Raw genomic sequence first — 57459 nt, forward strand, 5'->3', positions numbered from 1 at the left:
AACGCCCGGTCACATTCCGAACCCGGAAGCTAAGCCCTCCAGCGCCGATGGTACTGCACCCGGGAGGGTGTGGGAGAGTAGGACACCGCCGGACATCTTCTCGGTTTAGGGCCACCCCCATGGGGGTGGCCCTAAACGCATTTGTGGCCCGATCGCGTCACCCTGAACCGGGGCAGCGCGTCAGCCCGCCGGCCGTTAGCGTCACGCGAGTGACGGCGCCCACCGGGGGCACAGGGCCCAACACCGCACGACCGGACCACATCGCCACCGAGAGCGCCAGGTCAGGGCTGTGGCGTAGCCGGGACTTCAGCGTGTTCTGGGCGGCGCAGACCGTGTCGGTGCTCGGCGACGGGTTCGCGTCGGTGGCCGTACCGCTGCTGGTGCTCCAGGTCACCGGGTCGGTGGCGCTGATGGGCCTGCTCACTGCCGTCGCGGGGGTGGCGTCGGTGGCCACGGCCGTGTTCGCCGGGGTACTGGCCGACCGGGTGGACCGGCGTCGTCTGCTGATCTGTGGTGACCTCGCGCGGGCGGTGCTGTTCGCGGCCGTACCGGTGACGTGGCTGTGGGGACCGCAGCTCTGGCTGCTCTATCTCGTGCTGCCGGCGAGTGCCGCCGTGGGGATGGTGTTCCGGGTCGCGTACGTGGCGGCGGTGCCGGGGCTCGTCGACGTCGGGCGGATCACCGAGGCCAACGGCAAGCTGTCGGCGAGCTATGCGGTCGCCGGGATCGGGGGACCGCTGGTGGCCGGCCTGGTGGCGGCGCGCTTCGGGTACACCACCGCCGTGGCGGTGAACGCCGCGAGCTTCGCCGTGTCGGCGCTCGGGCTGACCGCCGTACGGCTGCGGCAGGCGCGCCGGGAACGGACCGCGACGACCCTGGCGGCACTGCGGGGCGAGCTGCTGGACGGTGCCCGGTTCCTCTGGCGGCATCCGGTGCTGCGGAGCCTGACGCTGCTGCTGTCGGCGTTCCTGTTCCTCACCTACGGGCTCGACGACGTGCTGATCTATCACGTCGGACACGACCTGGGCGGGTCGGAGCGTACCGTCGGCGCGGTGTTGGGGCTCGCCGCGCTCGGCACGGTCCTCGGCTCGCTGGTGGTGGCGCCGTTGCGCCGACGGATCGGGTTCGGGCCCACCTGGTCGGGCAGCATGGTGGTGGCGGGCGTGGCCGTCGCGGCGGTCGGGTCGGCGGGTACGGTGCCGGCGGTGGCGGCCCTGGCGGCGGTGTACCTCGGCGGGGTGGCGATCGGTGCGATCTGCTCGTTGTCGCTGCGACAGGAGGTGACGCCGAATCATCTGCTCGGCCGGGTCACCTCGGTGTTCTGGGCGACCCACTACGCGCTCGGCCCGATCGGCGCGGCGGTGGTGACGTGGGGCGCGCAGGGGTACGGCGTACCCCTGGTGTGTCTGCTCGCCGGTGCGGGATGCGTCCTGGTCGGGCTCGCGGCGCTCGCCACGCCGGTGGCGTGGGCCGGCGGGCGGTGACCAGGCGGCGGGCGTCAGTGCCGGGTCTGCACGGCCTCGCGGATCTGTCGCAGCAGCCCGGCGGACTCGTCGATCGAGCGGGACGGGAACATGGCGAGCACCACGCTGCCGTGGTCGGCCCAACCGCAGACCGCGAAGTCACCGCCCTCGCCGCTGGTGCTGCCGCACTTCATCACCCCGGCGAGCCGGCCCGGGGAGACGGTGCGTAGGCCGTCGATCGCGCCGGTCTCGTCGCCCATCAGCGTGAACAGGCTCTCCAGATCCCGCTCCGGTTGCCACAGCAGCGTGGTGCCGCCGAAGAGGAGCACCGAACGGGTGCTGTCGGCCGGGTCCTGGTAGACCGCGCCGAAGCTGCTGTCCAGCCGGATGTCGGCGGCGAGGCCGCTACGCAGGTAGTCGGCGGTGCTGACCGCGCGGTCGCTGGTGTCCTGGCGCAGGCCGGCGACCTCACCCGGAGTGCTGATCCGGGCGTCCTTCTGCTGCATGATCCGCCAGCCCCAGGAGCCCAGGGTGCCGACGCCCGCGAACACGAGGACCGCGATCAGGGCCACCGCGATCCGCCAGCGCCGGGACCGGACGGCACGCCGTTCGGGGCCGGCCGCCGCCGCGGGTTGGTCCAGCTCGATGGGCTCGGCGGTCAGGTCGACCAGCGGGGTGCCGTCGTCGAGGTGGTGGAGGCTGCGGCGCGCGTCGGACATAGCCGACACCGTACGCGAACCACAGGTGGCGCACGTCGGGTCCGCCGAAGCGCTCCGTAGACTTCGAGGGTGACCGAGAACCTGGATGCCCGACGCCTCGATGCCCCGACCCTCGCCGGCCAGTACCAGCCCGGCGAGGTAGAGCAGCGACGGTACGAGCAGTGGGTAGCCGACGGTCGCTTCCGGGCGTCGGCGGAGAGCGAGCGGCAGCCCTTCACCATCGTCATCCCGCCACCGAACGTGACCGGCTCGCTGCACATGGGCCACGCGCTGGACCACACCGTGCAGGACGCCCTGGTGCGGCGTAAGCGGATGCAGGGTTTCGAGGCGCTCTGGCTGCCCGGCATGGACCACGCCGGCATCGCCACCCAGAACGTGGTCGAGCGGCAGCTCGCCGCGCAGGGCCTGTCCCGCCACGACCTGGGCCGGGAGAAGTTCGTCGAGCGGGTGTGGCAGTGGAAGGCGGAGTCCGGCGGAGCCATCCTCGGCCAGATGCGCCGTCTCGGTGACTCGGTGGACTGGGACCGCGAGCGTTTCACCATGGACGAGGGCCTGTCCCGCGCCGTGCAGACCATGTTCAAGAAGCTGTACGACGACGGCCTGATCTACCGGGCTAACCGGATCATCAACTGGTGCCCGCGCTGCCTGACTGCGCTCTCCGACATTGAGGTGGAGCACTCCGACGACGACGGCGAGCTGGTCTCGATCCGGTACAGCGACGACGTGGTGGTGGCCACTACCCGGGCCGAGACGATGCTCGGTGACACGGCGGTGGCGGTGCACCCGGACGACGAGCGGTACCGGCACCTGATCGGCACCGAGGTCGAGCTGCCGTTGACCGGGCGGCGGATCCCGATCGTCGGGGACGCCCACGTCGACCCGTCCTTCGGCACCGGCATGGTGAAGGTCACCCCGGCGCACGACCCGAACGACTTCGAGATCGGGCAGCGGCACGACCTGCCCGCGCTGACGGTGATGGACGAGCGGGGTGTGATCACCGCGCCCGGCCCGTTCCAGGGGCTGGACCGGTTCGAGGCCCGCCCGGCGATCGTCGCGGCGCTGCGCGAGCAGGGCCGCATCGTCGCCGAGAAGCGGCCGTACGTGCACGCCGTGGGGCACTGCTCCCGGTGCCGCACCACGGTGGAGCCGCGGCTGTCGTTGCAGTGGTTCGTGAACACCTCGCCGCTGGCGAAGGCGGCCGGTGACGCGGTGCGTGACGGGCGGGTCCGGATCGAGCCGGCGGAGCTGGCCAAGCGCTACTTCGCCTGGGTCGACAACATGCACGACTGGTGCATCTCTCGCCAGCTCTGGTGGGGTCACCGGATCCCGGTCTGGTACGGCCCGGACGGCGAGGTGGTCTGTGTCGGACCCGATGAAGAACCGCCGAGCAGCTCCGGTGACGGTCAGGGGTGGCACCAGGACGAGGACGTGCTGGACACCTGGTTCTCCAGCGGTCTGTGGCCGTTCTCCACGCTCGGCTGGCCGGAGCAGACCCCGGACCTGGCCAAGTTCTATCCGACCAGCGTGCTGGTGACCGGCTACGACATCCTCTTCTTCTGGGTCGCCCGGATGATGATGTTCGGCCTGTACGCGATGGACGGCAAGCAGCCGTTCGACGTGATCGCCCTGCACGGCATGGTCCGTGACGAGCACGGCAAGAAGATGTCCAAGTCGTTCGGTAACGTCGTCGACCCGCTGGACTGGATCGACCGGTACGGCGCCGACGCGACCCGCTTCACGCTGGCCCGGGGCGCCAACCCGGGCGGGGACGTGCCGGTCAGCGAGGAGTGGTGCCAGGGCTCGCGAAACTTCTGCAACAAGCTCTGGAACGCCACCCGGTTCGCCTTGATCAACGGTGCGCACGCGAGCGGGCCGATGCCGGCCGCCGACAAGCTGTCGACCGTCGACCGGTGGATCCTGTCCCGATTGGCGCACGTCACCGCCGAGGTCGACGAGCAGTTCGAGGCGTACGAGTTCGCCAAGGTCTGTGACCTGCTCTACCACTTCGCCTGGGACGACGTCTGCGACTGGTACGTCGAGCTGAGCAAGCCGGTGCTCGCCGGCGGCGGTGAGGCGGCCGAGGTGACCCGCCGGGTCCTCGGTCACGTGCTGGACCATCTGCTGCGGCTGCTGCACCCGGTGATCCCGTTCGTCACCGACGAGCTGTGGACCGCGCTGACCGGCGGCGAGACGCTGCTCACCGCGGCCTGGCCGGCGGCCGACCGGGCGCTCGTCGACGACGCCGCCGAGGCGGAGGTCGCCACCCTGCAACGGGTGGTCACCGAGGTCCGTCGGTTCCGTTCGGACCAGGGCCTGCGCCCGACCCAGCGGGTCGCCGCCCGGCTCGACGGGCTGGCCGGCGCCGGTGTGGCGGCGCACGAGCCGCTGATCCGGTCCCTGGCCCGGCTGGACGCGGCCGGCGACGACTTCCAGGCCAGCGCCACGCTGGCCATGCCGGGGGAGGTCAGCGTCGCGCTGGACACCCGGGGCTCGATCGACGTGGCCGCCGAACGCGCGCGGCTGACCAAGGACCGCGCGGCGGCGGAGAAGGAGGCCGGGCAGGCCCGGGCGAAGCTGGACAATCCGGCGTTCGTCGGCAAGGCCCCCGAGCCGGTCGTCGCCAAGATCCGTCAACGACTGGCCGTCGCCGAGGCCGACCTGGCCCGGATCGACGCCGCACTGGAGGCGTTGCCCTCGTGAGCGACGACCGTACCGAGAACACCGAGCGCGGCCGGGGCCGTGGCGACCGGGCCGCGCACGCCGCCTTCGCGCAGGCGGAGGCGGAGCTGGCCGGGCGCGGCTTCACCCGGATGGTCTTCGAGCTGGACCGCATCTCGTCCCTGCTCGACCTGCTGGGCAGCCCGCAGCGGGCGTACCCGTCGATCCACCTGACCGGCACCAACGGCAAGACCTCCACGGCCCGGATGATCGACTCGCTGCTGCGGGCGTTCGGGTTGCACACCGGCCGGTACACCAGCCCGCACCTGGAGACCGTCCGGGAGCGGATCAGCCTGGACGGCGAGCCGGTGGACGAGGCCCGGTTCGCCTCGGTCTATCAGGAGATCAAGCCGCTGGCGGAGCTGGTGGACGACCGGTCGGCGGAGCCGCTGACCTACTTCGACATGACCACCGCGCTGGCGTTCGCCACGTTCGCCGACGCGCCCGTGGACATCGCCGTGGTCGAGGTGGGTCTCGGCGGTGCCGAGGACGCCACCAACGTGATCCAGGCCGGGGTGTGCGTACTCACCCCGATCGGTTTGGACCACACCGAGTGGCTCGGCGACACGCTCCAGGACATCGCGGTCGCCAAGTCCGGCATCATCCACCCGGGAGCCACGGTGATCTGCGCGGCGCAGGAGGAGGAGGCCGCCCGGCCGATCCTGCAACGCTGCGCCGAGGTGGGCGCGACCGTCGCCCGCGAGGGCTCCGAGTTCGGCGTGCTGCGTCGGGCGGTCGCCGTCGGCGGGCAGGTGCTGACCCTGCAAGGTCTGGGCGGGGTGTACGAGGAGGTGTTCGTCCCGCTGCACGGCGCGCACCAGGCACAGAACGCGGCGCTGGCGCTGGCCGCCGTCGAGGCGTTCCTCGGCGCCGGCGCGCGGCGGCAACTGGACCTGGAGGCGGTCCGGGAGGGCTTCGCCACGGCCAGTTCGCCGGGCCGCCTGGAACGGGTGCGGACCGCCCCGACGATCCTGTTGGACGGCGCGCACAACCCGCAGGGGATGGCGGCCACGGTCACCGCGTTGCAGGAGGAGTTCGCGTTCAGCAAGCTCGTCGCGGTGGTGGGCACGCTGGCCGACAAGGACGCGGCCAGCCTGCTGGAACTGCTGGAACCGGTGGTCGACCAGGTGGTCGTGACCAGCAACAGCTCGCCCCGGGCGCTGCCGGCCAAGGAGTTGGCCGCGCTCGCCGCCGAGGTGTTCGGGCCGGACCGGGTCGAGGTCGCCGAGGAGATGCCGGACGCGATCGAGACGGCGGTGGCGTTGGCCGAGGAGGACGTACCGGGTGAACTGGCCGGGGTCGGGGTGCTGGTCACCGGCTCGGTCGTGACCGTGGCCGACGCCCGCCGACTGCTGAAGCGATGAGCGGGCCCACCGGCCCGGCCCGGCCGGACGAGACCCCCGAGACCATCACCGGTGGCGGTGCCGGATCGGGGCAGCCCGAGGGCGTTCCCGGGACGGACGGTGACGGCCCGCCGGGGCAGCGCCGGTCCGGGCTGCGTGATCCGCAGCGGGCGGTACGCGGACTCGGCGCGGGCACCCTCGCGCTGGAGGCGCTGGTGCTGCTGCTGGCGATCCAGCCGATCCGGGTGGTCGGCGGTGACCTCGGCGGTCCGGCGCTCGCGGCGGTGATGACGCTGGCCGTGCTGGCGGCGCTGCTGGCCGGGCTGATGCGCCGGCCCTGGGCGTGGCAGGCCGGCACCGTGTTGCAGGGGTTGCTGCTGCTGTCCGGGCTGCTGCACTGGGCGCTGTTCGCGCTGGGCGTCATCTTCGCGCTGGTGTGGGCGTACGCGTTGCACGTCCGCCGGGTGATCCTGGGCTGACCGGCGTCCGTGCCGGCCGGCGGGTCACGCCTCGGCGCGTTCCCGCCACTGGGTCAGCGCGATACCGTGCCCGTCCGGGTCGCGGAACGCCGCCGCCCACACCTCCAGCTTGGTGCCCCGGTTGACCACCCGGGGCGCGTAGGTGAAGCGGACGCCCGAGTCACGCATCCGCTCGTAGGCCGACTGGATGTCGTCGACGTCCAGGTTGACGTGCACCAGCCGCCGGTTCATCGGCTGGGCGCCGGTCACCTCGCGCAGCACCAGCCGGGTGGCCCCGGAGGCGAGGACCGCGTTGCCGTTGCCCCGGTCGACCTCGCGGAAGCCGAGGCGGTCCCGATAGAACTCCAGCGATCGGGGCAGCTCGGTGACGAGCAGCGTGATGCCCACGCCGCTGATCGGGGCGGCCGGGTCGGCGGCGTCCGGGTCGAAACCGAAGATCGCCTCGTCCAGCTCCCGGTCGTCGACCGGCAGATCGTCGGCCCCGGCGGTGTCCCCGGCGTCGGTCGCCGTGTCTTCGTCGGTCGGCGTACTCGGTGTCGCTGCCGTGCCTGAGGCGGACGCGGTGCTCGGGGTCGCCGCCGTGCCTGAGGCGGACGCGGTGCTCGGGGTCGCCGCCGCGTGGATCGGCTCGTCCTCGCGTGGTGCCGACCGGGTGCGCTCGCCGGTCACCGGGTACGGGTCGTCCAGCGGCAGGTCCAGGGGGTCGAGGGGGCCCGTCGGGGCGGGCGGCGGGGCGGCCGGTCGCCCGACGGTCGGCGCGGTGCCGGGGCGGTCGTCGAGCGGCAGGTCGGCGAAGAGGTCGGTCTCCTCCGGGGCGGTGGCGGTCGCCGCGAACCGCTCCTCGGCCGGGGTGCGCGGCGCGGGCGTGGCACGGCGGGGCAACGGGCTGTCGCTGCTCTGCTCGACCACGGTGCCCTCCAGCACCACCGGTCCGCCGGGGCGCTGGCGGACCCGGATCGGGTCCCGGGGCTCGACCGGCTCGATCGGGTCGTCGCGGAGCGGAGCGCCGAGCGGGTCGCCCAGCGGGTCGTGGAAGTCGTCCTCCGGCGGCCGGTCGGCCCACGGCGGGGCCTGCTGCCCGATCAGCACCTCGTCCGGCGGGACCTGCCCGGTGAACTCGTCGGCGAACTCGGGCGGCAGGTCGGCGGTGCCGGCCTCGGCGTGGGTGGGCACCTCGTCCCAGAGCACCCGCACGTGTCGCGGGTCGTCCAGCGCCACCCGGATCGGCAGCGTCTGGCCCAGCGAGGGCCACTTGGCCACCGGCACCCGAGGCTCGATGATCTTCTTGGACCGGGGCGGGAGCCCGGGTGCGTCGATCACGAGCTGGAGTTCGCAGCGGCCGAAGGCGTACTGGGTGGGTGGCTCGGAGGCGCTGTGCACGTGCCCGGCGCCGACGACCCAGGTGCGCCCGCCGCCGCGTACGGTGGCCAGCGCGATCGCCAGCACCAGCAGGGCGACACCGAGCGCCACGATGGCCCAGCTCGTCATGCCCAGCCCGAACAGCACGACGAAAGCGGCCACGGTGCCGAGCACCGCCGCGATCAGTTTGCGTACCGGTGCGATGGGTCGGTTCCCGCCGTTCGCCACAGTGGACCTCCCGGGTGGTCAGGGCCAGGCTAGGCCGGATCGGGGGCCGGGGGAAGGTCCGACCACCGCGCCGGGGCCGGGACCGGGTCGCTAGGCTGACCGTACCGAGCCTGACCGGCTTCCGCCCTGAGGAGGAACCCAGCGTGTCCAGCAGCAGCCCGGACGAGCGCACGCTCGTACTGATCAAGCCCGACGCGGTCCGCCGCGGCCTGGTCGGCGAGATCGTCTCCCGCTTCGAGCGTAAGGGGCTGCGGATCGACGCGATGGCGTCCCGGACGATGGACGGCGCGCTGGCCGACGAGCACTACGCCGAGCACGTGGACAAGGCGTTCTATCCGCCGCTGAAGACGTTCATGACCAGCGGTCCGTTGGTCGCGCTGGTGCTCTCCGGCGACCAGGTGATCGACGTGGTGCGGGGCCTGATCGGCGCCACCGACGGACGCAAGGCCGCCGCCGGCACCATCCGGGGTGACCTCGCGCTGTCCAACCGGGAGAACCTGGTGCACGCCTCCGACTCACCGGACAGCGCCAAGCGCGAGCTGGCGCTCTGGTTCCCCGAGCTGGGCTGACGACAGCCTCCCCGAGCTGGGCCGACGACAGCGGCGAGCCGGCCCGTCGCCGGGCCGGCTCACCTCGTCCAGGGCAACTTGTCCGGGTTGGCCACCAGGAAGATGTCGGTGATCCGACCGTCGGCCGTGCCGAGCGTGATCGCGTACCGGGCGCCGCCGGCGGTGACCACCACGGCGGCCGGCTGACCGTTGAGGTCGGTGCGGTGCACGGTGAGCGGCCAGCCCTTCTCCCGGACGCCGAGCAGGAACCGGACCACCCGGTCCGCCCCGGTGATCGGGTTGCGGGCGGCGCTCACCCGACCGCCGCCGTCGCTCCACGCGGTCGCGTCGGCGGCCACCAGCTCGGTCAGCCGCCGCAGGTCGCCCTCACCGGCGGCGGCGACGAACGCCTCCAGCAGTCGCTCCTGCTCCGCCCGGTCGGCGGTGAACCGGCGCTGCTCGCGCCCGATCCGGGTGGCGGCCCGGTGGTGCAACTGACGGCAGTCCTCGGCGGAACGGTCGAGCAGCTCGGCGATCTCGGCGTACGGCAGCTCGAACGCGGTGTGCAGGACATAGACGGCGCGCTCCGGCGGAGTGAGCCGCTCCAGCAGGTGCAGTAGCGCGGTGGAGAGCGAGTCGCGCAGTTCGGCGCGCTCCAACGGACCGAACGGCGACGGTGTCGTCGGTACCGGCTCCGGCAGCCACTGCCCGACGTACGCCTCCCGGTTGGCCTGCCGGGCTCGCAGCCGGTCCATGGACAGGTGGGTGACCACCCGGGACAGGTAGCGACGTGGCTCGGCGACCCGGCTCCGGTCGACGCGGGCCCAGCGCAGGTAGGTCTCCTGGAGCACGTCCTCGGCGTCGTACCGGCTGCCCAGCAACCGGTACGCCAGGCCGAGCAGCATCGGCCGGTGCGCGTCGAGCGCACCGGCCGCCTCTGCCGCCTCGGCCGGGTTCAGTCGTCCGACGGGAGATCGTTGCGGAAGGTCACCGCGATCCGGTTCCACACGTTGATTGTGGCAATCGCCAGGACCAGATCGGCGAGTGCCTTCTCCGGCCAGACCTTCGCCGCGTCCTCCCACACGTCGTCGGGCACCCCGTGCTCGCCGAGCCGGGTGACCGCGTCGGTCAGCGCCAGCGCGGTGCGTTCCCGCTCGTCGAAGAAGGGCGCCTCGCGCCAGGCGGCCACCGCGAACAGCCGCCGGCTCGACTCACCCGCGCCGAGCGCCTCCTGGCTGTGCATGTCGACGCAGAACGCGCAGCCGTTCAGGATCGACGCGCGCAGCTTCACCAGCTCCAGCACGGTGTGGTCCACGTTCGCCCGGACGTACTTCTCCAGCCCCATCACGGCGCCGAACGCCTCCGGCGCCACCTTGGCCACGTTCATCCGCTGCATGACAACCCTCCCGGTATCTCGCTCCGACACCACCACGACGGGCGGGGCGTGTCGGGGCGTGACAGGTCGACGCTGTGACGCCCGTCATGCGCTCGGTGACGCTCGGTGGGGCGGGGTTATCGGGAGGAGGGTGACGGGCGGCGTGGGTATCATGGGTGGGTATGGCGATGATCCGGCTATCACCGGTGAGCCTCCGGAAGAACGGCCGGGTCGCCCCGGCTCAGTAGAACCGGACGGGTCCGGCCCGTCACAGCCGGCCAACGAGCGGGTGGTCGTACTCCGACCACCAAGCGGGGTGGTACCGCGGGCCCGGCCCGGGGCGTCGGTGACGGCGTACCGGTGACGGCTCGTCCTCGCAGACCCACACGACAGTGAGCGTCAGCGAGGAGAGCGACCCCCGATGGCCTATCCGTTGCACGACCCGACCGCCACCGGCGTCCCGGCCAGCCCGGACCTGCCCGCGGTCGAGCGCCGGGTGCTGGAGCACTGGACGGCCGACAAGACCTTCGAGGCCAGCGTCGAGCAGCGTCCCGCCTCCGGCCGGCAGTCGTCCGCCGGCGGCGGCTCCGCCGACAACGAGTACGTCTTCTACGACGGCCCGCCGTTCGCCAACGGTCTGCCGCACTACGGCCACCTCTTCACCGGGTACGTCAAGGACGTGGTGCCGCGTTACCAGACCATGCGCGGCCGGCGGGTGGAGCGGCGTTTCGGCTGGGACTGCCACGGCCTTCCCGCCGAGGTGGTGGCCGAGAAGCAGCTCGGCATCACCAGCAAGGCGGAGATCCTCGACCTGGGCGTGGCCCGGTTCAACGAGGCGTGCCGCACCTCGGTGCTGGAGTTCACCCAGGACTGGGAGCGGTACGTCACCCGGCAGGCCCGCTGGGTCGACTTCGCCAACGACTACAAGACCCTCGACCTGGACTACATGGAAAGCGTCATGTGGGCCTTCAAGACCCTGCACGACAAGGGTCTGATCTATGAGGGCTTCCGGGTGCTGGCGTACTGCTGGCGGTGTGAGACGCCGCTGTCGAACACCGAGACCCGGATGGACGACGTCTACCGGGACCGGCACGACCCCACGTTGACCGTGTGGTTCGCGCTGACCGCCGACGAGTCCGCGCCGGAACTGCTCCGGGGGCCGGTCCGGCTGGGCGTGTGGACCACCACGCCGTGGACGCTGCCGTCGAACCTGGCGCTGGCCGTCGGGCCGGACATCGAGTACGCGGTGCTGGAACGCGACGGCGAGCGGTACGTCGTCGGCGCCGGGCGTCTCGGCGCGTACGCGAAGGAGCTGGAGGGATACCAGCAGGTCGGCACGGTACGCGGCGCCGACCTGGTCGGGCGGCGGTACACCCCGCTGTTCGACTTCCTCACCGAGCAGGCCGGACCGCAGGCGTACCAGGTGCTCGGCGCGGAGTTCGTGACCACCGAGGACGGCACCGGGATCGTGCACCTCGCCCCGGCCTTCGGCGAGGACGACCAGAACGTCTGCAACGCGGCCGGCATCCCGACCATCGTCACGGTGGACGACCACACCCGGTTCACCGGGCTGGTCCCGCCGTACGAGGGCGAGCAGGTCTTCGACGTCAACAAGCCGGTGATCCGGGAACTCAAGGAACGGGGGGTGGTGCTGCGGCAGGACACCTACACCCACTCGTACCCGCACTGCTGGCGCTGCGACACCCCGCTGGTCTACAAGGCGGTGTCGTCGTGGTTCGTCGCGGTGACGACGTTCAAGGACCGCATGGTCGAGCTGAACCAGCAGATCAACTGGACGCCCGGACACATCAAGGACGGCTCGTTCGGCAAGTGGCTGGCCAACGCGCGGGACTGGTCCATCAGCCGCAACCGGTTCTGGGGCTCGCCCATCCCGGTGTGGCGCTCGGACGACCCGAACCACCCCCGGGTCGACGTGTACGGGTCGCTGGAGGAGATCGAGCGGGACTTCGGCGTACGCCTGACCGACCTGCACCGGCCGGCGGTGGACGACCTGGTCCGCCCCAACCCGGACGACCCGACGGGCCGGTCCATGATGCGCCGCGTGCCGGAGGTGCTGGACTGCTGGTTCGAGTCCGGCTCGATGCCGTTCGCCCAGGTGCACTACCCGTTCGAGAACCGCGACTGGTTCGAGAACCACTACCCGGGTGACTTCATCGTCGAGTACATCGGGCAGACCCGGGGCTGGTTCTACACCATGCACGTGCTGGCCACCGCGCTGTTCGACCGGCCGGCGTTCCGTAACTGCCTCAGCCACGGCATCCTGCTCGGCTCGGACGGGCGCAAGATGTCCAAGAGCCTGCGCAACTACCCGGACGTCTACCACGTCTTCGACTCGTACGGGTCGGACGCGATGCGCTGGATGCTGATGTCGTCGCCGGTGCTGCGGGGCGGGGACATGCCGGTCACCGAGTCGAGCGTGCGGGACGCCGTGCGGCAGGTGCTGCTGCCGCTCTGGAACGTCTGGTACTTCTTCTCGCTGTACGCCAACGCGGACGGGTACCAGGCGCGGCGCAAGACCGACGCGGTGGCGACCGACGCCGGCAGCCTGCTCGACCGGTACGTGCTGGCCAAGACCAACGAGCTGGTCGACACGGTCGGCGCGCAGATGGACGCGTACGACATCTCGGGCGCCTGCGCCACCGTCCGGTCCTACCTGGACGCGCTGACCAACTGGTACGTGCGTCGTTCGCGGGACCGGTTCTGGGCGGGTGACACCGAGGCGTTCGACACGCTCTGGACGGTGCTGGAGACGCTGTGCCGGGTGGTGGCACCGCTGGCGCCGCTGACCGCCGAGGAGATCTGGCGCGGGCTGACCGGCGAGCGGTCGGTGCACCTGACCGACTTCCCGCGCGCCGAGGACTTCCCGGTCGACCACGAGCTGGTGGCCGCGATGGACGCCACCCGGGCGGTCGCCTCGGCGGCACTGTCGCTGCGCAAGGCCAAGGGCCTGCGGGTCCGGCTGCCGCTGGCGAGGCTGACCGTGGCCAGCCCGGCGGCCGCGCAGCTACGACCCTTCGCCGACCTGGTCGCCGACGAGGTCAACGTGAAGGAGGTCGTCTTCACCGACGAGGTGTCGGCGTACTGCCAGCAGGTGCTCACCGTGGTGCCCCGGGCGCTCGGGCCCCGGGTCGGCAAGCAGGTGCAGCAGGTGATCAAGGCGGTCAAGGCGGGGGAGTGGGAGTTGGTCGACGGCGCCCCGGTCGCCGCCGGGGTCACCCTGGCCGAAGGCGAGTACGAGCTGCGGCTGGTCGCGGCCGACGCCGAGCACTCCGCCCCGCTGCCCGGCGGTGAGGGGGTGGTGGTGCTGGACACCGTGGTCACCCCCGAACTGGCCGCCGAGGGGCTGGCCCGGGACGTCGTACGGGTGGTCCAGCAGGCCCGCCGCGATGCCGACCTGGACGTCTCGGACCGGATCGTGGTGTCGGTGTCGGCCTCGGCGGAGGTGCGCGCGGCGGTGTCCGGGTACGCCGAGTTCGTGGCCCGCGAGGTGCTGGCGGACAGCGTCGACTTCGCCGACGATCTGGACGGCTTCGCCGGTGAGGTCGGCGAGGGCGAGCAGGTGACCGTCGCGGTGCGTCGCGTGTGAGCTGATGAGTCGACGTTAGGAAGGGTCCCCTTCTATACACCAGGCGTTAGTAGGGGACCCTTCCTTACATCTCATCCAGCCTGCGGACCGGCACCACCTCGCGCAGGTCGGTGTGCGACGGTCCGCTACGGTGACACCGCCCCTACCCCACTCGATCCGCCGGAGGACCAGTGCCGCTGCTCTACACCATCGGCAGGTACACCGTGGCCCCGGCGCTGCGGCTGGCCTTCCAACCGAACGTGGAGGGGCTGGAGCACATCCCGGCGTCCGGCGGCGCGATCTTCGCGGGTAACCACCTGTCCGTGGCCGACGAGTTGTTCCTCGGCACGGTGGTGCCACGGCACCTGGCGTTCTGGGCCAAGTCGGACTACTACAAGGGCACCGGGGCGAAGGGCGCGTTCCACCGGTTCGTGCTCAACGGCCTGGGTGCCATCCCGGTCGAGCGGGCCGGCGGGCGGGCGGCGTTGACCGCCTTCGACGCGGCGATCCCCGCTCTCCAGGGCGGCGAACTGGTCGCCATCTATCCCGAGGGGACCCGCTCGCCGGACGGCCGGCTGTACCGGGGGCGCACCGGCACGGCCCGGCTGGCGCTGGCCGCCGGTGTCCCGATCATCCCGGTGGGCATGATCGGCACCGACAAGGTGCAGCCGATCGGCGCCCGGATGCCGCGACCCGGACGCGCGAAGATCACCGTACGGTTCGGCAAGCCGCTGGACTTCACCGGCCGCCCGGCGGACCGCACGTCGCTGCGGGAGATGACCGACGAGCTGATGGCCGAGATCCAGAAGCTCACCGGCCAGGAGTACGTCCCGCGCTACGCCCCGCCGCGCGCGAAGCCGCCGACGCCGGGCGGTCCGGCCACGGGTGAGTCGACTCCGGGTCAGCCGACTCCGGGCGAGCCGACCGCCGGCTGAGCGAGGGACCGAGGCGGCCCCCGCTCAGCCGCCGTTCGTCGAGACGATCTGCCGCCGCATCGTGGCGAGCAGTTGCGCGCTGTCGTCCACCGAGAGACCGGTGAAGACCGCGCTGGTGATGCTGCCGTGGTCGACCGAGGTGCAGACCACCACCCCGACGCCGTCGACGGTGCCGACGGCGCACCGCTCGTGCCGTCCCCGTACGCCGGTCTCCACGACCTGCGCCTCGCCGAGCGAGTACTGCTGGGTGAGCCGTTCGATCTCGCTGTCGGCGTCGGCCGAGGGGGCGAAGCGGAAGCCGGTGCCGCCGAAGACGGTGACCTGCTTGCCGGCGCTGGTGGCATAGATACCGGCGAAGGTGCCGTCGGCGAGCAGGTGCGCCTGCCGCACCTGTGACTCCAACTGCCGGGCGGCCTGCGTACTGCGGTCGTCCTGGCGGAGCTCCAGGTCGGCGACCTGGCTCGGCAGTGAGGCGCTCGCCGGGTACTGGCTGGCCATCGGGACCCCGTAGTAGGCCGGGCAGCCGCAGCAGCAGGCGATCGTCAGCAGCAGCATCCACGGCCAGCGGCGGCGCTTGCGGCGACGGGCGTACCCCGGGGGCGCCTGCCAGCCCGGCGGCGGCGCGGGAGGCCCGGCCTTGCGGCCCCGCCAGCCCCGGACCGGCGGTGGAGCGACCGGCTGCGGTGGTGGCGGAGCGTGTCGCACCGGCGGCTGCGCGGCCGGCTGCGGACGACCCTGCGCCGCCGGCGGCCGCATCGGCGCGGCGGGTGCCGGCGGGGCGGGGCGGCCGGCCTGCGGCGGGTACGCGGCGGGCTGGTGTGCCGGTGGCGCGGGTGAGACCGGCGGTGGGTACGCGGCCGGTTGGTGTGCCGGTGGGGCGGACGACACCGGCGGTGGGTACGCGGCGGGCCGGTGCGCTGGCGGCGCGGGTGGGACCGGCGGCGGTACGGGGGTGTAGGACCGGGTCGCCGGCGGTGCGGGGTAGGACAACGTGGGAGGCGGCAGGGCGGGCATGTCCGACGAGGGCAGATGCCAGCCGCTGGTGTCGACGCCGGCCCACGGGTCCACCGGGGTCTGGTGCTCCGGCGCGTCGGCCGGCGCCACCGGTGGCAGCAGGGTGGGCTCGGCGGACTGGCCCCAGACGCGACGGCGCGGCGGTGGCGGCGGTACGGCGGCCGACCCGCTCCAGCGCGGCGCGGGCTCCTCCACAGCCGTCGCATCGGGCACGGGCGTCGCCTCGGGCATCATCCGGGTGCCCTGCGGACCGACCTCGGGAGGCGGTGCCACGGTGGTACGCGCGTCGTCCTCGGACGGCGTCGAGTCGTGCCCCCCGTCGGCCTCGTCGACGGGCCGGGTCGAGTCGGCCTCGGTCACCGGCCGGGTCGAGTCGATCTCGTCCACCGGCTGGGTCGGGTCGGGCGCGGTTCCGGCCCGGGTGGGGGCGACCTCGGCTCGGGTCGGGTCGGGCTCGACCCGCGTCTGATCAGGCGCGACCTCGGCCCGGGCGGGCGCTGCCTCGGCTCGGGTCGGGTCGAGCGGTGCGGCTGGTGGGGTGGGGCGGGACGGTTCGGCGGGACTGGTCGGGTCGGCGTCGCCGACCGGCTGGGTCTCGTCCGCCGCCGAGGTGGTGGCAGGCGGTGCGGGGTCGAGGGTCTGCTCCTGGGTGACCGCTGACTCCCCGTTCCGGTGTGTGTCCGGACGGTTCCCGTCGACCGGCCGGTCTGCTCCCGGCTGCGGCTCCGGCATCGCGGCAATCTCCTCTCACGCCGACCCGAGGTTAGTACCGGGGTGCCACCGGGGCCGAACCAGGCCGGTACCCACGTCCGTGCCCACGCCCGGTGACGGTGGGCGGTGACCACCGGTCGCCGGTGCGGACGAGGACCGATTCCGCTGGTGCCCTCCGCGGCCAGGTGTGGCGTGGTGGCCGGTGGGCGGGCGCGTACCCTTGGGCATCATGAGCGTCCCGTCCACCACTCCGCGTGCCGTCGCGGCCAATTGCGTCTGGCCCCGGCTGGAGCCGCTGCTGCCCCAGGTGACCAAGCCCATCCAGTACGTCGGTGGCGAACTGGGTGCGGTGGTCAAGGACTGGGACTCCGCGACCGTGCGCTGGGCGTTGATGTATCCGGACGCGTACGAGGTGGGCCTGCCCAATCAGGGCGTCCAGATCCTCTACGAGGTGCTCAACGAGCTCCCCGACACGCTCGCCGAGCGGACGTACGCGGTCTGGCCGGACCTGGAACGGCTGATGCGTACCCACGAGGTGCCGCAGTTCACCGTCGACGCGCACCGCCCGGTCGGTGACTTCGACCTGTTCGGCGTCTCGTTCGCCACCGAGCTGGGCTACACCAACCTGCTCACCGCGATCGACCTGGCCGGCATCCCGCTGCTCGCGGCCGACCGCACCGACGCCGACCCGGTGATCGTGGCCGGCGGGCACGCCGCCTTCAACCCGGAGCCCATCGCCGACTTCGTCGACGCCGCCGTGCTCGGTGACGGCGAGGAGGCGGTCCTGGAGATCACCGCGATCGTCCGGGAGTGGAAGGCGGAGGGCTCGCCCGGTGGCCGGGACGAGCTGCTGCTGCGGCTGGCCCGCACCGAGAGCGTCTACGTGCCGCGCTTCTACGACGTGGACTACCTGCCCGACGGCCGGATCCAGCGGGTCGTGCCGAACCGGGCGGACGTGCCGTTCCGGGTGCACAAGCGCACCACGATGGATCTGGACGCCTGGCCGTACCCGCGCAAGCCGCTGGTCCCGCTGGCCGAGACGGTGCACGAGCGGTACGCGGTGGAGATCTTCCGGGGCTGCACCCGGGGCTGCCGGTTCTGCCAGGCGGGCATGATCACCCGCCCGGTGCGGGAACGGTCCATCACTACGGTCGGGCAGATGGTGCAGCAGGGGCTGGAGTTCTCCGGCTTCCACGAGGTGGGCCTGCTGTCGCTGTCGTCGGCCGACCACTCCGAGATCGGTGACATGTGCTCCGGCCTCGCCGAGCAGTACCAGGGCACCAACGTGTCGCTGTCGCTGCCGTCGACCCGGGTGGACGCGTTCAACATCGATCTCGCCCAGGAGCTGTCCCGCAACGGCCGCCGGACCGGTCTGACCTTCGCCCCCGAGGGCGGGTCGGAGCGGATCCGCAAGGTGATCAACAAGATGGTGTCGAAGGACGACCTCATCCGCACCGTGGTCACCGCGTACACCAACGGCTGGCGGCAGGTGAAGCTCTACTTCATGTGCGGCCTGCCCACCGAGACCGACGAGGACGTCCTCGAGATCGCCGACATGGCCCACGAGGTGATCCGGGCCGGTCGGGCCGCCACCGGCTCGAAGGACATCCGCTGCACGGTCTCCATCGGCGGGTTCGTGCCGAAGCCGCACACCCCGTTCCAGTGGGCGTCCATGCAGCGCCCGGAGGTCATCGACCACCGGCTCAAGCTGCTCAAGCAGGCGATCAACGCGGACCGTTCGCTGGGCCGGGCGATCGGCTTCCGCTACCACGACGGTGAGCCCTCGCTGATCGAGGGACTGCTGTCCCGGGGCGACCGCCGGGTCGGCGCGGTGATCCGCCGGGTGTGGGAGAACGGCGGCCGGTTCGACGGCTGGAGCGAGCACTTCTCGTACCAGCGCTGGGTGGAGGCGGCCACCGAGGTGCTGCCCGGGTTCGGGGTGGACCTCGACTGGTACACCACCCGCGAGCGAGAGGAACTGGAGGTCCTGCCCTGGGACCACCTGGACTCCGGCCTGGACAAGGACTGGCTCTGGCAGGACTGGCAGGACTCCCTCAGCGAGTACGAGCAGGACGACTGCCGCTGGACACCCTGCTTCGACTGCGGCGTCTGCCCGGCCATGGACACCGAGATCCAGATCGGCCCGACCGGCCGGAAGCTGCTCCCGTTGACCCCGGTCAACGGTCTGAAGCTGCCCACCGGCGCGCAACAGTGACCCCGGGGCCCCGGGTGGGGCCCGACACCGAGGAGCAGGACGATCAGTAGGAAACCTCAGCCCGAGGGCGGCCAGGCGCCGGTCGTCCAGCGCGTCCGCATCCGGTACGCCAAGCGCGGCCCGCTGCGGTTCACCTCGCACCGGGACTTCGCCCGGGCGTTCGAGCGGGCGCTGCGCCGTGCCGGCGTACCGGTGGCCTTCTCCCAGGGGTTCACCCCGCACCCGAAGATCTCGTACGCCAGCGCCGCGCCGACCGGCGTCGCCAGCGAGGCGGAGTACCTGGAGATCGGCCTGCGCGAGCCGGTGGACCCGGCGCAGTTGCGGGAGGCGCTGGACACGGCGCTCTCGCCCGGCCTCGACGTGCTCGACGCGGTGGTGGCCACCGGCAGCGGCCTGGCCGACCGGATCCAGGCGTCCCACTGGCGGATCGAACTGCCGGAGGTGGACCCCGAGGTCCTGGCCAAGGCGGTGACCGCGTTCCTGGCCGCCGACGAGGTGCTGGTGGAGCGGATGACCAAGCAGGGGCGGCGGACCTTCGACGCCCGCGTCGCCGTCACCCGGATCGATATGATCACCTCGTCGGCGACGCCTTCCGTGGCCCCGGCCGTACCGTGTGCGATACTCGAACTGGTCGTGCGGCAGGTCACCCCGTCCGTACGGCCCGATGACGTCCTTTCCGGCTTCCGCGTGGTGGCCGGCCTGGAGCCGCCGGTAGCCCCGAAGGTGACCCGGCTGGCTCAGGGCACGCTGACCGCGCAGGGTGCGATCGTGGATCCGCTGGACGCGGACCGCGACGGGGCAACCATCGGCGGGCGCTGACCGACGGTCGGTGCTCAGACAGGCAGACTTCGCCGGTCGCGCACGCCCGTGCGCCCGGGGAAACACCTTTGCGGCGACCCTGCGTGGCAGCGCTCACCCGCGCCCGGGGCAGCCAGAACTGGAGAACGTCCATGCTCGAGAACGAGCCCGAGGGCGGCGAACGGACCGGTGCGAACCCGGCCGGCGAGACCGCTGACGACAGCACCACCGGCACGGCGGGCGCCGCACCGGCGGCCCCCGACGCGTCGGGGGAGACCTCCGGCACCGTGAGCGGCGCGGCCGACCTGGGCAGCCCGTCCGCCGCCGAGGCACCGCCCCGCAGGCGGGCCACCCGTCGCCGGGCCACCCCGGTCACCCAGGCGGAGCAGACCGACGCCCCGATCGAGGCGTCCGGCACCCCGACACCGGGCAGCTCGGAGGCCCCGCAGGCGGAGGTCTTCGCCCCGGTCTCCGGTGACCTGGACGAGGCGCCGAAGACGCCCCGGCGACGCCGCAAGGCCACCACCGCGTCGAAGGCCGCCGAGGAACCGCTGGCCGCAGCCGAGGTCGAGGCGGCCGGTGGGGACGTCGTACCACCGGTCAAGGTGACGCGTACCCGTCGGAAGAAGGCGACCCCGCCGCCGGCCGAGGTCCCGGCCGTCGCCGAGGAGACGGTGGCCGAGGAGCCGGCACCTGCGGCCGGTACCGACTTCGGCTCGGCCGCGCTGCCTACCGAGGGCGCCGCGCCGGTGGAGTCCACCGAGACCGACCCGGCCGAGCCGGTGACCCCGCAGGGGGAGGCCAAGACGGAGGAGGCCGCGACCGAGCCGGCACCGGAGCCCCGGTCCCGCCGCCGGCGTGCCGCGCTCACCGCGCCGACGGTGCTGTTCATGGCGCCGGAGGAGGTCACCGCAGCCCGCGCCGCCAGTGCCGCCGCCGCTGCGGCCGCTGCCGCACCGGCCGCCGAGGAGGAGCCGACCGAGGAACCGGCCGAGCCGACCCGGCGTCGCCGTCGGGGTCGTCGGGAGCCCGAGCCGGAGCCCGCCGCCGAGGTGGAGGTCGAGGTCGAGGAGGAGCCCGCCGCGGAGGCCGAGGAGGCCGCCGACGACGAGGACGAGGACGGCTCGGGACGGCGTCGCCGTCGGCGTGGCCGCCGGGGCCGGGGCCGGGGCAAGGGCGGCGCCGAGGACCTCGACGACGCCGAGGAGAACGAGGCCGAGGAGGCCGCCCAGAGCGACGCCGACGAGGCCGAGACCGAGTCGGACGAGAGCGGCGACGAGGGCGACGGTGACGGGATGACCCGGCGTCGGCGTCGTCGCCGCCGCCGGGGGGCCGGCGACACCGACGGCGGTGCCGACGACGGCGTACCCACCGTGGTGAAGATCCGGGAGCCGCGCCGCACGGTCGACGAGGTGCAGGGCGTCTCCGGCTCGACCCGGCTGGAGGCCAAGCGGCAGCGCCGCCGGGACGGCCGCGAGCAGCGCCGGACCCGCCCGCCGATCCTGAGCGAGTCGGAGTTCCTGGCCCGCCGCGAGGCGGTCGACCGGGTGATGGCGGTACGCCAGCGCGGCGACCGCACCCAGATCGCCGTCCTGGAGGACGGTGTGCTGGTCGAGCACTACGTGACCCGCAACTCCGCCGCGACCATGGCCGGCAACGTCTACCTCGGCAAGGTGCAGAACGTGCTGCCGAGCATGGAGGCGGCGTTCGTCGACATCGGCCGGGGCCGCAACGCGGTCCTGTACGCGGGCGAGGTCAACTGGGACTCCACCGGCCTGGAGGGGCGGGCACGCTCGATCGAGCAGGCGCTCAAGTCCGGTGACTCGGTGCTGGTGCAGGTCACCAAGGACCCGATCGGGCACAAGGGCGCGCGGCTGACCAGTCACGTCGCGCTCTCCGGTCGGCACCTGGTGTACGTGCCCGGCGGCAACGCCTCCGGGATCAGCCGCAAGCTGCCGGACACCGAGCGCAAGCGGCTGCGTGACGCGCTCAAGAAGCTGGTGCCGGACGGTGCGGGCGTGATCGTCCGGACCGCCGCCGAAGGGGCCAGCGAGGACGAGCTGGCCCGCGACGTCAAGCGGCTCCAGGCGCAGTGGGAGGACATCCAGGCCAAGTCCACCGAGGGCGGTGCGCCGGTGCTGCTCTACGAGGAGCCGGACCTGGTCATCCGGGTGGTCCGGGACCTGTTCAACGAGGACTTCCGCGAGCTGGTCATCGAGGGCGACCAGTCGTACGACATGGTCGAGTCGTACCTGTCGCACGTCTCGCCGGACCTGGTCGCCCGGCTGCGCCGGCACGCGGGCACCACCGACGTGTTCGCCGCCTACCGCATCGACGAGCAGATCCTCAAGGGGCTCGACCGCAAGGTCTTCCTCCCCTCCGGTGGTCACCTGGTGATCGACCGGACCGAGGCGATGACCGTGGTCGACGTCAACACCGGCAAGTACACCGGCGCGGGCGGCAACCTGGAGGAGACGGTCACCCGCAACAACCTGGAGGCGGCCGAGGAGATCGTCCGCCAACTGCGGTTGCGCGACATCGGCGGCATCGTGGTGATCGACTTCATCGACATGGTGCTGGAGTCGAACCGGGAGTTGGTGCTGCGCCGGTTGACCGAGTGCCTGGGCCGGGACCGTACGAAGCACCAGGTCACCGAGATCACCTCGCTGGGTCTGGTGCAGATGACCCGCAAGCGGATCGGTGCCGGCCTGCTGGAGGCGTTCAGCGAGACCTGCGACTGCTGCAAGGGCCGGGGCCTGGTCATCCACACCGAGCCGGTGCCGGAGAAGCCGCGCTCCGGCGGCACGGAGAAGGTGAAGGCGGTCGCCTCGGTCGCGCCGGCCGCCGAGCAGACCAGCGGCTCGTCGCGGCGTCGGGGTCGCAAGAGCGCCGCCGAGCGGACCGTGGTCGAGGTCACCGACACCGAGGAGACCACCACCGCCACGGCCGACGCCGACTACCACGACACGATGGGCTACGACCTGTCCCGGTACGAGACGGACACCCCGGCCGCCCCGGACGTGGCCGACAGCCAGCAGGGCGAGTCGGCCCGGCTGGCCGCTCCGGACGACCCGGACGCGCTGGGCGAGAGCGACGAGGAGGAGGGTGCCGAGGGTGGCACCGGCCGCCGTCGCTCCCGCCGTGGTGGCGCGCGCCGCCGTACCCGACCCTGACCAGGTGGCGGTGAGCCGGACCCGGTCCGCCGCCCCGACGTCGACGAGCCCCGCCCGCGGTGACATCCGCCGGGCGGGGCTCCGGCGTATCGTGATGCCGGTGCGGCCCGGCGGTTGACGCCACGGCCGATGACGCCACGGCCGGTGACCGGCCGATGGCCGAGCGCTGACCCGGCCCGGTGGGGGTGGCCCGGTTTGGGACCGGCCCCGACCATGGCGTACGCTAACCTGCGGCGCACTTTGGTGTGCCGAGTTCCCGTGTGCCCGCGCCGCCGTGCCTCTGCTACCCGGCGAGCCGCCGCGGGGACGACCGCCAGCAGCCTCAACGACAGGGAGTCCGCCTCCGATGTACGCGATCGTCAAGACCGGCGGCAAGCAGTACAAGGTCGCCGAAGGCGACGTGATCGAGGTCGAGAAGCTCGCCGGTGCCCCCGGCGACGCGGTGAAGCTCGCCGCGGTGCTCCTCGTCGACGGTGACGACCTGGTGACCGATGCGGCCAAGCTCGCCGAGGTCGAGGTGTCCGGCGAGATCGCCGCGCACACCAAGGGCCCGAAGATCCGGATCCACAAGTTCAAGAACAAGACCGGCTACCACAAGCGCCAGGGTCACCGCCAGCCGCTGACCCAGGTCAAGGTGACCGGCATCTCCAGCGGGAAGTAGGTCGTCCTCAGATGGCTCACAAAAAGGGTGCGTCCAGCTCGCGTAACGGCCGTGACTCCGCGGCCCAGCGGCTCGGCGTGAAGCGCTTCGGTGGTCAGGTCGTCAGCGCGGGCGAGATCATCGTCCGGCAGCGTGGCACCAAGTTCCACCCCGGTGACCTGGTCGGCCGTGGTGGCGACGACACGCTGTTCGCGCTGTCCGCCGGTGCGGTCCAGTTCGGCACCAAGCGCGGTCGCAAGACCGTCAGCATCGTGCCGCAGCAGTAGCTTCGAGGCGAAGCGGGCCGTGGACCTGATGTCCCGGCCCGCTTCGTCATTTCTCACGCGGGGTCGCGCCCCGCTGGAAGGATTGCGGCGTGACGACGTTCGTTGACCGGGTCGTCCTGCACCTGCAGGCCGGCGACGGCGGGCACGGCTGTGTGTCGATCCACCGGGAGAAGTTCAAGCCGTTCGGTGGCCCCGACGGCGGCAACGGCGGCCACGGCGGCAGTGTGTCGCTGGTGGTCGACCCGCAGGTGCACACGCTGCTCGACTTCCACTTCCGCCCGCACGTCAAGGCGCCCAACGGTCGCGGCGGTGCGGGCTCCAACCGGGACGGCGCCAACGGCGGTGACCTGGTGCTCACCGTGCCGGACGGCACGGTCGTGCAGACCGCCGACGGCACCGTGCTGGCCGACATGGTCGGCGCCGGCACCACCTTCGAGGTGGCCCGGGGCGGGCGGGGTGGCCGGGGCAACGCCTCGCTGGCCAACGCCCGCCGGAAGGCACCCGGATTCGCCGAGTTGGGCGAGCCGGGCGAGCAACTGGACGTGGTGCTGGAGCTCAAGAGCGTCGCCGACGTCGGTCTGGTGGGCTTCCCGTCGGCCGGGAAGTCGTCGCTGATCTCGGTGATCTCGGCCGCCAAGCCGAAGATCGCCGACTACCCGTTCACCACGCTGGTGCCGAACCTGGGCGTGGTGCGGGTCGACAACCACACCTTCACCGTCGCCGACGTGCCCGGTCTGATCCCGGGCGCGGCCACCGGCAAGGGCCTGGGGCTGGAGTTCCTGCGGCACGTCGAGCGGTGTGCCGTGCTGGTGCACGTGATCGACACCGCGACGTTGGAGCCGGGTCGGGACCCGTTGGCCGACATCGACACCATCGAGGCGGAGCTGGCCGAGTACGGCGGTCTGGCCGACCGGCCGCGCATGGTGGCCCTGAACAAGATCGACGTGCCCGACGGCCGGGACCTCGCCGAGATCGTCCGGCCCGACCTGGAGGCGCGCGGCCTGCGGATCTTCGAGGTGTCGGCGGCCACCCGGGAGGGTCTCAAGGAGTTCACCTACGCGATGGCCGAGCTGGTGGAGCAGGCGCGGGCCGCGGTGCCGCCGGCCGAGCCGACCCGGATCGTGATCCGCCCCCGGGCGGTCGACGACGCCGGGTTCACCATCGAGGTGCAGGACGACGGCTCCTACACGGTGCTCGGTGGCCGCCCGGAGCGGTGGGTACGCCAGACGAACTTCGACAACGACGAGGCGGTCGGCTACCTCGCCGACCGGCTGGCGCGGCTCGGTGTGGAGGAGAAGCTGGCGAAGGCCGGTGCCCAGCCGGGCGATCTGGTGCGCATCGCGGACCGGGAGTTCGACTGGCGGCCGACCCTCTATGCCGGGGCCGACTACGTGCCGGGCTCCCGGGGCCGCGACGAGCGGCTGGAGGAGAAGACGAACCGGGCCAACGCGGCGGAGCGGTTGGCGGCCCGCAAGGCCCGCCGGCAGCGACCGGCGGACGAGGTGGAGGCGGCGCCGACGCCGGACGACGCCGAATAGCACGCTGCTCGGCGAAACGGGTACAACTGCCAGAAACCTTGGCGAAAACCCCACGGCTTAGCGTGGCGGGATGCTGATCCAGTCCCGCCCCGCCACCGACCCGGAGGTCGCCACCCTCGTCGCCGCGTGGCGGCGCGAACTCGGTGCGACCGGCGGTCCGCGTGACGACGGGGGACACCTGGTGGCCGTGCTGCACGGGCGGGCGGTGGCCTGCGGCGGCGTCCACGACCTCGGCGACGGCCTCGGTGAGCTGTCGGGACTGTACGTGCGGCCGGCGTACCGGCGGCAGGGCATCGCCCGGCACATGCTGGTCGCGCTGGAGGAGGTGGCGTTCCGGCAGGGCTGCGCGGTGCTGCGGGTGGCCGTCGGCGCGTACGGGCCGGTGGCCGGGGTGCTCTACCGGTCCTGCGGGTACGAGCCGGTCGGCGCGTACCTGGCCAAGCGGTTGCCGGTCGCCGCCTGAGCGGTCCCGCCGCCGGACCGCGTGGTCGTGCCCCGGGTCAGGGGCGGTCGAGCGGGTCGTCCAGCCCTCCGCCGGTGCCCGCGCGGTTCGACAGCAGCAGACCGAGGACCAGCATCCCCAGGGCCAGGCCCAGGTGCAGCCAGTTGTCCGCGCCGTTCACCGGTATCCAGTTGGCCCCCGCCCGGTCGACGACCACCAGGCCGTAGATCCAGAGCACGAGGTACACCGCGCCGCCGCCGATCAGGAAGAGCCGTGCGCCGCCCAGGCTGCGGGCCAACGCCAGGCCGATCACGCCGAAGGCGAGGTGGACCAGGTTGTGCAGGACCGAGACCTGGAACACGCCGAGCAGCTTCGCCTCGGAGTGGTGGCCGGCGAAGGACAGCTCGCCGTAGTTCGTGGTGATGCCGGGGACGAACCCGAGCACCCCGACCAGGAGGAAGACCACCGCCAGGATCATGGCGGCGAGCTGGGCGCGGGTGGTGCGCCGGGCCGGCTTCTCCAGCGACCTGTGCGCCATCGTCGTCACCTCCGTGAGCCCGCGACCGTCGCGGGGTGGTTCCCCGGCTCCGACGATCTCGCATGCGCGCGGCCGTCGGGGGCGACTCCGAAGAAATGCCGCACCTTGGGGGGAGGCGCTGGCTGCCGCCGGCCCCGTGTGCCCCGGTCCGGCACGGCGGGACGAACCCGCCGACCGGGGCGACCGGCGGTGGGCTCAGTCCAGGTCGAACTCGCCGTCCTGGGCGCCCGCGACGAAGGCGTCCCACTCGGCCTGCGTGAACACCAGCACCGGACCGTCCGGCTCGGCGGAGTTACGCATACCGATGAGGTCGTCGACGAAGGCGACCTCCACCGCCGCCTCCGAGGTGTCGCCCTCGGCCCGCTGCCAGACCGCCCGGGAGAGGTCGAAGTCACCCTTGGGGTGCGCTGTCATTGCGTCAGTCCTCCAGTACAGGGAAATGGGGAAGCTCGTTCGATGCCTCATCGGGCAGGATAAGCGGATGCCGAGCCTGAGCCGTGCAGAGTCGACCGCGCGTGGCGCGTCGATCTCCGTCGTTTCCTACCACGTGGACCTCGACCTCACCGGTGGCGACGAGCGGTTCCGCTCGCTGGTCACGATCCGGTTCCGGGCCACCGACGGGGAGACCTTCGCCGAGGTGAAGCCCGCGAGCCTGCTGGCGGTACGCCTCAACGACCGTGATCTCGATCCGGCCGCGTTGGACGACAACCGGCTCGTCCTGACCGGGCTGACCGAGGAGAACACGCTGACCGTCGAGGCGGAGATGGCGTACACGAACACCGGTGAGGGGCTGCACCGGTTCGTCGACCCGGCCGACGGCGAGACCTACCTGTACGCGATGTCCTTCCTGGACGACGTGCAACGCATCTTCGCCGCCTTCGACCAGCCCGACCTGAAGGCGCCGGTCACGCTCACGGTCACCGCACCGGAGCACTGGACGGTCGCGGCCAACGGCGCGCTGGCCGCCAACCCGGCCCCCGGGCGCTGGGAGTTCGTCCCCACCCTGCCCATCGCCACGTACTTCTTCACGCTGATCGCCGGCCCCTGGCACGTCCGACGGGACAGCCACGACGGCATCCCGCTCGGGGTGTACTGCCGCCGGTCGCTGGCCGAGCACCTCGACGCCGACGCCGACGAGATCTTCACCATCACGAAGCAGTGCCTGGACCGGTTCCACCAGCTCTTCGCCGAGCGGTACCCGTTCGGCAAGTACGACCAGGCGTTCGTGCCGGAGTTCAACGCTGGGGCGATGGAGAACCCGGGCCTGGTGACCTTCCGCGACGACTACGTGTTCCGCTCGGCGGTCACCGACTCCGAGCGGGAGGAGCGGGCCACCACCATCGCCCACGAGATGGCGCACATGTGGTTCGGTGATCTCGTCACCATGCGCTGGTGGGACGACCTGTGGCTGAACGAGTCGTTCGCCGAGTACCTCGGCACCCGGGTCACCGCCGAGGCGACCCGGTTCGACCAGGCGTGGACGACCTTCGCGCTGCAACGCAAGGCCTGGGGGTACGCCGCCGACCAGCGCCCCTCCACCCACCCCGTCGCGCCCGAGGAGGTGGCCGACGCGGCGCAGGGGTTGCTCAACTTCGACGGCATCTCGTACGCCAAGGGCGCCAGCGTGTTGCGGCAACTCGTCGCCTGGCTCGGTGACGAGGCGTTCCTGGCCGGTCTGAACGACCACTTCGCCCGGCACCGGTTCGGCAACGCCACCCTGGCCGACCTGCTCGACAGCCTGAGTGCCGCCAGCGGCCGGGACCTCACCGACTGGGCGCAGTCGTGGCTGCGTACCGCGCAGGTGAACACGCTGCGCTCCGAGGTGCGGCTGGACGCCGACGGCCGGTACGCCGAGGCGGCCGTGGTGCAGACGGCCCCGCCGTCGCACCCGGTGCTACGCCCGCACCGCATCGGCGTCGGCCGGTACGCCGTCGACGGCACCGCCGAGCGGCAGGAGATCGACCTCGACCCGAAGTCCGACGACGGGCGTACGCTGCTCACGGGGTTGGTCGGTGCACCGGCGGCGGCGGTCCTGCTGCCCAACGACGGCGATCTGACGTTCGCCAAGATCCGCCTGGACCCGGCCTCGGCCGACGCCGTGTCGCTGCTGCTGCCCAGGCTGGCCGACCCGCTAGCCCGGGCGCTGCTCTGGGGCGAGGCGCTGGACGCCGCCACCGACGCGGAACGGCCGGTGCAGGCGGTGGTCGACCTGATCGGGGCGGCGCTGCCCACCGAGACCGAGGTGATCATCGCCGAGGACGTGCTGGCGCTGAGCCGGTCGCTGGTCGACCGCTATCTCGACCCGGCGGCCCGACAGGTGGCTCTGGACCGGATCGCCGCCGCCTGCCGCCGGTTGCTCGACGGTGCCGCGCCGGGGGAGTCGTTGCAGTTGGCCGCCGCGCGGGGCCTGATCGCCGTGACCACCGACGCCGACCTGCTGGGTGGCTGGCTCGTCGGTCGGGGCGTGCCGGACGGGCTGGCCGTCGACACCGAGCTGCGCTGGTCCGTCCTGGCCCGGCTGGTGGTGCTGGGCGCCGCCGGTGAGCCCGAGATCGCCGCCGAGACGGCAGCCGACCCGAGCGCCGCCGGTGCGGAGCGGTCCGCCACCTGCCGGGCCGCCCTGCCCGACCCGGCCGCCAAACAGGCCGCGTGGGAGATCATCGTGTCGAACACCGAGCTGTCCAACCGGCTGGTCGAGGCGACGGCCGCCGGTTTCTGGCGTCCCGAGCAGGCGGGACTGACCGCCGACTACGTGACCCGGTACTTCGACGACATGCCGGCTGCCGCGCGGCTGCGTACCCCCTGGGTGGCCGACGGGGTGGCCAAGCTGGCGTTCCCCCGGTATGCGGTGGCGCGATCGACCCGGGAGGCGGCCGCGGCCCTGCTGGCCCGCGACGACCTCACGCCGGGGCTGCGCCGGGTGGTCACCGACGCCGACGACGACCTGCGGCGGGCGCTCCTGGCGCGAACGGCGGTGGCGGCGATGACCGCCTGACCTGGTGTCGCCGGGTCGGTGCCGTGGGTCACGGCCCGGCCCGGCGTGAACCGGATTCGGCATAGGATCATGGTGTGCGGGAAGACATCCGGCGGGTCGGGATCATGGGCGGCACGTTCGACCCGATCCATCACGGCCACCTCGTCGCGGCGAGCGAGGTGGCGGACCGGTTCGGGCTGGACGAGGTGGTGTTCGTGCCCACCGGGCGGCCCTGGCAGAAGGCGGACGTCCCGGTCAGCCCGGCCGAGGACCGCTACCTGATGACGGTGATCGCGACCGCGTCGAACCCCCGCTTCCAGGTCAGTCGGGTCGACATCGACCGGGGCGGTCCCACCTACACCGTCGACACGTTGCGTGACCTGCGCGCCGAGTACGGCCCGAAGGCGCAACTGTTCTTCATCACCGGCGCGGACGCGCTGGAACGCATCCTGAGCTGGAAGGATCTGGACGAGATCTTCGAGCTGGCCCACTTCATCGGGGTGACCCGGCCGGGCTTCGAACTCACCGACGCCCACGTGCCCGCCGACACGGTCAGCCTGGTGCAGGTGCCGGCGATGGCCATCTCGTCGACCGACTGTCGGGCGCGGGTCTCCCGAGGAGTGCCGGTCTGGTATCTGGTGCCGGACGGTGTGGTGCAATACATCGCGAAACGGCGGCTCTACCAGGATGATTAGCCTGTTTCATCCCGATTACTGCGTGAAACCGCCAAGTCGGGAATCCGCCGGGTGTGAGAGGCTTGGAAGCATCGCACGGGTGATCGAGGGAGAACGGTGACAGTTTCGGAACGCGCTCACGAGCTGGCGATGGCCGCCGCCCAGGCCGCGGCCGACAAGAAGGCTCAGGACATCGTCATCATCGACGTGGGCGACCAGCTCGCCATCACCGACGCGTTCCTGCTCGCCGCGGCCCCGAACGAGCGCCAGGTGCTCGCCATCGTCGACGCCATCGAGGAAGCGCTGCTCGACCTGCCCGAGAAGGCCAAGCCGGTCCGGCGCGAGGGCGAGCGCGGCGGCCGGTGGGTGCTGCTCGACTACGTCGACATCGTGGTCCACGTGCAGCACACCGAGGAGCGTGAGTTCTACGCCCTCGACCGGCTCTGGAAGGACTGCCCCACCATCCCGTTCGTCGACCGGGACCTGGCCAGCGCCGAGGCCGCCAGCGGATCCGGCGAGTGACCCGGCTGGTCGTCTGGCGGCACGGCAACACCGACTGGAACGCCGCCGGCCGGGTGCAGGGGCAGACCGACGTACCCCTCAACGACCTCGGCCGCGAGCAGGCACGTCAGGCCGCGCCGCTGCTGGCCGCGCTGCGACCGGACGCCATCGTCGCCAGCGACCTGAGTCGCGCGGCGGACACCGCTGGTGCGCTGTCCGCGCTCACGGGGGTGCCGGTACGCTCCGACGCCCGACTGCGCGAACGCCACTTCGGACGCTGGCAGGGTCTCCTGCTCACCGAGGCGTCGGCACAGTTTCCGGCGGAGTTCACCCGCTGGCGGGCCGGTGACCCCGACCCGGGCGCGGAGATCGAGCCGCTGAGCGAGTTGGGCAAGCGGATGGGCACCGCCCTACAGGAGCTCGCCGACGAACTCGCCGGTCGCACCATCGTCGTGGCCACCCACGGCGGTGCCGCCCGGCAGGGCTGCGGTCAGCTGCTCGGCTGGGAGCCCCGCGTGCTGCGCGCCGTCGGCTCGCTGCGCAACTGCCACTGGACCGAGCTGCGGCACGACGCCGACCGTGGGTGGCAGATGCGGACGCACAACGTCGGGCCGGTCGACGTGCCGCCGGTCACACCCGCCGGCACCGCATCCGCCCGTCCGGGCTCCGCCGAAGCGGTCTGACGCCGCACCCCACCGATCGGCTACCGTGCCGGGCATGCCCGTCGCGGTCGTGACCGACTCCACCGCCTACCTGCCGCCCGAGCTGGTGCCCGCGCACCAGCTCACCGTGGTGCCGCTGACCGTGGTGCTCAACGGCGTCGAGGGACTGGAGGGGGTCCAGACCTCCCCGGCGGACGCCACCCGTGCGCTGAGCGCCCGGCGGGTCTCCGTGAGTACGTCCCGCCCCTCCCCGGAACAGTTCGTCCGGACGTACCGTCGGCTGCTGGACGCCGGTGCGGACGGCGTCGTGTCGGTGCACCTGTCGGCGGGACTCTCCGGCACCGTGGAGGCCGCCGAGCTGGCCGCCGCAGAGTTCGGTGACCGGGTGACGGTGGTCGACAGCCTCTCCTGCGGCATGGGCCTCGGCTTCCCGGTGATCGCCGCCGCCCGGGCCGCACACCGCGGAGCCGACCTGGCCGCTGTACGCGCCGAGGCCGTCGCCGCGATCGACCGCACCACCATCTACTTCTACGTCGACACGCTGGAGTTCCTGCGCCGGGGCGGCCGGATCAACGCGGCCGAGGCGCTGCTCGGCACGGCGCTCTCGGTCAAGCCGATCCTCTACATGCCGGACGGCGTCATCGTGCTGTGCGACAAGGTGCGCACGGCCAGCCGTGGCCTGGCCCGTCTGGTGGACCTGGCCGTCGAGGCGGCCGGAGACGCCGAGGTCGACCTGGCCGTACACCACCTGGCCGTACCCCAGCGCGCCGAGACGCTGCTGAGCGCGCTCACGGACCGGCTGGGCGCGCGCCTGCACGACACGTACGTCTCCGAGGCCGGTGCCGCCGTCGCCGCCCACGCCGGCCCCGGCCTCGCCTGCGTCATCACCCACCGCCACCCCTAGGGCTCGCCCCCCTCCGGCTGGTCTCGCCCCCGTCCGGCCCGCCTCCGCCCGGCTCGGCTCGGCGATCATGGAGTTGTGGTCGGCGGCTCGTGGGTGTTTGACCTGTTATGACGGTGCCGCAACTCCATGATCGACGGGGTGAGTGCGGGGGTGCGGGAAGATGGGCGGGGGTGGGAGGAGGGGCGGATGTCCTGTGTGGTGACCGGTGGTGGTCGCGGGGTCGGGCGGGGGATCGTGGAGCGGCTGCTCGCTGCGGGTGAGGCGGTCGTGATCGTCGAGCGTGATGGCGACGCGGTGTCCTGGGTGGAGCAACATGCGGCGAACGGGCGGCTGACGGCGGTGGTCGGTGACGCGGCCGACGAGGGCGTCGCCGGGCGCGCCGCCGACCTGGCCGAGCGAGCCGGGCCGCTCACCGGCTGGGTGAACAACGCGGCGGTGTTCCGGGACGCGTCGGTGCACGACGCCCCGGTCGGCGAGGTGGTCGACCTGATCACCCGCAATCTGCGCCCCGCCGTGGTCGGCGCGGCCACCGCGGTACGCCGATTCCTGGCCGCCGGCACCGGCGGCGCGATCGTGAACGTCTCCTCCCACCAGGCCGCTCGACCGGTGCCCGGCTGCCTGCCGTACGCCACCGCGAAAGCCGCCATCGAAGGGCTGACCCGCGCGCTCGCGGTCGAGTACGGCCCGCGTGGCATCCGGGCGAACACGGTCGCCCTCGGCTCGATGAGCACCGAGCGACACGAGGCGTTCCTGGCGGCGCAGACGCCGGAGCAGGCGGGCCGGGTCGAGGCGGAACTACACCGCCTGCACCCGGTGGGCCGGATCGGCCGTCCGCAGGACGTCGCCGAGGTGGTGGCGTTCCTGCTCTCCCCGGCGGCCGGCTTCGTCACCGGCGTCACCCTGCCGGTCGACGGCGGACGCGCGGCCCTCGGTCTCGATCCGGAATCCCGCTGACCGGGGTCGGTCGCGGCAGCGCCTGCCCCGCCAGCACCGCCCTGCTGCCGGTCGCTCTCCACCGATGAACCGTGCACGTCCTCCCGGTCGCAAGATCGTGCTCGATCCGGGATCGAGTGGTGTCCGAGCGCGACGATGACCACTCGATCAGGGATCGAGCGTGACCAACGCCGAAGGGCCCTCCGGCGCGGCTGGGGGCCTTCTTCGCGTGCTCGATGAGGGGACGGCATCGCCGGGTTGCACGGCCGGTTCGTGCGGTGGACCGATCGACCGATCGAGGTGTAGGGCAGGACCGTGCGGAAGCAGCCTCGGTCGGCGGGTCCGGCCATAGCACGAACGATGCGTGATCAGGGCGTTGTCCACAGGCGACCGGTTATCCACAGCCGGGGCGATTGACGGCGGCACGCGTCGGGCTCGCCGTCCTAGCCTCGCGCCGTGCCCAATGACGACGAGGAGACGGTGGTCCGGGACCGCCTGTGGCGGCTGATGCCCGGCACGGGAGCGGGCGATGCCCACATGCCTGCCGGCCGGACTGCCCCGGCAGTGGCAGACACCGGCCCGACGCCCTCGCGTGTCACCGGCCCGAATCCGCACAACCTCTCACCGGCGTCGCCGCTGCGGCGTACCCCGATGGAGTGGCCGACCGTTGCGCTGCCCGTGCACGCCACCACCGGCCCCGAGTTCTCGTCGAACACCGGGACCCACGCCACCGGCCCGCCGACCACGTCGACACCTACCGCCACCGTGGTCGCCGATCCGTACCCCGCTTCGGAGCGCACCGGCCGGTCCAGTGCTGAGGATCAGGCGGACGTCGACGCGACGCCCGCGCCATCCCGGCTGCCGGGTCCCGGGGCGTTCGACCCCGGGCGGCGCGGGGTCCGGGTGCTCGCCGTCGTCGCCGTCCTGGTCGTGGTCGTCGCCGCCGTCTGGGCGTGGCGGTCCCGTCCGCAGGTCGAGCCGGTCGTCACCGTCACCGGTCCCAGCGGTGCCGCCGACGTCGAAGACCCGTCCGGCCCGGCCGCCGGCGAGTCGATGAGCGACCCGTCGGCCGTACCCGCCGGTGAGGTGGTCGTCGCCGTGGCGGGCAAGGTGCGTCGGCCGGGTCTGGTGCGGCTCCCGGCCGGGGCGCGGGTGGCCGACGCCGTCGAGGCGGCCGGTGGGGCGCTACCCGGGGTGGACGTGGCGATGCTGAATCCGGCCCGCAAGGTGACCGACGGCGAGTTGATCGTGGTCGGTGTACCGGCACCCACGCCTGCCGCCCCGGCTCCCGGTGCCGCCGCCCCCGGTGCCGCCGCCCCCGGTGCCGCCGCCCCCGGTGCCGCCGTGCCCGGTGCCGAACCCGGCGGACGGGTGAACCTGAACACCGCCACCCTCGCGCAACTCGACGCGCTGCCCGGCGTGGGACCGGTGCTCGCGCAGCGAATCATCGAGCACCGCGACCAACGCGGCGGCTTCCGTGCCGTCAGCGACCTGCGCCAGGTCAACGGCATCGGCGACGCCCGGTACGAGGAGCTGAAGGATCTGGTGACGGTGTGACGGCCGACGCGAAGGTCCCCGATCTGCGGCTGGCCGGACTGGCCGTGGCGGCCTGGCTCACCGCCCTGGCCGGCCTGCACCTCACCGCTGCGCGGACACTGCTGGTGGCCGTGGTGGCGGCGGCCGTGGCCGTGCTGGTCGCGGTGCACCTGCTCGGGTTCGTCCGGCGGCAGGGTGCGGTCGCCCGTCGCTACGGCTGGATCACGGTGACGGTGTTGATCGGGATCGTCTGCGGCGGCGCGGCGACCTCGGCCCGACTGGCGGTGCGGGACGCCGGCCCGTTGCGCGCCCTGGTCGAGGACGGCGGGTACGTCACCGCGGAGTTGGTCGTCCGGGACGATCCCCGGGCGCTACGCGGCGGCATCGTCGGCCGTCCTCCGACGCTGCTGGTGCCGGCCCGGCTGGTGACCGTCACCGGGCCGGCGGGGCAACGGGTCACCGCGCCGGCCCGGGTGCTGGTGCTCGCCGACGACCCCGCCTGGCGCGGACTGCTGCCGGGGCAGCGCATCACCGCCGAGGGCCGCCTGACCGAGCCGCGCGGCGGTGACCTGACCGGCGCGGTGCTGCTGGCCGAGGGGGAACCCGTCCGGCTCGGGTCGGCGTCGGTGCTGCAACGGGCCGCCGGGCTGCTGCGGGCCGGTCTGCAACGCGCCTGCGCGCCGCTGCCCGACGACCCGGGCGGCCTGCTGCCCGGTCTGGTCGTCGGCGACACCAGCGAACTGCCCGACACAGTGGAGGAGGACTTCCGGGCCACCGGCATGACACATCTCAACGCGGTCTCCGGTTCCAACGTCGCGATCGTGGTGGGGGCGGTGCTGTTGGCGGCCCGCTGGGCCCGCGCCGGGCCGACGTTGGCCGTCGTGCTCTGCGGGCTCGCCCTGGTGGGCTTCGTCATCCTGGTCCGGCCCTCGCCGAGCGTGGTGCGTGCGGCGACCATGGGCGCGATCGGACTCGCCGCGCTGGCCACCGGCCGGCCCCGGGCGGCGGTGCCGGCCCTGGCCGCCGGGATCGCGGTGCTGGTGCTCGTCGACCCGGACCTGGCCGGGGACGCCGGGTTCGCGCTGTCGGTCCTGGCCACCGGTGGTCTGCTGCTGCTCGCGCCACGGTGGCGCGACGGGTTGCGCCGACGGGGCGTACCGGCGGGGGCGGCCGAGGCGCTGGCGGTGCCGGCCGCCGCGCAGTTGGCCTGCTCCCCGGTGATCGCCGGTCTGTCGGGCACGGTCAGTCTGGTCGCGGTCCCGGCGAACCTGCTGGTCGTGCCCGCGATCGCCCCGGCCACGGTGCTCGGGGTGCTGGCGGCGACGATCTCGCCGGTCTGGCCCGCCGGTGCCCAGGCCGTCGCCTGGCTGGCGCACTGGCCGGCGTGGTGGCTGGTGCTGGTGGCCCGGCACGGGGCCCGCGTCCCGGCCGGCAACCTGCCCTGGCCGGGTGGGGTGTCCGGAGCGCTGTTGCTGGCGGCGCTGACCGTGGCCCTGCTGGTGGCGGCGCGGTGGCCGGTGGTGCGTCGCCTGGTGGCGGTGCTCACCGCCGCCGTCGTGGTCGGCACCCTGCCGGTGCGGGTGGCGGCACCCGGCTGGCCGCCCAAGGGATGGGTGGTGGTCGCTTGCGCGGTCGGTCAGGGCGACGTCGTGCTGCTGCCGGTGGCGCCGGGGCGCGCCGTCGTGGTCGACGCCGGTCCCGATCCGGCGGCGGCGGACGCCTGTCTGCGACGGCTCGGCGTACGGCGGGTGCCGCTCCTGGTGGTGAGCCACTTCCACGTGGACCACACCGGGGGAGTGGCCGGGGTCTTCCGGGACCGTCGGGTGGACACGGTGGTCACACCCCGGTGGCCGGAACCGGCGATCGGGCGGGACCTGGTGCACGACACGGCCGCTGCGCACGGCACGCCTGTGGTGGCCGCCCCGGCCGGGTGGCGGTATGCGGCGGGCGCGGTCGACCTGGTGGTCCTCGGTCCGCCCTATCCGATGCGGGGGACCAGGTCCGACCCGAACAACAACTCTCTGGTCCTGCGGGCCACCGTGGCCGGGGTGCGGATCCTGCTCGCCGGGGACGCGGAGAGCGAGGAGCAGCAGGCGCTGCGGGAACACCTGCCGCCGTACGGGCTGCGGGCCGACGTGTTGAAGGTCGCCCACCACGGCAGCGCGTACCAGGATCCGGCCTTTCTGGACGCGATCGCGCCGGCGGTCGCGTTGGTGCCGGTGGGCGCGGGCAACACCTACGGACATCCCAACGAGGCCGTCCTGGCCCGGTTGAGCCGGGGTGGGGCGCGGGTGCTGCGGACCGACCTCGACGGGGACGTGGCCGTGGTGGTCGGGCCGTCCGGGCTGGCCGTCGTGTCGGGGGGAGTGGACCTGACCAGGGCAAACCAATGAGCGAATCCGACTTATGGAGAAAGAAGGCTAATTGTATATATGTCTGGATTTGCGCTGAGTGCGGGGTCTGCCAGCACAGTACCGACGAGCAGACTGGACCTCGCCGCAGAGCGTGCGAGTATGGGCGGCGTGACCGCCGCCAATGCCGCTCCCATTGTGCTCGTCCTCGGCGACGAGGAGCTGCTCGCCACGCGTGCGGTGACCGAAACCGTCGCCGCCGCCCGCGCCGCCGACCCGGGTGCGGACGTGCGTGAGTACCAGGCGGGGCAGCTCACCGTGGGCGAGATCGACGAGATGCTGAGCCCTTCGCTGTTCGGCGGACGACGGGTGCTGGTGCTGCGGTCCGGTCAGGACGCCCGCAAGGACCTGACCGCCGCCCTGCTGGCCTACGCGAAGAATCCCGACCCCGAGGTGCAGCTCGTCGTCCAGCATCTCGGCGCGGCCAAGGGCAAGGCGTTCGCCGACGGGTTGAAGGCAGCCGGTGCGCAGGTGTTGCCGGCCACCAAGCTCAAGGGACACCGCGATCGGGTGGCCTTCGTGCGGGACGAGTTCCGCCGGGCCGGTGGGCGCTGCACCGACGACGCGGCCGAGGCGCTGATCGCGGCGGTCGGCAACGACCTGCGGGAACTCGCGGCAGCCTGCTCGCAGCTCATCGCCGACACCGATGGCCGGATCGGCGCCGACACGGTCTCCCGCTACTACCGGGGTCGGGTCGAGGTGAGCGGCTTCACCGTCGCCGACGCCACCATGGTCGGTGATCTGCCCGCCGCCCTGGAAGCGTTGCGCTGGGCGCTGCACGTCGGGGTGGACCCGGTGCCGATCGCCGACGCCCTCGCCGACGGGATCCGCACCGTGGCCCGGGTCGCCTCGGCCGGTCGGGGCAGCCCGTACCAGCTCGCCAGCAGCCTGGGCATGCCGCCGTGGAAGGTCGAACGGGCCCAGCGACAGGCGCGGGGCTGGACGCCGGACGCCCTGGTCGAGGCCATGCGGGCGGCGGCCGAGTGCAACGCGGCGGTGAAGGGTGGCTCCGACGACCGGGCGTACGCGCTGGAGAAGGCGGTCTTCTCGGTGGCCGCGGCGCGGCAGCAGGGCGGCGCCAGATGAGCGGAGCCCTCCGTGGCTCATGGGCCACGATCCCGGCCGACGAGGAGCGGTATCGACCGCTCTATGCCCGGGTGCTCGGGCTGCGTGTCGTCAACCCGGGTGGAGTGCTCTGTTTCCTCTTCTTCGAGGGCGCGATCGCGTTGGCCGCCCTGCTCGTGCTCGCCGAGCTGGTGAAGTGGTGGGCGGTGCTGGTGCTGCCGGCGGCGGTGGCCGTCATGGTCAAGCTCAACGACCTGGTGGCGGCCGTGGTGGTCCGCTCCGCGGCAGCCGTGCCCGAGCAGGAACGCGACCGGTTCCGCAAGCAGATGGAACCCGTGGTCGGGCGGGCCCGGGTCGACTGGCTGCCGCACACCGTGCCCGGCGTCGTGCTCCGGTCGGAGCCGCTGCCCGCCGTGGACCCGTCGTCACCGACGCGTCCGCCCGCCCCACCCGCACCCACTCTGCGGCCGGCCCGCCCGGACGTCACGGGCACGACGCCGGCCGGTAGCGGCTCGATCGGATCAGCGAAGGCCGGATCGGCGAAGGTTGGATCGGCGAAGGTCGGTTCGGACGCCGTGTCACCGCGCCCACCGGCTCCGGAAACGTCCAAGGCTCCTGGACGTCGCCGCCGTACCTGCGAACCCGGTTCCTGATCCAGCACTGCCCGACGACCCCGAAGACCTGGCCGACGCAGAAGTCGGGCAAGGACGGCTGAGGCTGTGCGCCTTGCCGGGCTGCAAGATCGGTTGCGCCCGAGCCGGGCGGAGACGTGCGGAAGCCCCGGGGCACTGCCCCGGGGCTTTCCGTCAGGTCTGAGGTCGCTGCCTCAGGCAGCGAGCGACGTGACGCGCTTGGCGATCGCCGACTTGCGGTTGGCGGCCTGGTTGGCGTGGATCACGCCCTTGCTGGCGGCCTTGTCCAGCTTGCGCGAGGCGTCCTGCATGAGGGTGGTGGCCTTCTCGACGTCACCGGCCTCAGCGGCCTCGTGGAACTTGCGGATGGCGGTCTTCAGCGACGACTTGACCGACTTGTTACGCAGCCGGCGCTTCTCGTTCTGCCGGTTGCGCTTGATCTGGGACTTGATGTTCGCCACGCGACAGCCTCGTCTTGATAGCTCGGGTTGGTCAGCTTGTGCGCGCGACGACGAGCATGCGTCATCGCTGCGCGAAAAGCCAGGCTACCAGGTCGGTCGGCACGGGCCAAAACAGCCCTCGTGGGCAGGTGCCGCGCCACCGGGCGTGGTCAGGACCAGCCCCGCCGACGGGCCAGCCAACCGAGCGCCTGTTCGCCGGTCCACCGCTGGTGCGTCGGTAGGTGGGTCGACGCGGTCGGGGGCGCCGACGCGGCGGCGGTGAGGTGGTAGCCGGCCAGGGCGGCCAGGGTCACGTCGAGCGCGTCGTCCGGTGCGTCGGCGACGGTCGTGTGGGCGGCGAAGAGGGCGTCGGCGTCGAGGCCGGAGGCGTACCCGGTGATCAGCAGGTTGGCCAGGTCGAACCAGGCCGGGCCGTGGCAGAGCCAGGTCCAGTCGCAGAACCAGGCGGTGCCCGCCGCGTCGATCAGGACGTTGTCCGCCCGCAGGTCACCGTGGGTCAGTCCGGTCGTGGCGGCGGCGTACCCGGGGAGCCGGGACTCCAGCGCGGCCAGGTCGGCGATCCGGCCGCGCAGCGGTTCGGGCAGCGGCGGTACGGGTTCCCGGCCGGCGGCGACCTCGCCCCACCAGAGGATGTCGTCGCGGGCGAGGTCGGCGAGCCGGGGCAGCCCGAGGGCGACCAGGTCGGGCGGCGGTTCGGCGAGCGCGGCGGCGACATCGGCGTACCCGGCGAGGGTGTCGGTCAGTTCGGCCGGGTCCCAGGGCAACCGGGGGAGGCGGCCGTGGATCGGTTCCAGGCAGAGCGCGTACCAGTCGGCCTCGAACAGCGTCCAGCGCAGGCGCGGGGCGGGGAGACCGGCGGGCAGGCGGGCGAGGATGGCCGCCTCGCGGGCGTACCAGTCGACCAGGTGCGGCTGCTCTGTGCGGGACGCGGCCTTGACGAAGGCGGTGTCGCCGTCGCCGATGCGCAGCACCGCGGCGAAGCCCCGGGTGAACCCGGCACCGGCGGTCTCGGCGGCGACGACCGGGGCGCCGAGCCGATCCGACAGCGCGGCGCGGACCGCCTCCGGCAGCGTGTGCCAGGGCGGGCGTTGGGCGGTCGCGTGGTACGCCACGGGCGGCGGGGCCGGGTTGCTCACCCCGACCATGCTGCCCGGTACGGCGTCGCCGCCGCGCGCCGCGCGCCGGACTCGTCGGGTCCCGCCGCTGTCCCACCTGTCTGCCAGACTGCCGGGTCATGAGGACCGAGGACTTCTGGCAGCTGATCGACCGGGCCCGCGCCGGTGGCGGAGAGCCGGACGCCATCGCCGCCCGCGCCGTCGCGCTGCTCGCCGCCCGCGACCCGGAGGAGATCGTCGGGTACGCGGAGCACCAGCGGCGGGTGCTCGCCGCCTCCTACCGGGTCGACCTGTGGGGTGCCGCGTACATGGTGAACTACGGTGCCTCGGACGACGGCTTCGAGTATTTCCGGGGCTGGCTGATGACGCGGGGTCGGGAGGTCTTCGCCCGCGCGGTCGCCGACCCGGACTCGCTGGCCGAGTTGCCGGAGGTCCGGGCAGCCGCGCTCAGCGGCGAGGAGTTCGAGTGCGAGGACATGCTCGCCGTGCCGTGGGACGCGTACCGCAAGGCGACCGCGTCCGATATGCCGGTGGTGCGTGAGGCGGCGCGGACGCCGGACCTGAACGAGTTCTGGGACTTCGACAACTCCGACGAGGCCCGACGGCGGCTGCCCCGGCTGGCCGCCCTCTTCGTCGAGCCGCCGCCGGAGTGAGTCCGGGTTCGCCCGCGCGGCGGTCGTCCGCCGGGGACGTGGGAGCATAGAGGGGGCCGGCGGTGCCGGCCCGCTCACGTCAGCCGACCAGAACGGACCGCTGTGCCACCGACGCTCGATCCCGGCGCGAACGCTCCTGGTGCCACCGACCCGGCGCGGATCAGGAACTTCTGCATCATCGCCCACATCGACCACGGAAAGTCGACCCTGGCCGACCGGATGTTGCAGCTCACCGGTGTGGTCGACCCACGGCAGATGCGCGCGCAGTACCTCGACCGGATGGACATCGAGCGCGAACGCGGCATCACCATCAAGAGCCAGGCCGTGCGCATGCCGTGGACGATCCGCGAGGGCGAGCGGACCGGTGAGCAGGCCGTGCTCAACATGATCGACACCCCGGGCCACGTGGACTTCACCTACGAGGTGTCCCGCTCGTTGGCCGCCTGCGAGGGCGCCGTCCTGCTGGTCGACGCCGCGCAGGGCATCGAGGCGCAGACGCTGGCCAACCTGTATCTGGCGCTCGAGAACGACCTGCACATCATCCCGGTCCTCAACAAGATCGACCTGCCGGCCGCGCAGCCGGAGAAGTACGCCGAGGAGTTGGCGCACCTGATCGGTGGCGACCCGGCGGACTGCATCAAGGTCTCCGGCAAGACCGGTGAGGGTGTGCCGCACCTGCTCGACGAGATCGTCCGGCAGTTCGTCCCGCCGGTCGGCGACGCCGACGCCCCGGCCCGCGCGATGATCTTCGACTCGGTGTACGACGTGTACCGGGGCGTGGTCACCTACGTCCGGGTGGTGGACGGGCGGATCAGCGCCCGGGACCGGATCAAGATGATGTCCACCGGTGCCGTCCACGAGCTGCTGGAGATCGGCGTCATCTCGCCGGAGATGGTGAAGTCCGAGGCGCTCGGGGTCGGCGAGGTCGGCTACCTGATCACCGGTGTTAAGGACGTCCGGCAGTCCCGGGTCGGTGACACGGTCACCATCAACGGCCGGCCGGCGGACGAGGCGCTGGGCGGATACAAGGACCCGAAGCCGATGGTCTACTCCGGCCTGTACCCGATCGACGGGTCGGACTACCCGGCGCTGCGGGACGCGCTGGACAAGCTCAAGCTCAACGACGCCGCACTGACCTACGAGCCGGAGACCTCCGGCGCGCTGGGCTTCGGGTTCCGCTGCGGCTTCCTCGGCCTGCTGCACCTGGAGATCATCGGGGAGCGGTTGGAGCGGGAGTTCAACCTGGACCTGATCTCGACCGCGCCGAACGTGGTCTACCGGGCCATCCAGGAGGACGGCGTGGAGATCATCGTCACCAACCCGAGCGAGTACCCGACCGGCAAGATCGCCGAGGTGTACGAGCCGACGGTGCGGGCCAGCGTGCTGACCCCGAACGACTACGTCGGTGCGGTGATGGAGCTGTGTCAGGGCCGCCGGGGCAGCCTGCTCGGCATGGAGTACCTCTCCGCCGACCGGGTGGAGCTGCGCTACACGCTGCCGCTGGCCGAGATCATCTTCGACTTCTTCGACCAGCTCAAGAGCCGTACCAAGGGCTACGCCTCGTTGGACTACGAGCCCACCGACGAGCAGGCGTCCGATCTGGTGAAGGTCGACATCCTGCTGCACGGCGAGCCGGTGGACGCGTTCAGCGCGATCGTGCACAAGGACAAGGCGTACGCGTACGGGACCACGATCGCCGCGAAGCTGCGCAACCTGATCCCGCGCCAGCAGTTCGAGGTGCCGATCCAGGCCGCCATCGGCAGCCGGGTGATCGCCCGGGAGACCATCCGGGCGATCCGCAAGGACGTGCTCGCCAAGTGCTACGGCGGTGACATCAGCCGTAAGCGCAAGCTGCTGGAGAAGCAGAAGGAGGGCAAGAAGCGGATGAAGATGGTGGGCCGGGTCGAGGTCCCCCAGGAAGCCTTCATCGCGGCGCTCTCCTCCGACTCCGGCGACGGCAAGCAGGCGGGCAAGAAGTAGTCGCCGCCGGGTGCCGGGCCGGGGGGCCCGGCACCCGGCCGCGACGTGCGCGAATGGTGGTGGCATCGACCGGCGACATGGCCGGGATGCCATCCGGTGGTGCTCCGATCGGTTTGGGAATTCGGCGTCGAGGGAACTGACTCGCCCGACAGGAAAACCCCGCCGAATGACATCTTCTGCTGAGGAGGGCCACCATGGAGCTCACCGTCTGGGGCATCATCACCGCACTGTTCGTGGGTCTGATCATCGGCGCGCTGGGCCGCCTCGTGGTCCCGGGCCGGCAGGACATGCCGATCTGGCTGCACATGGTCATCGGTGTCGGCGCCGCGCTGCTGGGTACCGTTCTCGCCCGGGCCGCGGGCATCGCCACGGTGACCGCCGGCATCGACTGGGCCGAGCTGCTGGTGCAGGTCGCGCTGGCTGCGATCGCCGTGGCGCTGGTCGCGGGCGTGGGCAGCCGTCGCCGTGGTGTGACCCACCGGTAAACACCCCCATACGCCTTCGCGGGCGCCCGGCCGTCTGGTCGGGCGCCCGCTGGCGTCTGTCGGCGGCACCCCGACTCCCGGAGGTAAGGAAGGGTCCCTTCCTATACACGAGGCGTTAGCAGGGGACCCTTCCTTGCCCCGGCACCCGCGCCCGCTGTGGTCGGGCCCCGGGTCCGCGCCGGATCTCGTCCGGCGGATCGCCCTTCCCGAGCTGCGTGAACCGCACTTCTGGGTGATCTCGTGCCGTCTGGGCGCAGAAATTCGGTTTGGGGTTCGATGGGGTCGGGAAATAGCTCTGTCGACGACAGAAAACCACGAAAACCGTGGGAAGTCTTTTGTAAAGGAGAACGACCATGGAGCTCACCGTCTGGGGCATCATCACCGCGCTGATCGTCGGTCTGATCATCGGCGCGCTGGGACGCCTGGTGGTGCCGGGCCGGCAGCCGATGCCGATCTGGCTGCACATGGTGATCGGTGTCGGCGCCGCTCTGCTCGGCACGGTCATCGCCCGCGCTTCGGGCTTCGCCGAGACCGCCGGCATCGACTGGCGGGAGCTCATGCTCCAGGTGCTGCTGGCGGCCGTCGCGGTGGCGCTGGTCTCCGGGGTGGGCCGCAGCCGCCGGGGTGTCACCCGGTAACAGCTGAGTCTCGAAAGGCGCCCGACCGTCGAGGTCGGGCGCCTTTCGTTGTCGTACGCCCCGGTTTGCCAGTCGCGTACCACCTCCTCGCCGCTCCGTCCTGCGATACCGTCGGGCCCGCCCACTGTCGTAAAGGAATCCTTCGTACTAGGGTGCGACGGAGAAGGTTAATGCCAGGCGGGAGGGAAGTCGCGTGAACAGGTGGAAACGGCTGGTCCCGGTCACCGCCGTGGTGGCCACGACCGCGATGGTGCTGGCCGGCTGCGGTGGCTCCGGTGACGACGCGGCAGACACCAGCAGACTGACGGTCTGGATGATGGGCGAGGGCAGCGAGGCGCAGACCGCGTTCCTCGACGCCGTGGAGACCGAGTTCCGCACCAAGCACCCGGACACCGACGTGGTCGTGCAGTACGTCCCCTGGCTGGAGGCGCCCAAGAAGTTCCAGGCCGCGCTCGCCGGGGGCGAAGGCCCCGACATCACCGAGCTAGGCAACACCGAGACGCAGGGCTGGGCGGCGCAGGAGGCCCTCGCCGACGTGACCGACCGGATGAACGGCTGGGCCGAGGGCAAGGACATCCTGCCCGACCTGGTGCGCAACGCCCAGCTCGACGGACGGCAGTACGGCGTGCCGTGGTACGCCGGAGTCCGGGGCATCTACTACCGCACCGACTGGTTCGCCGAGGCCGGCGTGCAACCGCCGAAGACCTGGGACGAGCTGGTGGCGGCGGCCAAGGCGGTACAGGCCGTCAAGCCCGGCACGTACGGCATCGCCCTGCCCGGCAACTCCGAGCTGCCGTTCTATTCGTTCCTGTGGGGTGCCGGCGGTGAGATCGCCACCCAGCAGGGCGACACCTGGACCTCCGGCCTGACCTCGCCGCAGGCGCAGCAGGCGGTGAAGTTCTGGACCGACCTGGTGACCGTGCACAAGGTCGCCCCGCCGGCCGCCGCCGGGTGGAACGAGATCGACGCGCGGACCCAGTTCGCCACCGGCAAGGCGGCGATGGCCTTCGCCGGGAGCTGGCAGCAGGGCGCGATCGCCAAGGACAACCCGGAGATCGAGAAGGTCTGGGGCACCTTCCCCATCCCGAGCCCGGACGGCCGGCCCGCACCCGCCTTCGCCGGTGGCTCCGACCTCGCCGTCTGGCAGGACAGTCAGCGTCAGGACCTCGCCTGGGACTACCTCACCGTCCTGCTGAACAAGAAGAACGCCCAGGAGTTCGCGGACAGCCTCGGCTTCTTCCCGGTCTACTCCGACCTGGTGGGCGGCGACCGGTACGCGAATGACAAGATCATGGCGGCGTTCGCGACCACGATGCAGAACACCAAGCTCACGCCGCTCACCCCCAGGTGGGTCGAGGTCAGCCGGACCAAGACGGTGACCCAGGCGATGAACAGCTCGGTCATGAAGGGTCAGAAGACGGTCGAACAGGCCACCGCCGAAGCGGCCGCGGAGATGGAAAGCATCCTCAACGCCAAGTGACCACGCTGACCGAGACGCCGGAGGCCGCTGCCGCACGGGAGACCCCCGTGCGGCGGCGCCGCCGAGTGGACCGCCTGCCGTACCTGCTGTTGCTGCCCTGCCTGGTGATCATCGGCGTCCTGCTGCTCTGGCCGCTCGGTCAGGTGGTGGTGATGTCCTTCCACCGGCTGGACAACGTCCGCCAGTTGCGCGGCGACCGGGACTGGCCCTGGGTCGGGCTGGGCAACTACGCCCAGATCCTCGGTGACCCGTTCTTCTGGACCGTGCTGCGCAACACGGTGCTCTTCGCCGCGGCCAACGTGGCGCTGACGATGGTCCTCGGCACCCTGGTCGGGCTGCTGCTCAACCGGTTGGGCCGACGGATGGCGGCGTTCGTGGCCAGTTGCGTGATGCTCGCCTGGGCCACCCCCGCGCTGACCGGCACCATCGTCTGGAAATGGATCTTCAACGACACCAGCGGGCTGGTCACCTGGGCCTTCAACGCGCTGCCGGACGGGCTCTCGCAGGCGCTCTTCGGCCGCACCGACTGGACCGGGTACGGCTGGTTCAACTCCCCGCTGCTGTTCTTCGCGATCCTCACGCTGGTGGTGGTCTGGCACTCCTTCCCGTTCGTGGCGGTCAGCGTGCTGGCCGGGCTCAAGAGCGTGCCGAGCGAGCTGCACGAGGCGGCCCGGGTCGACGGTGCCGGGCCGTGGCGGGTGTTCTGGCAGGTCACCGTGCCGTTGCTGCGGCCGGTCTTCGGCATCCTGGTGGTGCTCTCCACGATCTGGGACTTCAAGGTCTTCACCCAGTACTACGTGCTCGCCGGGGGCACCCAGGACCGACCGACCTTCATGCTCTCCGTCTACTCGTACGCCGAGGCGTTCTCACCCCCGCCCAAGTACGGCCTCGGCGCGGCGGTCGCGGTGATCCTCACGCTGATCCTGCTGGTCGTCACCGGGGTGTACGTGCGGATGGTGCTCAAGCAGGAGGAGGAGGCGTGACGGCCGACACGGCACCCGCCGCCGGGCGTACCCCGCAGGACGCCGAGCCCCGTCTGACCGCTGTCGGCCGGCGGAGCCGAGGCGGTGGGCGGCGCAGCCGTACCGTCCGGCGGATCGCCCTCAACGGCGCCGGCCTGCTGGTGGCGATCTTCGCCGCCTTCCCGGTCTACTGGATGATCACCACCTCGCTCAAGCCGAGCAGTGAGATCTTCGCCAGCACGCCACGCCCGCTGCCGGCCGAGCCGACGCTGGCGCACTACCGCCAGATCCTCACCGGGAACCTGATCCCCGGGGTCAGCTACACCGACTTCTTCCTCAACAGCCTGCTGGTCGTGGTGACCACGGTGCTGCTGAGCGGCCTGGTGGCCCTGCTCGCCGCCACCGCCGTGGCCCGGTTCCGCTTCACCCTCCGGACCAGCTTCCTGATCATGCTGCTGGTGGTGCAGATGATCCCGCTGGAGGCGCTGGTCATCCCGCTGTTCCTGATGATCCAGCGGCTCGGCCTCTACAACACCCTGCCCAGCCTGATCCTCACCTACCTGGGCTTCTCGCTGCCCTTCGCGATCTGGATGCTGCGCGGGTTCGTCGCCGCCGTACCCAAGGAACTGGAGGAGGCCGCGGCGATCGACGGCGCCAACCGGGCGCAGATCTTCCGCCGGATCCTGTTCCCGCTTGTAGCGCCGGGCCTGGTCGCGACCAGCATCTTCTCCTTCATCGTCGCGTGGAACGAGCTGATCTTCGCGTTGACCTTCATCAACCGGCAGGACCGCTACACCTTGCCGGTGGCGATGACCTTCTTCTTCGGGCGCGACGAGACCGCCTGGGGGCCGGTGATGGCCGCCTCCACGCTGTTCACCCTGCCGGTGATCATTTTCTTCCTGTTGGTGCAGCGGCGGATGGTCTCCGGCCTGGTGGCCGGCGCGGTCAAGGGATGAGCCGGTCGTAGGCTGGCCGGTATGACGGGGAAACTGATCTCGGTGAACCTCGCGGTGGTCACCGAGGCGGCCTGGGCCGGTGACGCCAGCGGACGCAGCGGCATCGACAAGCGGCCGGCCGCCGAGCGGGTGACCGTGCGCGCCGACGAGGTCGTCGGTGACTTCATCGGCGAACGGGCCCACCACGGCGGTCCCGACCAGGCGGTGTACGCGTACGCCACGGAGGACGCGCAGTGGTGGGCGGCGGAGTTGGGGCGGGACGTGCCGCCGGGGCGCTTCGGCGAGAACCTGAGCACGCTCGGGGTGGACGTGACCGACGCGGTGATCGGGGAGCGGTGGGCGATCGGGTCCGCGCTGTTGCAGGTGACCAAGCCGCGTACGCCCTGCCGGACGTTCGCCGGGTTCTGGGGTGTACCGGATCTGATCAAGCGATTCACCGTACGCGCGGCGCCCGGGGCGTACCTGCGGGTGCTGCGGGCCGGGACGGTGGGTGCCGGCGACCCGGTCGAGGTGGTGGACCGGCCGGCGCACGGGGTGACCATCGGTGAGGTGTTCCGGGCGCTGAGCCTGGAGCCCGCGCTGCTGCCCCGGCTGCTGGACGCCGACGACCTGCCCGAGTCGACCCGCGCCAAGGTGCACCGACGCCTGCGTACGCCCACCGGCTGACCGCCGCCGAGCGCCGCTGCGCGCCGAACGCGCTTGCGATGCGGCCGAACGCGCTGCGGCGCGGCCGGATGCGCGCCGGACGTGCTGCGGAGCGCGCCGGACGTGCTGCGGAGCGCGCCGGACGTGCTGCGGTGCGGCTGGATGTTAGGAAGGGTCCCCTGCTATGCACCAGGCGTTAGCAGGGGACCCTTCCTTACATCAGATCAGCGGAGCCAGGGGATGTTGCGGTTGAGCTGACCGCGCTCCTTGAGCTCCTTGCGCAGCGGGATCTCGTCGTCGATGTAGCCGTCCCAGTTGATGCCCCAGTAGTTCGCGGTGTGGGTGCCCTCACCGCAGAGCTGGCGCTGCACCGGCGTGCGGTTGTTCCACCACTCGCCGTTCTGGTCGATGTGCAGCTCGTCCAGCGGGCGGATCCACCGGTAGGTGTAGCCCACGAAGAGCATCTTGCGGGTGATCGTCGACAGGTTCGTCGACCGCGAGTGCCACTGGCGGCGGTCGAAGATGAACGCGTCACCCGGGTTGGCGGTGATCTCGACGGTGCCCTCCGGGTCCGGGTTGTGCACCGTGGTGTCCGCCGGACGGGGCAGCGAGTTCCACAGGTGGCTGCCCGGGATCACCTTGGTCGCGCCGCGACCGTTCTCCGACAGGTCGGAGAGCACGTAGGCGACCTTCAGCGAGAACATCGGCCGAGGCAGGTTCGGGTCCATCGTCTCCGGGTCGGAGTTCTGCCGGTACCCGTCCTGGTGCCACCCCCAGTACGGCTTCTCCGGCTCCAGTGCCGGCGGGGTGACGTCGAGGTGGTTGTGGTGCGAGTAGATGTTCCACCCGGCCAGACCCCACATGTACGGGAAGGCGATCGGGTGGGTGAGCAGTTCACCGAAGAGCTCGTCGCGCTCGAGGAAGCCGAGCAGGTGCAGGGTGCCGTCCTTGGTGGTCTTGCCCTTGGCCTTCTCCTCCTCGTACACCCGGTCGACCGCGGCCTCGAGAGCGGCCCGGTGGTCCTCGGTCAGGACGTTGCGCAGCAGGAGAAAGCCCTGCTCGTGGAACTCCTTGCGATCGACGTCGCTGATCGGTTCGTAGCCGGTCCGGTCGCCGTAGTCGAATGCCACGTCGTACCCCTCCCCAAGAGGTGAAACCAATTTCGGGCACAGGCCGCCGATCGTAACTCTCGTCGACACGCCCCGGGGAGTGCCCCGGGGCCTTCACGTCGACATCGCGACCGACGGCGGCGGATCAACTGCGGAGAGTTGCGATCAATCGCGCCAGGCGGGGGATAAGGGCGAATAGCCGGTTTTCGCGATGACTGCGGGTAAGGAGATCGAGGTCTTTCAGACGTCGGCGTGGACCTCGGCGAAGACCTGCGAGTCGCTGCGGTCCTGCTCCGGCAGCCGCTTCCAGGTGCCGCGCTTGGCGGTCCACTCCCGGCCGTCGAAGGTGACCCGCTTCACCCCGTGCTCCTTGGCGTGCGAGACCATCCAGTGCGCGTACCGCCAGCCGGCGCGCTCACCGTCGGCGGACGTGGTCAGCCCGACGGGGCTCTCCACGAAGTCGCTGAGCCCCCAGTCGAGCGTCAGCCCCTCGGCCAGTTTCGCGATCGCCGCCGCGCCGCGCAGCACCGGATCGCCCCCCACCGTGCAGGTGACCGCCGTGGTGGCGTCGCCGAGCAGCGCCCGGGTCAGCACCTCCGACTCGTCGGCCCACTTCTCGTACGCCTCCGGGAAGGCGGAGCGCTGCACCTTCTGGGCGGCGTCGGTGACCCGCATGTCCTCCCAGCCGCGCACCTTCTTCAGCGCCGCGTAGAACTTCCGGGCCGCGTACCGGGGGTCGCCGATCTGCTCGGGTGTGCCCCAGCCCTGGCTCGGCCGCTGCTGGAACAGCCCCACCGAGTCACGGTCGCCGCCGGCCAGGTTGCGCAGCCCGGACTCCTGGTACGCGGTGGCCAGCGCCACCACCACCGCCCGCTCCGGCATCTTGCGCTGGGCGCCGATCGCCGCGATCGTCGCCGCGTTGGCCATCTGCTGCGAGTCCAGCGTCACCTCGCCATCGGCCTGCACCGTGCACGCCCGACCGGCGAACGGCAGCCGCAACTGCTCACCGACCTGCCGCAGACCGAGGACGATCCCGATCACGGCGATCAGCACGAGGACCACGAAACCCGTCACGACTGCCCGAGTCCGCACCCACACCTCCCGGTATCAAGGTCCGCCAAGCGTACGTCCCGCGTCGACCGGTACGAGCGCTCCGACCGGTTTCCCCCGTCGTCGGTGCCTGATGAGGTTCCCCGGGGCGGCCCTTCCTCACCTGTCGAGTTCGGCGACCCATCGGGGCGGGCGCTTCTCCCGGAACGCGGTGACCCCCTCGATGCCGTCGCCGGACAGGAAGTAGCCGGTGGACAGCGCGGACAGCTCCGCCAGCTCGGCGCGCAGGTCGGTGCCGGCCGGGCGGCGCAGCAGGTCCTTCGCACCGGTCAGCGCCATCGGGGCGCCACGCACCAGCGAGTCGAGGTAGCGCCCGACCGTGGCGTCCAGCTCGTCGCCGGGCACCGCCGTGGTGACCAGGCCGATCTCGGCGGCCCGTCGGCCGTCGAAGGTGTCGCCGGTCAGGTACAGCTCGGCGGCGGCCCGAGGGAGCAGCCGGGGCAGCACCGTCGCCGAGATCACCGCCGGGATCACCCCGATCCGTACCTCCGTGAAGGCGAAGGTGGCCTCCGCCGCGCAGACCGCCAGGTCGGCCGCGGCGATCAGGCCCAGGCCGCCGGCCCGTGCCGGACCGGCCACCCGGGCCAGCACCGGCTTCGGGCACTCCCAGACCGCCGCGAGCACGTCACCGAGCATCCCGGCGGGCACCGTGCCGCTGGCGTACGCCGCCGCCGTCTCCTTCAGGTCCGCCCCGGAACAGAAGACCGGGCCGGTGTGGTCCAGCACGATCACCCGGACCGCGTCGTCGTCGACCGCGGCAGCCAGCCCGGCCAGCAGTTCGGTCATCAACGGGGTGGAGAGCGCGTTGCGGTTGTGCGGGCTGTCCAGGGTGAGGGTGGTCACCCCACGGGCCGTGGCGACCCGCACGAACGCGTCGGGAGAGGTCATGTGAGGGCACACTAGTGGCCATGCCCGGCCTCCTTCCAGCAGGCGAACCCGTACCCGCCGACGGGTCGCTGCCCGCCTCCGCCCGCGCCCGCGTCGGGCACCAGGGCTTCGGCGTGTACGTGCACGTGCCGTTCTGCGCCAGCCGCTGCGGCTACTGCGACTTCAACACGTACACCGCCGAGGAGTTGGGCGGCGGCGCGAGCCGGGAGGGGTACGCCGACACGGTGCTCGCCGAGCTGGCACTCGCCGCGCGGGTGCTGGGCGAGACGCCGCCGGGCCGGGTGGAGACCGTCTTCGTCGGCGGCGGCACCCCCACCCTGCTGCCCGCCGACGATCTGGCCCGCATCCTCGACGCGATCGACCGCACCTGGGGGCTGGCCGCCGACGCCGAGGTGACCACCGAGGCCAACCCGGAGTCGGTCGACCCGGTCTCGCTCAAGGAACTGCGGGCAGCCGGCTACACCCGGATCTCGCTCGGCATGCAGTCGGCCACGCCCGGGGTGCTCGCCGTGCTCGACCGCCGGCACCGGGCCGGGCGCGCACCGGCCGCCGCACTGGAGGCGCGCGACGCCGGGTTCGCGCACGTCAACCTGGACCTGATCTATGGGACGCCGGGGGAGCGGGCGGAGGACTTCGCCGAGTCGCTGGCCCAGGTGGTGGCGGCGGGCGTCGACCACGTCAGCGCGTACGCCCTGATCGTCGAGGACGGCACCCGACTGGCCGCGCGGATGCGACGCGGCGAGCTGCCGTACCCGGACGACGATGTCGCCGCGGAGCGTTACCTGGCCGCCGAGGCAGCCCTCGACGCGGCCGGTTTCTCCTGGTACGAGGTGTCCAACTGGGCGCGGACACCGGCCGCCCGGTGCCGGCACAACCTGCTGTACTGGACCGGCGGCGACTGGTGGGGCCTCGGCCCGGGCGCGCACAGCCACGTCGGTGGCGTGCGCTGGTGGAACGTCAAGCACCCCCGCGAGTACGCGAGCCGGCTCGCCGCCGGTGAGTCCCCCGGGATGGCCCGGGAGGTGCTCACCGACGGCGAGGCACACATGGAGGACGTCATGCTCCGGCTGCGGCTCGCGTCCGGGTTGCCGCTGGACGTCCTCGACGAGGCCGGTCGGGCGGCCGCCGCGCGGGCGGTGGCGCAGGGCCTGCTCGCCGCGCCGGCCCACGCGGCCGGCCGCGCCGTCCTCACGGTGCGCGGCCGGCTGCTCGCCGACGCCGTGGTGCGGGACCTGCTGCCCTGACAAGCGTCTCCGAGGGTCAGCGCTTCACGAAGGCGTAGGTCATCGGGTAGCGGTAGAGGGCGCCCTCGTTGGCCTTGACCCCGGCGATGATGCCGAAGATCACCGGCACGATCCAGACCAGGAACGGCACGAAGAACAGCAGGCCGCAGGTGATCGCGGTGAGCACCCAACTGAGCAAACCGGCGATCGCCCAGGTGATCTGGAAGTTCACGGCGGCCACCGAGTGCGCCCGGACCACCGGGCTCTGCTGGCCTCGGGTCATCATCGCGATCAGCGGCGCGACCCAGCCCAGCAGGCCCCCACCCACGATCACCCCGAGCGGGCCACCGAAGTGGGCGATCAGCGTCCAGGTCTTGTCCTCGTTGTTGGCGTAGCCGCCGCCGGGGGGACCGTAACCACCCGTCGGGTACCCGACACCGGGTGCGCCACCTGGCGGGTACTCGCCCGGCGGGGGATAGCCACCCGGCGGGGGGTAGCCGCCTGACGGCGGATAGTCACCGGGCGGGCCGTAACCGCCGGGTGGCGGGGGCTGGTCGCCGGTGGGCGGCGGATAGCCGCCGGGCGGGGGATAGCCGGGCTGGCCGGAGGAGCCCGACAGTGGAGAAGTGGGGTCGTCGCCGGACCCTGGAGGACGAGGTGGTTCAGTCATGTGGCCACGGTAGGTGCCAGCGGCAACGGACGCACCATAGCGACACCGGGGCGTGTCAACCCGTCGGCCGGTTTCCGCCACGACCGGGACGACTTGATCATCGCGGGCACGGGAACCCCGACGTAGACTGGCACTCGCTACAGTCGAGTGCCAGAGTGTTCCTCTGGCACTCTGGGCGCTCCGGGCTGACCTGCGACAGGAGGTGGGGAGGATGGGTCTCGACGACCGGAAACTCGCCGTGCTCCGGGCGATCGTCGAGGACTACGTCGCCACCCAGGAGCCGGTCGGCAGCAAGGCGCTCGTGGAACGGCACCAACTCGGTGTGTCCCCGGCCACCGTACGCAACGACATGGCCGTGCTGGAGGAGGAGGGCTACATCCGCCAGCCGCACACCAGTGCCGGACGGGTGCCCACCGATCGCGGCTACCGCCTCTTCGTCGACCGGCTCAGTCGGGTCAAGCCGCTCAGCCCGGCCGAACGCCGGGCGATCGAACGGTTCCTGGTCGGCGCGGTGGACCTCGACGACGTGGTGCACCGGACGGTACGCCTGCTCGCGCAACTGACCCGCCAGGTCGCCGTGGTGCAGTACCCGAGCCTGGCCCGTTCCACCGTCCGGCACCTGGAACTCGTGCCGATCTCCACCACCCGGCTGACGCTGGTGATGATCGCCGACACCGGCCGGGTCGAGCAGCGGCTTGTCGAACTGCCCGCGCCGGTCCCCGCCGACGACGTCCTGGACCTGCGCCGACTGGTCAACGAGAAGCTGGTCGGCACCCGCCTGTCCGACACGCCACCGCTGGTGCAGACACTCATCGACGAGTGCGCGCCGCACCTGCGGGCGGCCATGACCACGCTCTCCACCGTCCTGCTGGAGACCCTCGTCGAACGGCACGAGGAGCGGCTCGCCCTGGCCGGCACCGCCAACCTGGCCCGGGGTGGCCTGCTCGACTTCCAGGGGTCGCTGCGCCCCATCCTCGAAGCGCTCGAGGAGGAGGTGGTGCTGCTCAAGCTCATCGGCGAGGTCGAACCGAGCACGCTGCGGGTCCGCATCGGCGACGAGAACCAGATCGACAACCTGCGGGCGGCGTCCGTGGTCAGCACCGGATACGGCCCGGGCGCGACCATCGTCGGGGGGATGGGCGTGCTGGGACCGACCCGGATGGACTACCCCGGAACAATCGCCACGGTGAGGGCCGTGGCACGCTACGTGGGCGAGCTGCTGGCCCAGAACTGACCAGTCAGGGCCGACGGCAGGCTGCCGCCACCGACCGGCGTAACGCGAGACGAACACGAGGACACGGAACCCAGTGGCCAGGGACTACTACGGCATTCTCGGCGTGAGCCGAGGGGCCTCCGACGACGAGATCAAGCGCGCCTACCGCAAGCTGGCGCGCCAGTTCCACCCGGACGTGAATCCGGACCCGGAGGCCCAGGAGAAGTTCAAGGACATCAACGCCGCGTACGAGGTGTTGTCCGACGACCGGAAACGGCAGATCGTCGACCTCGGTGGCGACCCGCTCGCCCCGGGCGGCGGCGGTGCCGGTGGACCGGGCGGCCCCGGTGGCGCCGGACCCTTCGTCGGCTTCCAGGACATCATGGACGCCTTCTTCGGCGGGGCCACCGGCGCCGGGCGTGGCCCGCGACCGCGTACCCGGCCCGGGGCCGACGCGATCCTGCGGCTGGAACTCGACCTGCAGGAGACCGCCTTCGGGGTCGAGGCCCCGATCACGGTCGACACCGCGGTGCTCTGCACCACCTGCACCGGGGCCGGCACGGCCGCCGGCACCCACCTGGCCACCTGCGAGGCGTGTGGTGGCCGGGGCGAGGTGCAGTCGGTGCAGCGCACCTTCCTCGGCCAGGTGGTGTCCGCCCGACCGTGCACGGTCTGCCAGGGCTACGGCACGACCATCCCGCACCCCTGCCCCACCTGCGCCGGTGACGGCCGGGTCCGGACCCGCCGCTCGCTGACCGTGAAGATCCCGGCCGGCGTCGAGGACGGGATGCGGATCCGCCTGGCGCAGCAGGGCGAGGTCGGTCCGGGTGGCGGCACCGCCGGTGACCTGTACGTGGAGATCCACGAGCGGCCGCACGACGTCTTCTCCCGCAAGGGCGACGACCTGCACTGCCGGGTCACCGTGCCGATGACCGCCGCCGCGCTCGGCACCCGGCTGACCATCAAGACGCTGGACAGCGAGGAGCCGGTCGACGTCAAACCGGGCACCCAGCCGGGCAGCACGCTGCGGCTACGGGCCCGGGGCGTACCGCACCTGCGCGGTGCCGGTCGGGGCGACCTCTACGTCCACCTCGACGTGCGTACCCCGACCAAGCTCGACGCCGACCAGGAGCGGATGCTGCGGGAGTTCGCCGTGACCCGGGGCGAGGAGGTCGCCGAGCTCAGCAAGCAGGGCGGCTTCTTCTCCCGGATGCGCGACGCCTTCAACGGTCACGCCTGAGGTGTCCGCACCGCTCTTCCTGGTCGAGTCGCTGCCCACCGGCGACTCGACGGTGCTCGACGGGCCGGAGGGCCATCACGCGGCGACCGTGCAGCGGCTCCGGGTCGGCGAGGAACTGCTGCTCGCCGACGGTCGGGGCGGCACCGCCGACGCCGTGGTCACCGCCGTCGGCCGAGGCACGCTCGACCTGGACATCACCGGTCGCGGGTACGTCGACGCGGCGAACCCGCGACTGGTGGTGGTGCAGGGCATCGCCAAGGGTGACCGGGGCGAGTTGGCCGTGCAGGCGATGACCGAGACGGGCGTGGACGAGATCGTGCCCTGGGCGGCGTCCCGCTCGGTGGTGCAGTGGCGCGGCGAACGAGGCGTACGCGCCCGGGGCAAGTGGGTGGCGACCGCCCGGGAGGCGGCCAAGCAGGCCCGCCGGGCGTGGCTGCCGGTGGTGGCCGGCGCCCCGGACGAGTCAAGCGCGTCGGTGGCCCGCCGGATCGCCGGTGCCGCCGCAGGCTATGTGCTGCACGAGGAGGCGAGCGACCGGCTGACCACCGTCGAGCTGCCCGACCGGGGCGAGATCGTGCTGGTGGTCGGCCCGGAAGGCGGCATCGGCCCGGCCGAGCTGACCTCCTTCCAGGAGGCCGGCGCGCAGCCGGTCCGACTAGGCCCGTCGGTGCTGCGTACCTCCACGGCCGGGGTGGCCGCCCTGGCCGTACTCGCCACCCGCCTGCTGCGCTGGTGACCGCGACCGGCCGAGGGTGTGCACCTCGGCCCCTTTGCTCTGCTTCAACGGACGCAACGGTCTGTGGTCGGACGCGGCGCTCTCCGGCCGGGGATCTCTAGGTGCGCAGGTAGGAGGCGCCGTTGAGGTCCACGATGGTGCCGGAGGCCCACTCCGCCTCGGGGCTGGCCAACCAGTGCACCGCCGCCGCGATCTCCTCGGGGCGGGCCACCCGGTCGAACGGGCTCTGTGCCCGGACCGCGTCGCCGCGTGGCGACTTCAGGTGCTCGTTGGTCATGTCGGTCGCCACGAAACCGGGCGCGACCGTGGCGACCGCGATGCCGTACGGCGCCAGGGCCACCGCGAGCGACTGGGCCATCGCGTTGAGCCCGGCCTTGCTGGCGCCGTACGCCGGGTTGGCGGGTTCGCCCCGGAACGCGCCACGCGACGAGACGTTGACGATGCGCCCACCGCCCGAGCGCATGTGCTGGGCCGCGCACCAGGCGGCGTTGGCGGCGCCGAGCAGGTTGGTGTCGAGGATCTCGCGCCACCGTCGCTGCCACTGCTCGTAGCTGCTCTCGAAGACCGGGTGCGGTGGATCGGCCGGGCCGAACACCCCGGCGTTGTTGACGAGTACGTCGAGCCCGCCGAGTCGTTCCGCCGCCTGGTCCACCATCGCGCGTACCGCGTCGGGGTCGGCCAGGTCGGCGCGGACCACCAGATGGCCGTCGCCGGGAAGCTCGGCCCGTAACGCCTCGGCCAGCTCCGCCGAGTCGCGGTGGTGGATCGCCACCCGGTCGCCGGAGGCGGCGAAGGCCGTGACCACCGCCCGCCCGATGCCGCGTGAACCACCCGTGACCAGTACCGCCCGCCCTGCCATGCGCGCCATCCTGCCGCACCCGCCCGGATGTGAGGAAGGGACCCTTCCTATACACGAGGCGTTAGCAGGGGACCCTTCCTTACACTGCCCCGGTGAGTACTCCTGACTGCCTGTTCTGCCGGATCGTCGCCGGGGAGATCCCGGCCACCGTGGTCCGTGAGACCCCCACCACGCTCGCCTTCCGCGACATCGACCCGAAGGCGCCGGTGCACGTCCTGATCGTTCCCAAGGAGCACTACGCCGACGTGGCTACCCTGGCCGCCGGTGACCCGGCGCTGGCCGGTGAGGTGCTGGCCACGGCCGCCGCGGTGGCCGAGGACGAGGGGCTGCTCGGGGACGGCTTCCGGTTGATGTTCAACACCGGGGCGTACGGCGGCCAGGAGGTCTTCCACGTGCACGCGCACGTGTTGGGCGGTGCGCCGCTCGGGCCGATGCTGGCCCGGAGCGTGGCGTGACCACAGCCGCCACCGGTCGGCTCGACCGGATGGTGCGGCAGGTCCAGGCGCGGGGACGGGTGCCGGCCCTGGCGGCGGCGGTGCACCGGGCCGACCGCCCGCTGTGGACCTGCACGGTCGGCGGCACCGGCAACGACACCGCGCTGGACGCGGACACCCGGTTCCGCATCGGGTCGGTGA

At 72.3% G+C, this 57459-nt stretch carries 50 protein-coding genes, 1 rRNA gene and 3 pseudogenes (1 of these 54 only partly in view); 39 read left to right on the plus strand and 15 right to left on the minus strand.

What is annotated here, in order from left to right:
- A 5S ribosomal RNA gene (gene rrf / locus ACIBO1_RS26350) occupies positions 1 to 94 on the plus strand; the annotation flags it as partial.
- Between the two features lie 115 nt (positions 95 to 209).
- The gene (locus tag ACIBO1_RS26355) at positions 210 to 1484 is read left to right on the plus strand and encodes an MFS transporter (RefSeq protein ID WP_396751045.1); all 1275 of its coding nucleotides are present in this window, start codon (positions 210 to 212) and stop codon (positions 1482 to 1484) included.
- A gap of 14 nt (positions 1485 to 1498) precedes the next feature.
- Here the strand turns inward: ACIBO1_RS26355 and ACIBO1_RS26360 are convergent, their stop codons facing one another.
- On the minus strand, positions 1499 to 2182 hold the full coding sequence (locus tag ACIBO1_RS26360; protein WP_396751047.1) for a hypothetical protein: 684 nt from the start codon (positions 2180 to 2182) through the stop codon (positions 1499 to 1501).
- A 69-nt stretch (positions 2183 to 2251) separates the two neighbouring features.
- On the opposite strand from ACIBO1_RS26360, the gene ACIBO1_RS26365 reads away from it, so the two are divergent.
- The 3 genes from ACIBO1_RS26365 (at position 2252) to ACIBO1_RS26375 (ending at position 6722) form a co-directional block, all read left to right on the plus strand.
- Positions 2252 to 4882, plus strand: coding sequence for a valine--tRNA ligase (locus ACIBO1_RS26365; RefSeq protein WP_396751049.1), 2631 nt, complete (start codon positions 2252 to 2254; stop codon positions 4880 to 4882).
- A 110-nt stretch (positions 4883 to 4992) separates the two neighbouring features.
- On the plus strand, positions 4993 to 6264 hold the full coding sequence (locus ACIBO1_RS26370) for a folylpolyglutamate synthase/dihydrofolate synthase family protein (RefSeq protein ID WP_350699820.1): 1272 nt from the start codon (positions 4993 to 4995) through the stop codon (positions 6262 to 6264).
- Entirely contained in the window at positions 6261 to 6722 is a 462-nt protein-coding gene (locus ACIBO1_RS26375; RefSeq protein ID WP_396751051.1) for a DUF4233 domain-containing protein, read from the plus strand. Before ACIBO1_RS26370 ends, ACIBO1_RS26375 begins: the two co-directional genes overlap by 4 nt.
- A 24-nt stretch (positions 6723 to 6746) precedes the next feature.
- Here the strand turns inward: ACIBO1_RS26375 and ACIBO1_RS26380 are convergent.
- Together ACIBO1_RS26380 and ACIBO1_RS26385 are read right to left on the minus strand one after the other, a co-directional pair.
- Positions 6747 to 7175: pseudogene (locus ACIBO1_RS26380) on the minus strand (VOC family protein); the annotation flags it as partial.
- A gap of 198 nt (positions 7176 to 7373) precedes the next feature.
- Positions 7374 to 8309: pseudogene (locus tag ACIBO1_RS26385) on the minus strand (glyoxalase/bleomycin resistance/dioxygenase family protein); the annotation flags it as partial.
- Between the two features lie 143 nt (positions 8310 to 8452).
- Between ACIBO1_RS26385 and ndk the strand changes: the two are divergent.
- Positions 8453 to 8878, plus strand: a complete 426-nt coding sequence (ndk, locus tag ACIBO1_RS26390) for a nucleoside-diphosphate kinase (protein ID WP_396751053.1) — start codon at positions 8453 to 8455, stop codon at positions 8876 to 8878.
- Between the two features lie 59 nt (positions 8879 to 8937).
- Here the strand turns inward: ndk and sigJ are convergent, their stop codons facing one another.
- The gene (gene sigJ / locus ACIBO1_RS26395; RefSeq protein WP_396751055.1) at positions 8938 to 9864 is read right to left on the minus strand and encodes an RNA polymerase sigma factor SigJ; all 927 of its coding nucleotides are present in this window, start codon (positions 9862 to 9864) and stop codon (positions 8938 to 8940) included.
- On the minus strand, positions 9813 to 10253 hold the full coding sequence (locus ACIBO1_RS26400) for a carboxymuconolactone decarboxylase family protein (RefSeq protein ID WP_396751057.1): 441 nt from the start codon (positions 10251 to 10253) through the stop codon (positions 9813 to 9815). The genes sigJ and ACIBO1_RS26400 overlap by 52 nt, the downstream gene beginning before the upstream one ends.
- 400 nt (positions 10254 to 10653) lie before the next feature.
- Between ACIBO1_RS26400 and ileS the strand changes: the two genes are divergently transcribed.
- Both ileS and ACIBO1_RS26410 read left to right on the plus strand, forming a co-directional pair.
- Positions 10654 to 13839, plus strand: coding sequence for an isoleucine--tRNA ligase (gene ileS / locus ACIBO1_RS26405; RefSeq protein ID WP_396751059.1), 3186 nt, complete (start codon positions 10654 to 10656; stop codon positions 13837 to 13839).
- A 170-nt stretch (positions 13840 to 14009) separates the two neighbouring features.
- Positions 14010 to 14753 (plus strand): lysophospholipid acyltransferase family protein, encoded by a 744-nt coding sequence (locus ACIBO1_RS26410; protein WP_396751061.1) that lies wholly within the window; start codon positions 14010 to 14012, stop codon positions 14751 to 14753.
- Between the two features lie 24 nt (positions 14754 to 14777).
- On the opposite strand, the gene ACIBO1_RS26415 is transcribed toward ACIBO1_RS26410, so the two are convergent.
- Entirely contained in the window at positions 14778 to 16499 is a 1722-nt protein-coding gene (locus tag ACIBO1_RS26415) for a hypothetical protein (protein ID WP_396751063.1), read from the minus strand.
- A gap of 208 nt (positions 16500 to 16707) precedes the next feature.
- Between ACIBO1_RS26415 and ACIBO1_RS26420 the strand changes: the two genes are divergently transcribed.
- From ACIBO1_RS26420 to ACIBO1_RS26450, 7 genes are all read left to right on the plus strand, one after another.
- Positions 16708 to 18693, plus strand: a complete 1986-nt coding sequence (locus ACIBO1_RS26420) for a TIGR03960 family B12-binding radical SAM protein (protein WP_396751065.1) — start codon at positions 16708 to 16710, stop codon at positions 18691 to 18693.
- Positions 18694 to 18792: 99 nt separating this feature from the next.
- Positions 18793 to 19512, plus strand: a complete 720-nt coding sequence (locus ACIBO1_RS26425) for a TIGR03936 family radical SAM-associated protein (protein ID WP_396751149.1) — start codon at positions 18793 to 18795, stop codon at positions 19510 to 19512.
- A gap of 131 nt (positions 19513 to 19643) precedes the next feature.
- Positions 19644 to 22664 (plus strand): Rne/Rng family ribonuclease, encoded by a 3021-nt coding sequence (locus tag ACIBO1_RS26430; RefSeq protein WP_396751067.1) that lies wholly within the window; start codon positions 19644 to 19646, stop codon positions 22662 to 22664.
- 346 nt (positions 22665 to 23010) lie between these two features.
- Positions 23011 to 23325, plus strand: a complete 315-nt coding sequence (rplU, locus tag ACIBO1_RS26435) for a 50S ribosomal protein L21 (RefSeq protein ID WP_117229528.1) — start codon at positions 23011 to 23013, stop codon at positions 23323 to 23325.
- An 11-nt stretch (positions 23326 to 23336) separates the two neighbouring features.
- Entirely contained in the window at positions 23337 to 23591 is a 255-nt protein-coding gene (gene rpmA / locus ACIBO1_RS26440; RefSeq protein WP_120678837.1) for a 50S ribosomal protein L27, read from the plus strand.
- 89 nt (positions 23592 to 23680) lie between these two features.
- Complete coding sequence (gene obgE, locus ACIBO1_RS26445; RefSeq protein WP_396751070.1) at positions 23681 to 25129, plus strand: GTPase ObgE; 1449 nt, start codon at positions 23681 to 23683, stop codon at positions 25127 to 25129.
- 70 nt (positions 25130 to 25199) lie between these two features.
- Positions 25200 to 25592 carry a GNAT family N-acetyltransferase gene (locus ACIBO1_RS26450; RefSeq protein WP_396751072.1) on the plus strand — a complete coding sequence of 131 codons (393 nt, stop codon included), beginning with the start codon at positions 25200 to 25202 and terminating at the stop codon, positions 25590 to 25592.
- A 37-nt stretch (positions 25593 to 25629) separates the two neighbouring features.
- Here the strand turns inward: ACIBO1_RS26450 and ACIBO1_RS26455 are convergent, their stop codons facing one another.
- A complete protein-coding gene (locus ACIBO1_RS26455; protein WP_396751074.1) occupies positions 25630 to 26109 on the minus strand; it encodes a DUF4383 domain-containing protein in 480 nt (159 codons plus the stop codon).
- A gap of 195 nt (positions 26110 to 26304) precedes the next feature.
- Entirely contained in the window at positions 26305 to 26523 is a 219-nt protein-coding gene (locus tag ACIBO1_RS26460; protein ID WP_093407559.1) for a DUF397 domain-containing protein, read from the minus strand.
- A gap of 67 nt (positions 26524 to 26590) precedes the next feature.
- Between ACIBO1_RS26460 and pepN the strand changes: the two genes are divergently transcribed.
- From pepN to ACIBO1_RS26510, 10 genes and pseudogenes are all read left to right on the plus strand, one after another.
- Positions 26591 to 29104 (plus strand): aminopeptidase N, encoded by a 2514-nt coding sequence (pepN, locus tag ACIBO1_RS26465; RefSeq protein WP_396751076.1) that lies wholly within the window; start codon positions 26591 to 26593, stop codon positions 29102 to 29104.
- A 74-nt stretch (positions 29105 to 29178) separates the two neighbouring features.
- Complete coding sequence (nadD, locus tag ACIBO1_RS26470; protein WP_396751078.1) at positions 29179 to 29778, plus strand: nicotinate-nucleotide adenylyltransferase; 600 nt, start codon at positions 29179 to 29181, stop codon at positions 29776 to 29778.
- 96 nt (positions 29779 to 29874) lie between these two features.
- The gene (gene rsfS, locus ACIBO1_RS26475) at positions 29875 to 30279 is read left to right on the plus strand and encodes a ribosome silencing factor (RefSeq protein WP_396751080.1); all 405 of its coding nucleotides are present in this window, start codon (positions 29875 to 29877) and stop codon (positions 30277 to 30279) included.
- Positions 30276 to 30941 (plus strand): histidine phosphatase family protein, encoded by a 666-nt coding sequence (locus tag ACIBO1_RS26480; protein WP_396751082.1) that lies wholly within the window; start codon positions 30276 to 30278, stop codon positions 30939 to 30941. Before rsfS ends, ACIBO1_RS26480 begins: the two co-directional genes overlap by 4 nt.
- 34 nt (positions 30942 to 30975) lie before the next feature.
- Complete coding sequence (locus ACIBO1_RS26485; RefSeq protein ID WP_396751084.1) at positions 30976 to 31824, plus strand: DegV family protein; 849 nt, start codon at positions 30976 to 30978, stop codon at positions 31822 to 31824.
- Positions 31825 to 32010: 186 nt separating this feature from the next.
- Complete coding sequence (locus ACIBO1_RS26490; protein ID WP_396751086.1) at positions 32011 to 32778, plus strand: SDR family NAD(P)-dependent oxidoreductase; 768 nt, start codon at positions 32011 to 32013, stop codon at positions 32776 to 32778.
- Between the two features lie 486 nt (positions 32779 to 33264).
- On the plus strand, positions 33265 to 34314 hold the full coding sequence (locus tag ACIBO1_RS26495) for a helix-hairpin-helix domain-containing protein (RefSeq protein ID WP_396751151.1): 1050 nt from the start codon (positions 33265 to 33267) through the stop codon (positions 34312 to 34314).
- Positions 34311 to 36686, plus strand: coding sequence for a ComEC/Rec2 family competence protein (locus ACIBO1_RS26500; RefSeq protein ID WP_396751088.1), 2376 nt, complete (start codon positions 34311 to 34313; stop codon positions 36684 to 36686). Before ACIBO1_RS26495 ends, ACIBO1_RS26500 begins: the two co-directional genes overlap by 4 nt.
- A 120-nt stretch (positions 36687 to 36806) precedes the next feature.
- A complete protein-coding gene (gene holA, locus ACIBO1_RS26505; protein ID WP_396751090.1) occupies positions 36807 to 37790 on the plus strand; it encodes a DNA polymerase III subunit delta in 984 nt (327 codons plus the stop codon).
- Positions 37787 to 38221: pseudogene (locus tag ACIBO1_RS26510) on the plus strand (hypothetical protein); the annotation flags it as partial. The gene holA and the pseudogene ACIBO1_RS26510, both read left to right, overlap by 4 nt.
- A gap of 374 nt (positions 38222 to 38595) precedes the next feature.
- Here the strand turns inward: ACIBO1_RS26510 and rpsT are convergent.
- Together rpsT and ACIBO1_RS26520 are read right to left on the minus strand one after the other, a co-directional pair.
- Positions 38596 to 38862, minus strand: a complete 267-nt coding sequence (gene rpsT / locus ACIBO1_RS26515) for a 30S ribosomal protein S20 (protein ID WP_117229515.1) — start codon at positions 38860 to 38862, stop codon at positions 38596 to 38598.
- Positions 38863 to 39011: 149 nt separating this feature from the next.
- Positions 39012 to 40007: a phosphotransferase family protein gene (locus tag ACIBO1_RS26520; protein ID WP_396751092.1), complete on the minus strand. Its 996-nt coding sequence runs from the start codon at positions 40005 to 40007 to the stop codon at positions 39012 to 39014.
- A gap of 89 nt (positions 40008 to 40096) precedes the next feature.
- On the opposite strand from ACIBO1_RS26520, the gene ACIBO1_RS26525 reads away from it, so the two are divergent.
- The 8 genes from ACIBO1_RS26525 to ACIBO1_RS26560 all read left to right on the plus strand — a co-directional run bounded on the left by ACIBO1_RS26525 (position 40097) and on the right by ACIBO1_RS26560 (position 47797).
- A complete protein-coding gene (locus tag ACIBO1_RS26525; RefSeq protein WP_396751094.1) occupies positions 40097 to 40630 on the plus strand; it encodes a DUF4240 domain-containing protein in 534 nt (177 codons plus the stop codon).
- A gap of 102 nt (positions 40631 to 40732) precedes the next feature.
- Positions 40733 to 42610, plus strand: a complete 1878-nt coding sequence (lepA, locus tag ACIBO1_RS26530) for a translation elongation factor 4 (protein ID WP_396751096.1) — start codon at positions 40733 to 40735, stop codon at positions 42608 to 42610.
- Between the two features lie 194 nt (positions 42611 to 42804).
- Positions 42805 to 43095, plus strand: a complete 291-nt coding sequence (locus ACIBO1_RS26535) for a GlsB/YeaQ/YmgE family stress response membrane protein (RefSeq protein ID WP_396751098.1) — start codon at positions 42805 to 42807, stop codon at positions 43093 to 43095.
- A gap of 353 nt (positions 43096 to 43448) precedes the next feature.
- Complete coding sequence (locus ACIBO1_RS26540; protein ID WP_396698784.1) at positions 43449 to 43733, plus strand: GlsB/YeaQ/YmgE family stress response membrane protein; 285 nt, start codon at positions 43449 to 43451, stop codon at positions 43731 to 43733.
- A 193-nt stretch (positions 43734 to 43926) separates the two neighbouring features.
- Entirely contained in the window at positions 43927 to 45213 is a 1287-nt protein-coding gene (locus ACIBO1_RS26545) for a sugar ABC transporter substrate-binding protein (protein ID WP_350699751.1), read from the plus strand.
- A complete protein-coding gene (locus tag ACIBO1_RS26550) occupies positions 45210 to 46196 on the plus strand; it encodes a sugar ABC transporter permease (protein ID WP_350699753.1) in 987 nt (328 codons plus the stop codon). Before ACIBO1_RS26545 ends, ACIBO1_RS26550 begins: the two co-directional genes overlap by 4 nt.
- A gap of 53 nt (positions 46197 to 46249) precedes the next feature.
- Complete coding sequence (locus tag ACIBO1_RS26555) at positions 46250 to 47131, plus strand: carbohydrate ABC transporter permease (protein WP_396751153.1); 882 nt, start codon at positions 46250 to 46252, stop codon at positions 47129 to 47131.
- Between the two features lie 21 nt (positions 47132 to 47152).
- A complete protein-coding gene (locus ACIBO1_RS26560; protein ID WP_396751101.1) occupies positions 47153 to 47797 on the plus strand; it encodes an MOSC domain-containing protein in 645 nt (214 codons plus the stop codon).
- A gap of 203 nt (positions 47798 to 48000) precedes the next feature.
- Here ACIBO1_RS26560 and ACIBO1_RS26565 read toward each other — a convergent pair whose 3' ends face one another.
- The 3 genes from ACIBO1_RS26565 to ACIBO1_RS26575 form a co-directional block, all read right to left on the minus strand.
- On the minus strand, positions 48001 to 48906 hold the full coding sequence (locus ACIBO1_RS26565) for a phytanoyl-CoA dioxygenase family protein (protein WP_350699757.1): 906 nt from the start codon (positions 48904 to 48906) through the stop codon (positions 48001 to 48003).
- A gap of 219 nt (positions 48907 to 49125) precedes the next feature.
- Entirely contained in the window at positions 49126 to 49983 is an 858-nt protein-coding gene (locus tag ACIBO1_RS26570; RefSeq protein WP_396751103.1) for a hypothetical protein, read from the minus strand.
- 111 nt (positions 49984 to 50094) lie between these two features.
- A complete protein-coding gene (locus ACIBO1_RS26575; protein WP_396751105.1) occupies positions 50095 to 50883 on the minus strand; it encodes an enoyl-CoA hydratase-related protein in 789 nt (262 codons plus the stop codon).
- A 20-nt stretch (positions 50884 to 50903) separates the two neighbouring features.
- Here ACIBO1_RS26575 and hemW point away from each other — a divergent pair, with 20 nt between their 5' ends.
- Positions 50904 to 52127: a radical SAM family heme chaperone HemW gene (gene hemW, locus ACIBO1_RS26580; RefSeq protein WP_396751107.1), complete on the plus strand. Its 1224-nt coding sequence runs from the start codon at positions 50904 to 50906 to the stop codon at positions 52125 to 52127.
- Positions 52128 to 52143: 16 nt separating this feature from the next.
- Here the strand turns inward: hemW and ACIBO1_RS26585 are convergent, their stop codons facing one another.
- Positions 52144 to 52776, minus strand: coding sequence for a DUF4870 domain-containing protein (locus ACIBO1_RS26585; RefSeq protein ID WP_396751109.1), 633 nt, complete (start codon positions 52774 to 52776; stop codon positions 52144 to 52146).
- 211 nt (positions 52777 to 52987) lie between these two features.
- Here ACIBO1_RS26585 and hrcA point away from each other — a divergent pair, with 211 nt between their 5' ends.
- The 3 genes from hrcA to ACIBO1_RS26600 all read left to right on the plus strand — a co-directional run bounded on the left by hrcA (position 52988) and on the right by ACIBO1_RS26600 (position 55965).
- Positions 52988 to 54010, plus strand: coding sequence for a heat-inducible transcriptional repressor HrcA (hrcA, locus tag ACIBO1_RS26590; protein WP_131053813.1), 1023 nt, complete (start codon positions 52988 to 52990; stop codon positions 54008 to 54010).
- Positions 54011 to 54083: 73 nt separating this feature from the next.
- The gene (dnaJ, locus tag ACIBO1_RS26595) at positions 54084 to 55229 is read left to right on the plus strand and encodes a molecular chaperone DnaJ (RefSeq protein ID WP_131053814.1); all 1146 of its coding nucleotides are present in this window, start codon (positions 54084 to 54086) and stop codon (positions 55227 to 55229) included.
- A gap of 1 nt (position 55230) precedes the next feature.
- Complete coding sequence (locus ACIBO1_RS26600; protein ID WP_396751111.1) at positions 55231 to 55965, plus strand: 16S rRNA (uracil(1498)-N(3))-methyltransferase; 735 nt, start codon at positions 55231 to 55233, stop codon at positions 55963 to 55965.
- A 97-nt stretch (positions 55966 to 56062) separates the two neighbouring features.
- Here ACIBO1_RS26600 and ACIBO1_RS26605 read toward each other — a convergent pair whose 3' ends face one another.
- Positions 56063 to 56824: an SDR family NAD(P)-dependent oxidoreductase gene (locus ACIBO1_RS26605; protein ID WP_396751113.1), complete on the minus strand. Its 762-nt coding sequence runs from the start codon at positions 56822 to 56824 to the stop codon at positions 56063 to 56065.
- 92 nt (positions 56825 to 56916) lie between these two features.
- Between ACIBO1_RS26605 and ACIBO1_RS26610 the strand changes: the two genes are divergently transcribed.
- Together ACIBO1_RS26610 and ACIBO1_RS26615 are read left to right on the plus strand one after the other, a co-directional pair.
- Positions 56917 to 57279, plus strand: a complete 363-nt coding sequence (locus ACIBO1_RS26610) for a histidine triad nucleotide-binding protein (RefSeq protein ID WP_396751115.1) — start codon at positions 56917 to 56919, stop codon at positions 57277 to 57279.
- A gap of 29 nt (positions 57280 to 57308) precedes the next feature.
- Positions 57309 to 57459 carry the start of a serine hydrolase domain-containing protein gene (locus tag ACIBO1_RS26615; RefSeq protein WP_396751154.1) on the plus strand. It continues 1196 nt past the right edge of the window, so only the first 151 of its 1347 coding nucleotides appear in the window; its start codon is at positions 57309 to 57311; the stop codon falls past the right edge of the window.

Source organism: Micromonospora sp. NPDC049903 (assembly GCF_044460945.1).
Classification (GTDB): domain Bacteria; phylum Actinomycetota; class Actinomycetes; order Mycobacteriales; family Micromonosporaceae; genus Micromonospora.

Bases quoted from the DNA above. Each gene is read 5' to 3' on its own strand.
- ACIBO1_RS26375 (WP_396751051.1), top strand. From the start codon at position 6,261: ATGAGCGGGCCCACCGGCCCGGCCCGGCCGGACGAGACCCCCGAGACC.
- ACIBO1_RS26525 (WP_396751094.1), top strand. From the start codon at position 40,097: ATGAGGACCGAGGACTTCTGGCAGCTGATCGACCGGGCCCGCGCCGGT.
- hrcA (WP_131053813.1), top strand. From the start codon at position 52,988: ATGGGTCTCGACGACCGGAAACTCGCCGTGCTCCGGGCGATCGTCGAG.
- ACIBO1_RS26585 (WP_396751109.1), bottom strand. From the start codon at position 52,776: ATGACTGAACCACCTCGTCCTCCAGGGTCCGGCGACGACCCCACTTCT.
- ACIBO1_RS26455 (WP_396751074.1), bottom strand. From the start codon at position 26,109: ATGGCGCACAGGTCGCTGGAGAAGCCGGCCCGGCGCACCACCCGCGCC.
- rpmA (WP_120678837.1), top strand. From the start codon at position 23,337: ATGGCTCACAAAAAGGGTGCGTCCAGCTCGCGTAACGGCCGTGACTCC.
- hemW (WP_396751107.1), top strand. From the start codon at position 50,904: ATGCCCGGCCTCCTTCCAGCAGGCGAACCCGTACCCGCCGACGGGTCG.
- ACIBO1_RS26520 (WP_396751092.1), bottom strand. From the start codon at position 40,007: ATGGTCGGGGTGAGCAACCCGGCCCCGCCGCCCGTGGCGTACCACGCG.
- ileS (WP_396751059.1), top strand. From the start codon at position 10,654: ATGGCCTATCCGTTGCACGACCCGACCGCCACCGGCGTCCCGGCCAGC.
- ACIBO1_RS26485 (WP_396751084.1), top strand. From the start codon at position 30,976: ATGCCCGTCGCGGTCGTGACCGACTCCACCGCCTACCTGCCGCCCGAG.
- ACIBO1_RS26415 (WP_396751063.1), bottom strand. From the start codon at position 16,499: ATGCCGGAGCCGCAGCCGGGAGCAGACCGGCCGGTCGACGGGAACCGT.
- ACIBO1_RS26430 (WP_396751067.1), top strand. From the start codon at position 19,644: ATGCTCGAGAACGAGCCCGAGGGCGGCGAACGGACCGGTGCGAACCCG.
- ACIBO1_RS26540 (WP_396698784.1), top strand. From the start codon at position 43,449: ATGGAGCTCACCGTCTGGGGCATCATCACCGCGCTGATCGTCGGTCTG.
- holA (WP_396751090.1), top strand. From the start codon at position 36,807: ATGGGCGGCGTGACCGCCGCCAATGCCGCTCCCATTGTGCTCGTCCTC.
- pepN (WP_396751076.1), top strand. From the start codon at position 26,591: ATGCCGAGCCTGAGCCGTGCAGAGTCGACCGCGCGTGGCGCGTCGATC.
- ACIBO1_RS26400 (WP_396751057.1), bottom strand. From the start codon at position 10,253: ATGCAGCGGATGAACGTGGCCAAGGTGGCGCCGGAGGCGTTCGGCGCC.
- ACIBO1_RS26460 (WP_093407559.1), bottom strand. From the start codon at position 26,523: ATGACAGCGCACCCCAAGGGTGACTTCGACCTCTCCCGGGCGGTCTGG.
- ACIBO1_RS26360 (WP_396751047.1), bottom strand. From the start codon at position 2,182: ATGTCCGACGCGCGCCGCAGCCTCCACCACCTCGACGACGGCACCCCG.
- ACIBO1_RS26495 (WP_396751151.1), top strand. From the start codon at position 33,265: ATGCCCGGCACGGGAGCGGGCGATGCCCACATGCCTGCCGGCCGGACT.
- rplU (WP_117229528.1), top strand. From the start codon at position 23,011: ATGTACGCGATCGTCAAGACCGGCGGCAAGCAGTACAAGGTCGCCGAA.
- ACIBO1_RS26535 (WP_396751098.1), top strand. From the start codon at position 42,805: ATGGAGCTCACCGTCTGGGGCATCATCACCGCACTGTTCGTGGGTCTG.
- ACIBO1_RS26560 (WP_396751101.1), top strand. From the start codon at position 47,153: ATGACGGGGAAACTGATCTCGGTGAACCTCGCGGTGGTCACCGAGGCG.
- ACIBO1_RS26605 (WP_396751113.1), bottom strand. From the start codon at position 56,824: ATGGCAGGGCGGGCGGTACTGGTCACGGGTGGTTCACGCGGCATCGGG.
- ACIBO1_RS26450 (WP_396751072.1), top strand. From the start codon at position 25,200: ATGCTGATCCAGTCCCGCCCCGCCACCGACCCGGAGGTCGCCACCCTC.
- ACIBO1_RS26575 (WP_396751105.1), bottom strand. From the start codon at position 50,883: ATGACCTCTCCCGACGCGTTCGTGCGGGTCGCCACGGCCCGTGGGGTG.
- ACIBO1_RS26420 (WP_396751065.1), top strand. From the start codon at position 16,708: ATGAGCGTCCCGTCCACCACTCCGCGTGCCGTCGCGGCCAATTGCGTC.
- ACIBO1_RS26490 (WP_396751086.1), top strand. From the start codon at position 32,011: ATGTCCTGTGTGGTGACCGGTGGTGGTCGCGGGGTCGGGCGGGGGATC.
- ACIBO1_RS26370 (WP_350699820.1), top strand. From the start codon at position 4,993: ATGGTCTTCGAGCTGGACCGCATCTCGTCCCTGCTCGACCTGCTGGGC.